At 42.7% G+C, this 42,666-nt stretch carries 38 protein-coding genes and 1 other RNA gene; 18 read left to right on the top strand and 21 right to left on the bottom strand.

The window, feature by feature from the left end; all coding sequences use genetic code 11:
• A partial coding sequence (locus AAGA18_12470) for a hypothetical protein (protein MEM9446152.1) occupies positions 1-814 on the top strand: 814 nt, incomplete at its 5' end.
• A 185-nt stretch (positions 815-999) separates the two neighbouring features.
• On the opposite strand, the gene AAGA18_12465 is transcribed toward AAGA18_12470, so the two are convergent.
• Complete coding sequence (locus tag AAGA18_12465) at positions 1,000-1,665, bottom strand: transposase (GenBank protein ID MEM9446151.1); 666 nt, start codon at positions 1,663-1,665, stop codon at positions 1,000-1,002.
• A 496-nt stretch (positions 1,666-2,161) separates the two neighbouring features.
• Entirely contained in the window at positions 2,162-3,400 is a 1,239-nt protein-coding gene (locus AAGA18_12460) for an LL-diaminopimelate aminotransferase (GenBank protein ID MEM9446150.1), read from the bottom strand.
• A 66-nt stretch (positions 3,401-3,466) separates the two neighbouring features.
• Here AAGA18_12460 and panC point away from each other — a divergent pair, with 66 nt between their 5' ends.
• From panC to murI, 3 genes are all read left to right on the top strand, one after another.
• Positions 3,467-4,270 (top strand): pantoate--beta-alanine ligase, encoded by an 804-nt coding sequence (gene panC / locus AAGA18_12455; protein ID MEM9446149.1) that lies wholly within the window; start codon positions 3,467-3,469, stop codon positions 4,268-4,270.
• A 151-nt stretch (positions 4,271-4,421) separates the two neighbouring features.
• Positions 4,422-5,498, top strand: a complete 1,077-nt coding sequence (locus AAGA18_12450; GenBank protein ID MEM9446148.1) for an N-acetylmuramoyl-L-alanine amidase — start codon at positions 4,422-4,424, stop codon at positions 5,496-5,498.
• The gene (murI, locus tag AAGA18_12445) at positions 5,485-6,294 is read left to right on the top strand and encodes a glutamate racemase (GenBank protein MEM9446147.1); all 810 of its coding nucleotides are present in this window, start codon (positions 5,485-5,487) and stop codon (positions 6,292-6,294) included. Before AAGA18_12450 ends, murI begins: the two co-directional genes overlap by 14 nt.
• A gap of 55 nt (positions 6,295-6,349) precedes the next feature.
• Here the strand turns inward: murI and AAGA18_12440 are convergent, their stop codons facing one another.
• Positions 6,350-7,645: a citrate synthase gene (locus AAGA18_12440; protein MEM9446146.1), complete on the bottom strand. Its 1,296-nt coding sequence runs from the start codon at positions 7,643-7,645 to the stop codon at positions 6,350-6,352.
• Between the two features lie 42 nt (positions 7,646-7,687).
• On the bottom strand, positions 7,688-8,431 hold the full coding sequence (locus tag AAGA18_12435) for a hypothetical protein (GenBank protein MEM9446145.1): 744 nt from the start codon (positions 8,429-8,431) through the stop codon (positions 7,688-7,690).
• 174 nt (positions 8,432-8,605) lie between these two features.
• Here AAGA18_12435 and ssrA point away from each other — a divergent pair.
• Positions 8,606-8,957: a transfer-messenger RNA gene (ssrA, locus tag AAGA18_12430) on the top strand.
• Positions 8,958-9,105: 148 nt separating this feature from the next.
• On the opposite strand, the gene AAGA18_12425 is transcribed toward ssrA, so the two are convergent.
• Together AAGA18_12425 and AAGA18_12420 are read right to left on the bottom strand one after the other, a co-directional pair.
• Positions 9,106-9,993: an integrase core domain-containing protein gene (locus AAGA18_12425; GenBank protein ID MEM9446144.1), complete on the bottom strand. Its 888-nt coding sequence runs from the start codon at positions 9,991-9,993 to the stop codon at positions 9,106-9,108.
• A 517-nt stretch (positions 9,994-10,510) separates the two neighbouring features.
• A complete protein-coding gene (locus tag AAGA18_12420) occupies positions 10,511-11,017 on the bottom strand; it encodes a hypothetical protein (protein MEM9446143.1) in 507 nt (168 codons plus the stop codon).
• A 124-nt stretch (positions 11,018-11,141) separates the two neighbouring features.
• Between AAGA18_12420 and AAGA18_12415 the strand changes: the two genes are divergently transcribed.
• Together AAGA18_12415 and AAGA18_12410 are read left to right on the top strand one after the other, a co-directional pair.
• Positions 11,142-12,836 (top strand): ABC transporter ATP-binding protein, encoded by a 1,695-nt coding sequence (locus tag AAGA18_12415; protein MEM9446142.1) that lies wholly within the window; start codon positions 11,142-11,144, stop codon positions 12,834-12,836.
• 101 nt (positions 12,837-12,937) lie between these two features.
• The gene (locus AAGA18_12410) at positions 12,938-13,438 is read left to right on the top strand and encodes a ferritin (GenBank protein MEM9446141.1); all 501 of its coding nucleotides are present in this window, start codon (positions 12,938-12,940) and stop codon (positions 13,436-13,438) included.
• 64 nt (positions 13,439-13,502) lie between these two features.
• Here the strand turns inward: AAGA18_12410 and AAGA18_12405 are convergent, their stop codons facing one another.
• The 5 genes from AAGA18_12405 to AAGA18_12385 all read right to left on the bottom strand — a co-directional run bounded on the left by AAGA18_12405 (position 13,503) and on the right by AAGA18_12385 (position 17,518).
• Positions 13,503-13,919, bottom strand: coding sequence for a hypothetical protein (locus AAGA18_12405; GenBank protein MEM9446140.1), 417 nt, complete (start codon positions 13,917-13,919; stop codon positions 13,503-13,505).
• 103 nt (positions 13,920-14,022) lie between these two features.
• On the bottom strand, positions 14,023-14,823 hold the full coding sequence (locus AAGA18_12400) for a PEP-CTERM sorting domain-containing protein (protein ID MEM9446139.1): 801 nt from the start codon (positions 14,821-14,823) through the stop codon (positions 14,023-14,025).
• Positions 14,824-14,834: 11 nt separating this feature from the next.
• The gene (locus tag AAGA18_12395) at positions 14,835-15,512 is read right to left on the bottom strand and encodes a PEP-CTERM sorting domain-containing protein (protein MEM9446138.1); all 678 of its coding nucleotides are present in this window, start codon (positions 15,510-15,512) and stop codon (positions 14,835-14,837) included.
• 30 nt (positions 15,513-15,542) lie between these two features.
• Positions 15,543-16,241, bottom strand: a complete 699-nt coding sequence (locus tag AAGA18_12390; GenBank protein MEM9446137.1) for a PEP-CTERM sorting domain-containing protein — start codon at positions 16,239-16,241, stop codon at positions 15,543-15,545.
• 335 nt (positions 16,242-16,576) lie between these two features.
• Positions 16,577-17,518 carry a ChaN family lipoprotein gene (locus tag AAGA18_12385; GenBank protein MEM9446136.1) on the bottom strand — a complete coding sequence of 314 codons (942 nt, stop codon included), beginning with the start codon at positions 17,516-17,518 and terminating at the stop codon, positions 16,577-16,579.
• Between the two features lie 437 nt (positions 17,519-17,955).
• On the opposite strand from AAGA18_12385, the gene AAGA18_12380 reads away from it, so the two are divergent.
• The 4 genes from AAGA18_12380 (at position 17,956) to AAGA18_12365 (ending at position 21,394) form a co-directional block, all read left to right on the top strand.
• Positions 17,956-19,293, top strand: coding sequence for a radical SAM protein (locus AAGA18_12380; GenBank protein MEM9446135.1), 1,338 nt, complete (start codon positions 17,956-17,958; stop codon positions 19,291-19,293).
• A 58-nt stretch (positions 19,294-19,351) separates the two neighbouring features.
• A complete protein-coding gene (locus tag AAGA18_12375; GenBank protein ID MEM9446134.1) occupies positions 19,352-20,284 on the top strand; it encodes a ChuX/HutX family heme-like substrate-binding protein in 933 nt (310 codons plus the stop codon).
• Positions 20,285-20,466: 182 nt separating this feature from the next.
• Positions 20,467-20,841, top strand: a complete 375-nt coding sequence (locus tag AAGA18_12370; GenBank protein MEM9446133.1) for an IS630 transposase-related protein — start codon at positions 20,467-20,469, stop codon at positions 20,839-20,841.
• Between the two features lie 223 nt (positions 20,842-21,064).
• Entirely contained in the window at positions 21,065-21,394 is a 330-nt protein-coding gene (locus tag AAGA18_12365) for a transposase (GenBank protein ID MEM9446132.1), read from the top strand.
• 114 nt (positions 21,395-21,508) lie between these two features.
• On the opposite strand, the gene AAGA18_12360 is transcribed toward AAGA18_12365, so the two are convergent.
• The 5 genes from AAGA18_12360 to AAGA18_12340 form a co-directional block, all read right to left on the bottom strand.
• On the bottom strand, positions 21,509-22,438 hold the full coding sequence (locus AAGA18_12360) for a hypothetical protein (GenBank protein ID MEM9446131.1): 930 nt from the start codon (positions 22,436-22,438) through the stop codon (positions 21,509-21,511).
• A 20-nt stretch (positions 22,439-22,458) separates the two neighbouring features.
• Complete coding sequence (locus tag AAGA18_12355; GenBank protein ID MEM9446130.1) at positions 22,459-22,905, bottom strand: flavodoxin domain-containing protein; 447 nt, start codon at positions 22,903-22,905, stop codon at positions 22,459-22,461.
• A gap of 267 nt (positions 22,906-23,172) precedes the next feature.
• Positions 23,173-23,676 (bottom strand): transcriptional repressor, encoded by a 504-nt coding sequence (locus AAGA18_12350; GenBank protein MEM9446129.1) that lies wholly within the window; start codon positions 23,674-23,676, stop codon positions 23,173-23,175.
• Positions 23,677-23,687: 11 nt separating this feature from the next.
• On the bottom strand, positions 23,688-24,086 hold the full coding sequence (locus AAGA18_12345; GenBank protein MEM9446128.1) for a hypothetical protein: 399 nt from the start codon (positions 24,084-24,086) through the stop codon (positions 23,688-23,690).
• Between the two features lie 267 nt (positions 24,087-24,353).
• Positions 24,354-24,539: a hypothetical protein gene (locus AAGA18_12340; protein MEM9446127.1), complete on the bottom strand. Its 186-nt coding sequence runs from the start codon at positions 24,537-24,539 to the stop codon at positions 24,354-24,356.
• 242 nt (positions 24,540-24,781) lie between these two features.
• On the opposite strand from AAGA18_12340, the gene AAGA18_12335 reads away from it, so the two are divergent.
• Positions 24,782-25,378: a hypothetical protein gene (locus AAGA18_12335; protein ID MEM9446126.1), complete on the top strand. Its 597-nt coding sequence runs from the start codon at positions 24,782-24,784 to the stop codon at positions 25,376-25,378.
• A gap of 659 nt (positions 25,379-26,037) precedes the next feature.
• Here the strand turns inward: AAGA18_12335 and AAGA18_12330 are convergent.
• The 4 genes from AAGA18_12330 to AAGA18_12315 all read right to left on the bottom strand — a co-directional run bounded on the left by AAGA18_12330 (position 26,038) and on the right by AAGA18_12315 (position 31,842).
• Complete coding sequence (locus AAGA18_12330; protein ID MEM9446125.1) at positions 26,038-26,367, bottom strand: FmdB family zinc ribbon protein; 330 nt, start codon at positions 26,365-26,367, stop codon at positions 26,038-26,040.
• A 63-nt stretch (positions 26,368-26,430) separates the two neighbouring features.
• The gene (gene fmdA, locus AAGA18_12325; GenBank protein MEM9446124.1) at positions 26,431-27,657 is read right to left on the bottom strand and encodes a formamidase; all 1,227 of its coding nucleotides are present in this window, start codon (positions 27,655-27,657) and stop codon (positions 26,431-26,433) included.
• Between the two features lie 720 nt (positions 27,658-28,377).
• The gene (locus AAGA18_12320) at positions 28,378-29,802 is read right to left on the bottom strand and encodes a sulfatase-like hydrolase/transferase (GenBank protein MEM9446123.1); all 1,425 of its coding nucleotides are present in this window, start codon (positions 29,800-29,802) and stop codon (positions 28,378-28,380) included.
• Between the two features lie 600 nt (positions 29,803-30,402).
• Positions 30,403-31,842, bottom strand: a complete 1,440-nt coding sequence (locus AAGA18_12315) for a Gfo/Idh/MocA family oxidoreductase (protein MEM9446122.1) — start codon at positions 31,840-31,842, stop codon at positions 30,403-30,405.
• Between the two features lie 274 nt (positions 31,843-32,116).
• Here AAGA18_12315 and AAGA18_12310 point away from each other — a divergent pair, with 274 nt between their 5' ends.
• The 5 genes from AAGA18_12310 (at position 32,117) to AAGA18_12290 (ending at position 37,956) form a co-directional block, all read left to right on the top strand.
• The gene (locus AAGA18_12310; protein ID MEM9446121.1) at positions 32,117-33,784 is read left to right on the top strand and encodes a sodium:solute symporter; all 1,668 of its coding nucleotides are present in this window, start codon (positions 32,117-32,119) and stop codon (positions 33,782-33,784) included.
• Between the two features lie 127 nt (positions 33,785-33,911).
• On the top strand, positions 33,912-34,718 hold the full coding sequence (locus tag AAGA18_12305; protein MEM9446120.1) for a M48 family metallopeptidase: 807 nt from the start codon (positions 33,912-33,914) through the stop codon (positions 34,716-34,718).
• A 15-nt stretch (positions 34,719-34,733) separates the two neighbouring features.
• Complete coding sequence (locus tag AAGA18_12300; GenBank protein MEM9446119.1) at positions 34,734-36,170, top strand: Gfo/Idh/MocA family oxidoreductase; 1,437 nt, start codon at positions 34,734-34,736, stop codon at positions 36,168-36,170.
• 96 nt (positions 36,171-36,266) lie between these two features.
• Positions 36,267-37,187, top strand: coding sequence for an ABC transporter ATP-binding protein (locus tag AAGA18_12295; protein ID MEM9446118.1), 921 nt, complete (start codon positions 36,267-36,269; stop codon positions 37,185-37,187).
• Positions 37,180-37,956, top strand: a complete 777-nt coding sequence (locus tag AAGA18_12290; GenBank protein ID MEM9446117.1) for an ABC transporter permease — start codon at positions 37,180-37,182, stop codon at positions 37,954-37,956. The genes AAGA18_12295 and AAGA18_12290 overlap by 8 nt, the downstream gene beginning before the upstream one ends.
• Positions 37,957-37,979: 23 nt before the next feature.
• Here AAGA18_12290 and AAGA18_12285 read toward each other — a convergent pair whose 3' ends face one another.
• Positions 37,980-38,765 carry a dienelactone hydrolase family protein gene (locus tag AAGA18_12285; protein ID MEM9446116.1) on the bottom strand — a complete coding sequence of 262 codons (786 nt, stop codon included), beginning with the start codon at positions 38,763-38,765 and terminating at the stop codon, positions 37,980-37,982.
• A gap of 317 nt (positions 38,766-39,082) precedes the next feature.
• Here AAGA18_12285 and AAGA18_12280 point away from each other — a divergent pair, with 317 nt between their 5' ends.
• Positions 39,083-42,112 (top strand): glycoside hydrolase family 38 C-terminal domain-containing protein, encoded by a 3,030-nt coding sequence (locus AAGA18_12280; protein ID MEM9446115.1) that lies wholly within the window; start codon positions 39,083-39,085, stop codon positions 42,110-42,112.
• Positions 42,113-42,666 lie beyond the last annotated feature (554 nt).

Genomic DNA, 42,666 nt, shown 5'->3' with positions numbered 1-42,666 from the left:
TGGAGGGGGTAATCAGGCACCTCTTGTGGTCTTTGCCCCGTCCTCAACGCTTATGCTTGATAAGGGATATGATAAGTCTGAGATGGTCATTGAGGCTGACACCTCTGACCCCGACGGGAATGTGGTCCAGGTGGAACTCTACCTGGGAAAGAAATCCGTAGGACGTCAGGGAGGTTCTCCCTACCTCTGGAAAGGAGGCAATAAGCTGCTACAAGGCTTATCAGCAGGAAGCCATCAGCTAAAACTGGTGGCCACCGATAATCAGGGGGCTACAGCGGAGATCACAGAGAACTTGATTGTTAAATCGGGAGGGGCCAAAGCTACCCAAGCGACATCGACTCAAGGGGACGCTCCAGCGGCAGCATCTCTCATCCTCTTTGAGGACTTTGAGGATGGCTTGGGCAAGCATTGGATCCGTGGAGGAGTTGACTGCTTCCTGGACAACTCAGGGAACTATATCGATGGTAGTGTGGTGAACCTGCAGGATAACTCAAGCTCCTCGGTTCTGACTACCAAGAATTTAGATCTAAGTGATTACACGGAACTGATCGTGGAATTTGATTACCAAGTGGAAAGCTTTGAGGAAGGCGAAGACTTCTGGCTGCAACTCTCCACCGATGGAGGGGAAACCTATGAGAGAGTGGTTACTTTTGTCAAGGATGTGGATTTCCTGGATGATGGCACAGTCTACCTCGAATCCCTGGTGATTAAGGGATATAAGTTGACCAAGAAAACGCGCATTCGATTCCGCTGTGATGCCAGCAATGATGAAGACGATCTCTTCCTGGATAACCTAGGCCTATGGGCTAAATAGATTAACTTCTTTACCCTCCGACTCCCCCCTTTCGTCACCCTCCGACTTGATCGGAGGGTCCAGGGGCAATAACTGATGTAGGCAGTGTGCATCTTTTCGTCCAAGATAACGTCCGAAAAGTTTCGCACAAATGAGAGAGCGAAGAATAGAAGTAAGCAAAGAGTACATAGTTAATTGACAATAGATCAAGAGTTGAGTTGGAGTAGAGTTAATTTATCCATATTGAGGTAACGTTTTTGACCCCACTTAGAAGAGGTGATATGCCTGGGGCGAGCGCAAGCGAGCATAAGAGCACTATGACCATCGGGGAAAGAGCCAACGACTCTGGTTCTTCGGCGAATTTCTTTCATGATGCGTTCCAGAGGATTGTTTGTCCGTAGATAGATTGGGTGTTCTCTGGGAAAGGCGTAGAAGGAGAAAGTATCCTCGATACCCTTCTCGAGAACTTTGGCGGCTTGGGCAAGTTTCATCGCCTTTAATTTTTGGATAATGAGTTGAGTCTTATGTTGTGCGTGAATAGCCTTGAGTAAGGCAGAGACTTCGCCGATTTTGCTTTGAGGAATGACTTTCCACACATTGCGGTAGAAGTGAACCATACAACGTTGCCAAAGGGTCTTAGCAAAGACTTCAGTCAAAGCATCGACTAATCCGAGGTAATTATCAGATAGAACAAAGCAGGGGTCTTTGAGACCTCGCTTTTTAAGGTATCTAAGAAAGTCTAACCAACTTGCCTTGTCTTCTTTCATGCCTTCTGCAACTCCAACGATTTCACGGTAACCTTCTTGGTTAACAGCTAAAGCCACTAACACACTGACATTCTTGGTTGTTAGTGTGCAAAAAATTCCGCACACTACTGAGCCGAGAGGTTTGACTCATGGGAAATATTCACTAATATAATGACTTAACGGACTACTTTTTAGTTGATTTGCAAAATTTACCCTGAGGTGTTCGAGCAAAGGCAGAAATCCTTCTTCCGATGCTTATAAAAATAATGAGGCCTAAGTAAGCTCTCAAACGTCAGGCCTTCACTGGAAGGCGGGCGTGAGTTTACCGTCTCCCTGTAAACATACAGGGGTCGAAGGTTTTTCTCCTGACGGCACTGCGGGGTATTTTTGTGGTTTAGTATCTATTATACTCTTGTAGACTTTCAGTGATTTGTTTCTCTACCTGTTGGTCATATTCTGTGTCTGTCATTTCATCGCGTTGCATCGACGCGCAGCTCGCTAATAACAAACCGAAGCATAGAACCAAGAAATGCCTTAACTTCATGTTGTGGAAACTAGAGCTTTGAAATGTAAGTTTCAAGCAGAGATACATAAGTGGTTCATGGCGAGTCTTAAATCCTTACTAGAAACATAGTTCTTTGATTCTCCTTGCTACATCCTCAACATTCTCTCTGCTGTTAAAAGCGGATATGCGGAAGTAACCTTCCCCAGCGCTACCAAATCCGGCCCCAGGCGTAATGACAGTTTGCGCATCATGGAGCATTTTATCAAACATGCCCCAGCTATCGATTCCAGTGGGGCATTGCACCCAAATATAGGGAGCATGTTCACCCCCATAGACCCCTAGGCCCTTCCCTTGAACAGCTTCACGCAAGATTTTTGCATTTCCCATATAATGTGAGATGAGATCTGTCACTTGTCTAGCGCCAGCTTCAGAGTATAGCGCTTCAGCCGCCCTTTGTACGGGATAACTTACACCGTTGAACTTGGTGCTCGAGCGTCTAGACCACAAAGGGTGGATTTCTATTTCTGCGTTGCCAACGGTGCTCCCTTTCAGCTGTTTGGGAAGGACAACGAAGGCGCAGCGAACACCCGTAAATCCACCGTTCTTAGAAAAACTGCGAAACTCAATGGCGCATTCTTTAGCGCCTTCTATTTCGAAAATACTGCGAGGAATGGTCGAATCACTGATAAAGGCTTGATAGGCGGCATCGTACAAAATAATGGCGTTATTTTTCTTGGCGTAGGCAACCCATTTTTCCAATTGATTCTTAGATGCCACAGTTCCAGTGGGATTATTCGGATAGCAGAGATAAATAAGATCCACCGGTTCAGTAGGAGGGCTAGGCTCAAAATGATTCTCTGCGGTGCAGGGTAAATAAGTAAGTCCGGCATAGGCACCTTGCTCATTAGCTTCGCCAGTGTGACCTGCCATGACATTGGTGTCTACGTAAACGGGGTAGACTGGGTCGGTAATGGCAATCTTATTATCGTGACCAAAAATGTCTAAGATGTTGGCACTATCACACTTAGAACCATCTGAAACAAATATTTCGTCATCGGAAATATCTATGCCATGGGCGCGATAGTCGTTCTCGGCAATAGCATGGCGCAGAAAATCATAACCTTGCTCGGGACCATAACCTTTGAAGCTAGATCGGTCGCCTAACTCGTCGACAGCCTTATGGAATGCTTCACGAGCAGCTAAAGGAAGAGCCTCAGTCACATCTCCTATACCACAGCGTATAAGTTTAGCTGCAGCTTCAGGGTTTGCCTCACTAAAGGCTTTAACTCGTCTCCCGATCTCTGGAAAAAGGTATCCAGCTTTTAATTTTAGGTAGTGTTCGTTAATTCGTGGCATAATTATTTTTCCGTTTCGTCTTATTTGGTATTGCGCAATTTCAATTTAGTGGGTTTTGTAAAAGCCGTGAAACTTATCGTAAAGCCTCATGAAATGCAACGAGAAGCGTTAGCTTGGAGACAATCAAGTAAAAGAATAGCCTTAGTTCCAACAATGGGGGCCTTGCATGAAGGTCACCTAAGCTTGGTCGAGAGGGCTAAGAAGGACGTTGATGTCATTGTTCTTAGCATCTATGTGAATCCCACACAGTTTGCCCCAAAGGAAGATTTTGATAAATATCCTAGGGCTCAGAAAGAAGACTTGAGATTAGCGCAATCTGCTGGTGTGGATGTCGTTTTTATGCCTAGTAGTCTATATCGAGACGATTCTTCCACTTGGGTAGTCGAGAAAGAATTATCCAAAGGGCGGTGTGGCGATTCCAGGCCTGGTCACTTTGAAGGTGTTGCCACAGTAATCGCTAAACTCTTTATGCTTGTGCAACCTCATATTGCCATATTTGGTCAGAAAGATGCCCAGCAGTGTGATGTGATTGAGCGTATGGCTCGTGATTTGTATTTCCCCATTAAAATTATGCGAGTGCAGATTGTCCGCGACAAACAAGGGCTAGCTCTAAGTTCTCGTAATCAATATCTCTCAGAGGATCAGTACAACGTAGCACTTAAGATTCCTGAGATACTGCAAGCGGCTCGTAAGCGCTTTACAGATTCAGAGACCAAGCAATGTGAAAAATGGGTAGAAAGTCAGTTCAAAAAAGTAAAAGGCCTGCGGCTGGAGTATGTGTCAATTGCCAGTGGTTTTCTATGTGTTGCTGTCCTGGTTGGGGAAACGCGTTTGCTTGACAACGTAAAGCTAAGCCGGAAGCTTTCTTAGGATAAGACTCATAAATAGGTATGAAAATCGCCCTATTAGCGTGCCCCACTGATGGCTAGGAGATTACAAGCAATCGTATTGAATAAAAAATTTGAGGAGTAGGCGAAAAAGTCAGAGGGACTATTCTGAAAGAGCGCATATAGGGTTATTTGTGAGGAAGTTTGTAGCTAGTTGTTTAATCGTCATCTTATTGGTCACGCTAGAAACGCCCCTTAGGGCCGAATTTGAGTGGGAACAATCACGCTTTAAGAAAATACCTTATGTTTCTTTTGATTCATTCTTGGAATTTTATGAATTCAAGCGAATAGGGACTAAGAAGCGTCTTTCTATTTTGGAAGAGATTAAAGACTTTACCCATATTAAAGGCCCTCTGGGAGACTGCTTATATCGAAAGCATAGCCGAGAATTCTACTGGAATGAGCGGTTGCTTTGGTTAAGCTTCCCCATTTATCAAGATAATGAAGAAAATTTGCATTTGGCTCGCGTCGACGTAGTCAAATTATTCGAGCCTATTTTTCGTCCCTATGCCATAAAGGATAAAACTCCACTAAAAGGAGTGATCATAGACCCTGGGCATGGAGGTTCAGATCATGGCGGCAGAGGTAAGCGAGGTTTGATAGAAAAGAAAATGAATCTCGACGTTGCTCTACGGCTGCGAGACCTGCTTAAGGAAAATGGAATTGGAACCGTTATGACTCGCTATAGAGATACTTTTATTACTTTAGAGGAGCGAGCCAAATTTGCTTCTAAACACAAGGATTTTGTTTTTATTAGTATCCACTTTAATTATAACCGGAGTTCGAAACCCAACGGTATTGAAACATATACGCTTACTCCCAGATTTAGCTCTTCCTCTGGTAGAAGTGGTAGCCTCAAACAGTCCGACCGAGAAAAGCATGATGGAAATAATTCTGATGAGCTCAATGTACTACTTGCTAGCTGCGTTCATAATGAGTTATTAACCTTGCCTCAAAAACCGCATGATAGAGGGATGAAGCGTGCTCGATTCGTGATCCTTAGACGTTCGACTATCCCCTCTATTCTCATTGAGGGTGGATTTCTCTCAAGTTACAAAGAAAGTAAATGGATTGCGACAAGTGAGTATCGGCAAAACATGGCTCAAAAAATCGCTAACGGCATCACTCGTTATTATGAATTTATGCAAGAGGGCGAACCAGGCTTTCGAGCACCTGAAGAAGTAGGCTTAAGAAATAATGCAGCCAAATAGAATCAAAGCTTTAGGAGTATTTGACTCCGGCGTTGGCGGATTGACGGTTGTGAAAGCTATTCGTGATCTCGTTCCAGTTGATGAAATTATTTACTTAGGGGATACCGCGAGAGTGCCTTACGGTAATAAATCTCCAGCATCTGTCATCCGTTACGCGAGAGAAATTTCGGCATTTTTGTTAAGTCATCAAATTGAGGGCATGGTTACAGCTTGTAACACTGCAACTGCCTATGCATTAAGTGTTTTGCAGGAGGAGTTGGAGATACCTGTGTTTGGTGTCATAGAACCAGGGGTTGAAGCTGCATTAGCCGCAACGAAAAATGGGCGTATTGGAATCATTGGCACTGTTGGGACTATCGGCAGTCAGGCATATCAAAATGCTTTGTTAAAGCGAAATTCTCATTTGGAACTTGTTCCGGTAGCGACACCTCTTCTCGTTCCTTTAATTGAAGAGCATTGGCTAGACAAACGGGCGACTACTTTAATTATTGAAGAGTACTTAGAACCGATACGTAAGTCTGATGTGGACACACTGGTATTAGCATGCACCCATTATCCTCTTCTCAAGCCAGTGCTTTCCAAGATGCTGGGAGATCAAGTGGTTCTTGTGGACTCAGCTATTACTTGTGGGCTGAAAGTTGGTCAAGAGCTTCTTGGGAGGCTGGTCACTTCAGAAACCGAGAAGACTCAAGATATTCAAGTATATCTCACGGATATGGCTCCCCACTTTGGCAAAATGGCCCAAGAGTTCTTGGGCCTAAAAAAATGCCATATACAAGTGGTGAGCGTTTCGTGAGACCTTTGAGCTTTGCGAAGATGTTTGATGTTCAGTCAAAAAAGAGGCAGACAGATTAACGCTTTTCTATGGGAATATATTTTTGCTGAGTAGGACCCATATAGATTTGGCGCGGTCTATGGATAGGTGACTTCTCACCAGCAGCTATCTCCCTCCAGTTTGCAATCCAACCAGGCATGCGCCCCATGGAAAACATGACTGTAAACAAATCCAAAGGGATTCCTATCGCACGCATAATGATACCACTGTAAAAATCAACATTGGGATAGAGCTTACGTTCGATAAAATACTGTTCACGCAAGGTAATCTCTTCTAGTTTGAGGGCAATCTCTAGAAGGGGATCCTTAATGCCTAGCTTATCGAAGACTTTCTGACTAACTTCTTTCAAGATTTTCGCTCTGGGATCATAGTTCTTATAGACCCTGTGTCCGAACCCCATCAAACGCTTGGACTTGTCACCACTCATAGCGGCTTCAATAAATTTCGTACCGTCATCACCCTCACTATGAATAGATTCTAACATTTGAATGACTGCCATATTCGCTCCTCCATGAGCAGGACCCCACAATGCACATACCCCAGCAGAAACTGATGCAAACAGGTTAGCACCACCCGAAGCTACCATTCGGACTGTCGAGGTAGAGCAGTTTTGCTCATGATCTGCATGAAGCAGCAAAATAAGATTCAATGCATGGCTAACATCCTTATCGGCAACATACTCAGCATAGGGCTCAGAAAACATCATATGCAAAAAGTTGCTGCAATAAGATAGTTCGTGCTTAGGGTAGATAAACGGCAAACCACTTTTCATGCGATATGACATCGCTGCTAGCGTACGAACCTTTGAAATAAGAATCGTTGCAGCTTCATCAAAATGCTCAAGGTCTTGCTGCCGATTATTGCTAGCCATTTTAGGATAATAACAGCCTAATGAATTAAGCATGGCGGATAAAATAGCCATGGGGTGCGCGGTATCAGGGAATCCCTTGAAATGATTAAACATGCCTTGATGTATGGAAGCTTTGCCAAGAATGAGGCTTCTAAAATTTTCCAGCTCCTCTTTTTTAGGAAGCTCTCCATAGATGATCAGGTAAGAAGCCTCAAGGAAGTTAGACTTCTCCGCTAGTTCTTCAATGGGATAACCTCTATAGCGAAGAATGCCCTTTTCACCGTTAATAAAAGTAATAGAACTTTTACACGATCCTGTGTTCCCATAGCCATCATCATAAGTGATGTAACCTGTATCTTTACGGAAGGAAGAAGCATCGATAGCTTTTTCCCCTTCACTGCCTACTATGACCGGATAGGTCACTTCCTTGCCTTCTAATTTTATCGTTGCTTGTTCTGCCATAATCTGGAGGGCTTTCTATTTTTTAGGTTTTTATCTTATTCTTTATAAATCGGAAAAAAAATCATTTGAGTTAAATGAGTAAGGAACAGGAAATAAGACCTCCTCAATAGGCTGGTCTGGGCCTGTTTGATAAGCCAAAGGCAAGGGCTTATTTTCAGTCTTTGTTTTATCCTCTTGCTCATAGAACAACTCTAAAAAAGACCTAAGATTTGGCTCAATGTCAATCCCATTGATACGTTTGAGGATGGAATCCACGGGAAGACCTGCTTTATGGGCTTTAGAACTCTGTTCTATTGCTAAAACCTTAACTCCATGATCATCTAGAGCTATAAACATGCCATAAGGTAGTGTTAATCTTTCTATAATGGCTGCTTCAGAACCTACGGGCTTGTAGACTAAGCGTAACTTATTCAAAGGTATTTTGTGCAGAAATCCGCGAAATTTAATGGGATCGACCCATCTACTCGAGTAAGCGCGACTCAATACAGCCTTTTGCTCCGGAGACAGTTGTTTGAGTGGCTTTTGCCTCTCTAAGAGCTTTGCGTTCGTCGAGCGCGAAAAACTAGCTTCGATACTGCTGGTACTCTTTCGGCGAGCTTCTTTGACATCCCGATCATCGTCTTGAGGCATTTGAAAAATGATTTGAGCGACAGATCCCTTTTCGGCTATTGCCTCATGATTGAGTATCACACTTTTGTTAAAAACAACTCCCTTATCGCTAGCTTCTAACGGATACACAACACCAAGGGAAGGATTAATTTTGCATGTGCCGTGAATGCTTGTCATGAAGTAGAAGATAAAGACAGACCAAATTCTCAAGTCAAAAAGCAACCCATGCATGGTGGGATATTAACAGAAACTTTTTCACGCGCCAGAATCTTTCTGTTTAAATCTGATGAGAGCTGTGATAGCCTAATACAAGTTTGACTCGGGTTAAAATTGTTAATCCTGGTTTAGACTGGGGGCGCACTGGCTTCGACTTATTTGATGCGACGCCTGTGGCAAGCCGAGGTTGATCGGTTGGCCTCGTAAAAAGCCGATCAAAACATAACTGCTAATAATGAATTAGCTCTTGCAGCCTAATTAAACTGCAACGTTCTTACTCCGACCTCAGCTAAGAGATAAGAACGCCTTTAGCTGGGCGGTCATTAAGGTGAGTCACCGACCTTAGTGGACGAATCCAACGTGGAGGCTAAGGGCCTAGGGCGTGTGATCGCGCAACCTAGGCCACGAAAATAAACGATTACTAAGCTTGTAGAAGCAGCCGTTTACTCTCTTAAGGACGAGGGTTCGATCCCCTCCGCCTCCACTTCATTAGTAACCTGTTTGTTATTAATGGGTTAGGTAATTCAAGAGGGGCTAAAATGGCCCAAGTCATCCTGTCTCAAAACCATGTCTCAAGCTAAGTTGTTCTCTGATAAAGAGTTATTTTCAAGTATCTCAAAAGAAAATGTCTTAGCTTAGGTTGCTTCTCCCAAATCTGGGGGTTTTTCTTGATAATAATGTTTTAAAGCGCCGCCGAGAAAGCTCTTACAACTCACTTGCAAGGTATCGTTTTCAAAAGGAATGATCTTATTCGATTCTGGATCTAAAGGACGATTGTCTAAAGATTGATCTGGTCGTAAAGAATTGTAGTATTTCACATATTCACATACTAAGTATTCAAGGTGATTGAAACCAAAGACAAGAAATCGATCCAAGCATTCAACCTTGATAGACTGAATCCAACGTTCAGCATAGGCATTGAGATTTGGAGAACGAATGGGAAGTTTTTGCATGCTAATGCCTTCGCTTTCTAGAATGGCATCAAACTGTTTGGTAAACTTGGAGTCTCTATCATGAAGGATTATTTTGGGCTTTGGGTCAACTTGATCAAAATACATGCAGAGATTTCTAGCTTGTTGAGCCATCCATTGCTTGTCAGGTGCTTCAGACATTCCTGCTAAATGAACTCTGCGAGAGTTGATATGAATGAAGAAGAGGATATAGACCGTAACTTTGCCTTTCCAAGTGAAGATATCTTTGGTGAAGAAGTCGCAGGCCCAGAGTGTTTCTATATGGGAGCGAATGAACTCTTTCCAACGAGTAGGGCGACTGGGAGAAGGCTCAATGCCATTTTCTTTCAAGACTCTAGTAATAGTTGCCCTAGAAACCTTGCGAATACCGAGCTTGCGTAGTTCACCTAAAATGCGGGTATATCCCCAACCTGTTTGTGTAGCAATGCGAAGGATAATACTGCGAACGATATGAGACAACGGAGGTCTGCCAGATTGACGGCTTTGAATTGGCTTTTGTTGAGTCCATCGACAAAAAGTTCGATATATGACAATAGAGACAATGGATTTCAAATGAGATCAGAAAATCTTGTTCTCAGTTTGGAGGTAAAGAATATAACGATCCTTCAATGAATCAGTGGCTTGAGCAATGAGAAAGAAAAGGGGATTGAAAAATCGATACATGGGAGCAAAAACATAAATGCTTGATGCTCAAAGGGAAGACATCATTTTGAGACACTGCTAGACAGATTTTCTCAACCAATCCTTAACAATTTCTTCTAGTTTTTCCCTTTTTCAACACTCAGGAAACAGACTGGATTACCGCTAAGGGCATCGATCATGAAGGCAAAGAGATTGGGGTGATTCTATGCCTGACTCCGCTACTTGTTGCCGACCAAAATCTCGATGGACAAATTCGCTTTAATGACGAAGAGTAAAGAGAAGAAAGTCGGAGGGTGTGGAACTTACTTTCCGCGTACGAGACATCGAAGCTATATACGACAAGGTAAAAAAACAGATCTAAATTAACCAGCCCTACGGTAAATGCTTCACGGAAGAGAATTTCAGGTATCTGATCCTGATGGATACATTACAGGGTTCCGTGACATTGAATCATAGGCTCTTCGTGATCTTTGGGTTCGATGTGAGTTCTTACTTGAGTACTCTTCTGAAGGTCTTTAAGTCGGCATTCCAGCAGACTTGCCCAGGTTCTCATGTAAATAGCCGCATCAGCTCGCAACCCCTTTCTTAAGTAACGGAACCCGCCTGGCAAAGCCTGGAGGATTGATTTATCTGAGAGATATTCAAGATGTTTGATGTCACTGATGTCTACTCCAACTTTTAGCAAAGCATCAATAATACTATTCATAGGCACCCCACTATTCGGGCAATAGTCATTGGCATACTCCGTCCATTCTTCAAGGTCATGCGCGCGAGCCTTTTGATAAATTTCCGTCGCACTGAGGGAGGTGATACATTGAGCTAGATGACCGCAATTACATTCAGCTACGAAGCCCCAGCTATAATCTGCTCCTGATTCTATCTTCTTTGCAGCTTTGCGAAGTCCATCGACAAGTTCTCGAGTAGGTTTTGCCATAACAACCAAATACTTTTATAAGATAACTTAAATCTATGATTTATCAATTTTTAATCTAAGGCTTAAATTTTCATATGGTGCTAATTTCTAAGCTGGGTAATGTGATCCGTTGAACAGGTCTAATATGGTTAGGACATCTTCAAAAAAACAAAAACTGCGTAGGCTATTGGGAGAGCTTAGACCATTTCGATTTGATCTATTTAAAGGTTCCGTTTTTCTATTTATCTCATCCCCAGGCCGATTAATTCATCCCCTGATTTGGATGTTTGTCATTGACAGGGTGGTGGAAAATAAGGAGGTAGACCTTCTAGTGCCAGCCTTGCTTGCTATGGTAGTCATACAAGGGCTTAGCTTGTTATTCGGTGTGGGACAAGATCGTTCATTTGAAATGGCGGGGCAGAAATTTATCCGAGATTTACGTAATCGCCTCTTTACCAAGCTCAACCGACAATCGATAGGTTATTTTCATTCGCAAAGAACTGGAGACTTACAATCTCGAGTGATTTCAGATATTCAAACCATACAAAGTTCACTGATAGCAGGTTTAAATACGATGTTAGACGAGTTGGTTACTTTTGTTGGAGTGATTTGCATTATTCTAAATATCAATTGGATGATTGGTTTGTTTGTCATTATCCCGCTTGCTTTGACTTTTATCATAGTCAACCATTTTAACAAGCGTCTGAAGCAACTTTACCAAGACGCCAGTAAGATCCTTGGTGAGGTGGGCGCTAGGCTACAAGATAGTCTAGCCGGCCATACCGTGGTAAGCGCTTTTGGTAGAGGCAAAGAAGAAGAAGGGGCTTTTAGAAAAGCGACTGACAAGCACTTCAGCAAAACCATGGAAACCGTTCGCATGCGAACGGTGCTATTTCCTACAGCTTTCTTTGTGGGCTTTATGACGAATGTGATCATGCTTGGGCTGGGAGTTCATTTTGTTTTAGAAGGACAGCTTACACTTGGTGGGTTAGTAGCCATACGCATTTATTGGTGGCAACTCAATAGCCCCATGCGAACACTCGCTACTGTGAATGATTTAATTCAACGAGCCTTAGCATCCTCTGAAAGAGTTTATGAAGTATTAGATACACCTGAAGAGCTTGCAGAACCAGCAAAACCCCAGACTATAGAACACTCCAGTCTACCCATCATCTTTGATTCGATCACCTTTTATTATGACAAAGAGAAGCCTGTGCTTGACGATCTCAATTTTACCATAGAACCGAGAACTCGGGTTGCCATAGCAGGTGAAAGCGGCGGCGGTAAGACAACTATTCTTAATTTACTGATGCGTTTTTATGATCCTATTCAAGGTCACATTCTTTGTGGAAGTACTGATTTGAAAGACCTGACAAGAGCACATTGGAGGTCCTTTGTAGCTCCCGTATTCCAAGAAACATTTCTTTTTCATGCTAGCATTCGTGACAACTTGTTTTACGGAAAACTCAACGCCTCTCATGAAGAATTGCAAGAGGCACTTAGCAAAGCGAATGCCTGGCGCTTTGTAGAGGAATTACCACAAGGTCTCGATACCGTTGTTGGAGAAAGAGGAGTCAAGCTATCCGGAGGCCAAAGGCAACGCTTGGGAATTGCCCGGGCTTTTTTATCTAACCCTCAGATTTTACTATTAGACGAGCCCACCAGTTCTGTTGAACAAGAAAGTGAACAGATCATTATTCAGTCAATCAAAGAATTGATGAAAGGACGGACAGTCATTATGACATCGCACCGTTCTAGTTTACTGGAGCAAGCGGACCAGCTCTTGACGCTAGATCGTGGTAGGATTTATCCAGAAGCATCCACTACGATTCTGAAATGATTGATTTTCGAAAAGTAATACATGATTCTAAGTCATTCTCCTTGTAGAATCTGGTTTTGCACTTACGTTGTCATTTGCGATATGAACAAGGATCTAAAATTATGATAAGCAACGAGGTTACTGATTTAATCAATAAACAAATCGGCCATGAGTTTGCAGCTTTTCTCCAATACATTGCCGTTTCAACATGGTACGATTCTGAAGCGTTGCCAGAACTTTCTAAGTATTTTGCAAAACAAGCGGATGAAGAACGCGCTCATGCATTAAAAATGATTCAATTTCTCAACGATACAAATCAAGCGGTTGTTATTCCCGAGATTCCCAAACCTGTGTCAACATTCGAGTCCGTTGAAAAGGCGGTTCAAGCAGCCTATGACCAGGAGGTGCGAGTAACTGAACAAATCCAAAATATCTACAACGTTGCCGCCAAACAAAGTGACCGGATCACACAGAATTTTTTGCAATGGTTTCTACAAGAGCAAGTCGAAGAGGTTGCCAGCATGGATACCTTACTCAAGATTACTCAAAGAGCGGGAAATGATCTTTTTCGAGTCGAAGACTTTATTGCTCGCCAGGGTCATCCTGACGATACTGACAAATGACTTACCCTAAAATAGATTAAATAGACTAGCCTTGCCCATGATCATTAAAAGGGATTTATAGAACCTAAGCCTCCATCCATAAAGCATTATGCCTATAGTCTTTGTTTGCTTTTTTCTTACTATAACTGGGCGAGGGGTATTCTACTGGACTTCCAATGTAGGGAGTTAAGCTTTCACTGAGGCTTTCTATGAGAGTCGGATCTAAGTGCGCATAATGGTTTGGAATGTGAAGGCAATTGATTGTCCTCGTTTCAAATGCTTTGGGCCATCGGCTTATTAAGTAATGCATCTGATGCGGTTCCATGACAAAAACCCTTTCAGACCATTTGAGAGAAAGGTAAGCTGTCATGTTTAAGTTAAAGGGTAAAACAAGTCCTAGTGAGCGAACTTTGAGATCACTATTTCTCTGATACAGCTTCTGGGCCGTAGAACTTCTGTAGCGATTCCCATTACAAACGAACAGGATTTTTTGTCTCTTCATCTTATGCTTTCAACTATTTTACTGGGCTGTATCGATCAGTTGTAGGGGCGCTATTGCTCGGTGCTTTAGATGCCCCTACAACCTTTTTTGATCAATCGTTTCTTTATTTACTGTTTTTTGAACGGCGGTAGCTCATGCCAGCTAGGCAAAGCCCACCTACCGTCAAAAGGATTACGGTACTTGGTTCGGGAATAGTAATGGCTAACTCAGTGGAGCCTGGAGCTTCAGTATTATTGGAAAAGCCATGCAAGAAATCATTTCCAGAAGTGTCATTCTTGCCGGTTAGCGCAATAAAATATTGAGTATTGCTGCCAGAAATCCAATCATTCACTAGTGAGGTGACATCAAATTCAATGGTTCCGAAGGAATCAACTGAGGTGAGAGCAGTAGGATCCGCATCAAGTATATTCGTATTGAAATAGGTCAGCCAGTCGACTATTCCACCAGGATTAGTATTGTCTATGATGCTTGCCAGAGGGTCAAGATCTACTCCATGAGCTGATACTAGGAAGGGGTTACCCGCGGAAGCATCAGCAAAGAATCCCCCTGGTACTGACTCCAAGGTAAGTGTTGCATTCTGAATAGGGCTAGAGAAGGTCGCAGGGTCGAATATATTATCAAAGGAGATGTAAATGGTCTCAGCCCCAGACACTCCAAATGGGGTATCCGTGCTGACGCGATGGACTGCTCGATTATCTCCCTGAAACCCTCTAACTCGATCATTGCCTTGAAAAAAGCCAGAGGTCATAACGTCTTCATCAGGTGATAGGGTAATGACCGCTTGAACCGCGTTGGGCATGAAACCCAATACGAGCAAGCTAAAAGATAGTGTGAATGTTTTTAAGAATAGCGATACTTGTCTGCTACTCGACTTTGGGAGTTTTTTTTGGGTATTTTTTTGCATATGTTGGTCCTTTACTGTTGGGTGTTAGAATGATTCTTGAAATGAATTACTTTTTCTGGGAAGCATCTAGTCGTTTTATTTTTTAATTTTCTAAAAACCATGAGCATCCATAGACCCATTCCCAGTAAGATATAAGTAGAGGGCTCGGGCACTGCATCGTAAGAAATCGTATAATCTACAACGGTGGAGGTAGTTTCTTGTATCCAAAAAGTGTGGGACCCAGACTCTAATGAAGATAACCCGAGATCAGCGAGTAGATTGATAGTGGATGAGTTAAATAATGCCCAGGAATCAATATCTCCAAATCCCTGCCCAGCAAAGCCTGTGCCTGATTTATAGCCTAAAAAGCTACCGCTACCTGATGGATTAGGAGAGGTGGAGTAGTTGTCGATGGTAATGGAATCAATGCTGAGACCAAATGGTATCGTCAAAGTAAAATAATCTGCATCCGAAGCATCCGAAGCTCCCGTATTTCCGTTTTCACCAACACTGCCAACTATGGTATTTGTTCCAGAGCCTACAACGAGCAGCTCTGGATTAGAGGGTATTCCTGATAAGTCGCCAGAAGTAGATTCATTGAAAATAACTGCTGCCTTTGACTGCGGTATAATGAAGCATATCGAAAGTGCGATCGTCTTCAGTGTAAATAATGATGGAGTAGGTATTCTCATAATAACGGTGTCTTTCACGAACTAGTTAGGTCTTTAAAATCATCAAAATTACTTCTTAGAGAATCTACGTAGCAAGCCTAGGGAACCTAGACCTACTAAGACTAGTGCCCAGGTGCCAGGCTCCGGAATAACTTGTTGGACAAATTCTCCATCACTGGAATCCAGGTTAATTTTGTATATAGCATCATGGGGCTGGCCCTCGAAAATAATTTCATAATCGGTGATGGAAGCAGCAATACTTGATAGGTCCCATTGAGCAACCATGTTGAATGTTGAAGAAGGGGTTCCACCAAAGCCTTGGATAAACTCTCCTGATGTAAGATCTAAGAAGTTTGCCGAGATTGCTTGTGATCCTCCATTGTAAGAGAGTGTTGGTGTTAAGTAAGTTCCCGAGGCGGTATCCAGCTGTAATACAACATTTGTGACATCAAATAGAGATGTTGTCGAGGATACTGAGAAGGTGCCTGCTACTGCAAATGGATAAATAGATTCACTTGCTGGATATCCTCCACCGGAGATTTTGTCAAATTCTCCATTGCCAGTGGATCCCGCGTCGCTAGCAATCGGAGACGGCCAAGCATCCAAAAAATTTAAGAATCCAGGATATCCAGGATTGTTTGTCGAGCTCATATCTGTCCAAACTTCCGTTTCTACGTTTCCATTTAAATTAACCGTAATGGCTGCTTCTGCGCGGAAGAGTGATATCAATGCCATCACCATGACAAGCGTTACATATTTTATATTCATGTTTCTCCTTTTCAGCCTCTCGAGCATCAATCAATGAACGTTATCTCTCTACGAGAGAACCATATCATAGACGATTAGAGCTTTAATATTATAATTTCAAGACTAAAATGAGACTCAGTATCATTTAGTTGTTGACTTATTGGATATGAGTCTCATTATCTAATGTGTAGATTATATATTAGCGTGAGACAGCGCTCCTATTTGTGCCCATTAACTAGATTGGTCAGTAATGACCAGTCAAGGCACGCCGGGGAAAACCTCTGGCGTGCCTTTTTTATGATAGAGCTCACCTCAAATAAGTCATCCAAGAGGTCGAAAATAATGTGTAGGGGAAGCTATTTTCCAATTTCAGTGGCGAGCAGGTAATTAGCGATGGGGCTTTTGATAAAGTCCAAGTCATCGTGCGTCATAGAGATCTCCCGTGACATCGCTTTTTCTTCGTCCGTTAGGATGAGCTCCTGACTTTCACTAAAAAGAAGAATTCTTTTTTTATGAGAACCGAGTCGGCGATTGACACGTTGCACCATACCCAACCCGTAATTAACATGGCCAGAACCTGTTATGACTAAGGCTATTGTTCCCTCGGCTTGAAGCTTGAGAAACTTAACCAGTTGTTCTGACATCATTTCATCCCTAGATACCTGGGCTTGAAAGAAAGGCATGAGTTTTTCTTCTGTGACTGGCATATGTACCATCAGTATTTTATTTAACCACTGTCGATAGATTGGATCCTTTTCCCAATTAATGATTTTGGGCAGGAGATCTCTTTCTAGAGGATCCAAGTTCTGTAAACCTTCTCGTCCAATTTTGCGAATGATCTTTGCATCAGCATTCAACGCCACTATCGGTATTTCCTGAGTTTGTGCATAGGTCACAAGATCTTCATAATCTTCATAGTTCTTCCAGGTTTTCTCCCAATTTATCTTCTTGGCAAAGGCTTCATACGAAAGCTCGCCCACATTGTATGCTTCAACTTCATTTTGATATTTGCTCTCAATCTGTTCTAACCCAAGGATAAGATCGTTACCTCTTTCTCTTAATGATTCTAGGATCCTCACCTGCCACTGGTGGTGTCGTTTGATACGATGCGTTTCTCCTAGATAAACAACTCTAGCTTGATTTAGGTCATCAATAAGCCCTTCATATGTTGTTACTTCACCATGATATAGATCAATCCAAAGACTGCATTTGATCATGGAGCTATCTGTTCTCTCAGCAGCTAAATGTTGCCATGTCAGTGTTTGCGTAAGAATGATTAGTGTTAATATCGTTTTCATTGTATCTATTTCCGGAGACTCGGAGCTTATTTAGGCATATTTGATAAGCCTATGACATCAATTTTTAACCCGAATGATGCCATAGAGACCTAAAAATCTGTCCAAGACCTTAGCCCCAAGAAACATAGAACTACCTAGAACTATCACCTTTTTGAGGTCGATGCTTCATCTCTATCCAGGCTAGGCCTCCGAGCGCTTGATCACTTCTCCCTCACTTGCTTACAAGAGCTAAACTCAGACAATGCTATGAATGAAGCCTCTTTGACCTCTCTTTTTCCTGAGGCTCAAGCTTTTACACACCTCCTTGAAGTTCTAGGACATGAACTGAATTCAAGGGGCAACTAAGCGGGTTTGTAATAGAGACTCATTCTCAATAAGGAATTGACTTCTGCTTATTTGTGCTTAAAAGAGTGATATTCCACTTAACACAACTGCTTATGAAAGAAATACTTTTGGAGAAAAAAAGAGAGGCGAATAGAGTAAATATTCAACGAAGAGTTGCGGCCGGTAGTCACAAGAAAGACACCTACTTTGAGGATGCGACTCTGAGGTCTAACAAATCTTGGCAAGATGCCTTACAGAAATCTGACCCAGAACTACCCAGGGTCCTGTATTTGCATATTCCTTTTAGTAAACGCCGTTGTACTTTCTGTCCCTTTTTTATTAATAGGAATTCTAAGAATCTTCTAGAGCAATATGTTCAAGCATTAATCCAAGAAATCAAAATCACAAGCCGTCTTGAGGCTGCTACGGCAAAACCAATAGAGGCTATTTATATAGGTGGAGGGACACCCAGTGATTTACCTTCCCCTGACGTAGAGAAGATCATGGATACAGTCCGAGCTAACTTCGCATTGGCACCGGCCTGCGAAATAACCATGGAGGCGAGAACTCACGGTGTTGACAGAGAAATAGCACAAAATTGGGTCAATAGCGGCGTCAACAGAATCTTGATGAGTGTCCAAACCTTCGATTCAAAAGCAAGGCGCTCCTTGGGTCGTATAGCTTCTCAGAAGAAAGTGATTTCTACCCTAGTCGATCTCACGGAAATACCAAGGTGTTCTGTCAATGTTGAATTAATGTATGGCCTACCTAAACAGAATGAAGAAGACGTTATTAATGACCTTAAAACTCTAGAAGTGATAACTGATCTTCATGGCTTAGACTTATATCATACTAAGACCTTTCCGAACTGCCCCTTTCCTATTGCCACAGAAAAAGGTGCTTTTGCTCGAACTGCGGATATTAAAACCAAGGAAGAAATGTATAGGGTCGCCGCACAATGGTTGGGTAGAACTGACTACCGACAACTTTCGACATGCCATTGGATAAGAGACCAGCGCGAGCGGAGTTTGTATAAGCGCTTGGCGGAAGGCCCAGCAGAAATCATCCCATTTGGTTCCGGTGCCGGAGGTAAATTGCAAACGCTTGATGTGTTTCAAGTTCCTCGACTTGAAGACTATTTTCGTTTGATTAGTGCTGGTCTTAAGCCATTGGCGGTTGCTTCAACCCGAAATGGTGATGCCAATTTAAAAGACCAATTATCTTATGACTTGGGAGAGGGATATCTGTCATCAGAGACAGAAGAAAAGCTTTTAGAAGTAAACCCCTCTATTGAGAATGTTATGCAGAGATGGACTGAAAAAGGGTATTTTCAGTTGGCCCTGAGGTCCGAGCGAAAAAGAAAGCTCAGTTTACGTGGGCGTTTTCGAAGCTCAGAAATGATCGACTTTATTAGCAAGAAGTTAGCGAAGACATCTGAGATGGTGAATTGAGAAACCTTTTTATTCATGGATCTCATAACCTCAAATGACTTGAATTAAGATTAGAAAAGTGATTAATAAAATAAAATATAAAATTGGCTTTGACCATGGCGCTTATCCCGGCCTAAGAACTTTCTTTCCCCAAACTACGGTTATAGATAAAGGTGTTTATGCTATTACATTGCTACCGCCCTGGTCCAAGAGCTTCGAATTAATGCATGGTCTAGGAGGAGTTTACAATATGACTTTTCATGGGCCCGCTGTAGTAGGAAAGTTATTTCAAGAGTTATTTTTCATTGATTTAGAGTCAAATGTTTCGCGTGAACTAGACGGTACACTTGAGATCAATAGGGGAAGCATTGGTCATATCATGGCAGTGGAAGAAATTCAGAAAATGGGTGTTTGCTTAAGCTTACAAATCTTTAATAAAAATAGAACAGGCTTACATAAGGTCTGCCTAACGGATCAATCAGAGATTGAGCATTTTCATAAAATAATCAATGAATTGTCTGCCCTGCCTTACTCTTCTTATGAAGATGAGAGTAACACACGTTTTGATGAACGTTCTTGGCAGAATGATCAATCTTTGCATGATCTAACCGTAGAGGAAAGATACTGTGAATCAGACCCGATTCATTTTAGAACGCTTAACAAATTACTCAAAGAGGCCTCAAAAAACGATATTGCTATTGAAGTGGAGCTATTTAACCAGACCATAGAGCATAAGGAAGTATTCTGTAACTTCAGCATTGCCCAAGAAGATAAAGCATTATGCCTTATTCAAAAGGGAGTAGAATATAAGGAATACATGCTTCAATATGACTTAGTTGGTAAGGTGGTCTTAGCGAAGTCCATAACAAATAGGAACGCTCCCACTAGTATACGAGTGTATGGTAAGTGCGGTTGTCATTGTTCAACTATTGCCGCTCATACCAACAATTGTAAAAAGAGTCTTGGTATTTGGCATAGGGCTATCTTTAATCATGCTAAAACAGCATCGTAATTTAACCCACGTGATGTCATAGAAGTTGAAGCAGATGGATAAAAGCTTCAGCCAGAGGCAAACGAGGGTGGGACTATGAAACACACGGAATGCCAGTCCGGATAGAGTTGGGATCTAGGGTATTTTACAAATAAGTGGGAACGGGCTGTAGATTCTGATGAGTAATAGATATACGCTAGTGGATGAAAGCTTATAGTCGAGATATACGAGAAAAAGTCATCAAAGCTCTTGAGTCAGGCAAGAGTAATAGGGAAGTAGCAGAAAACTTTGGTATCAGCCGCAAGACAGTGTGGGAATACTCTAAGCGGTATAAGCAGAGGGGTGAGGTCTACTACAAGCAACATGGAGGTCATCGAAAAAGTAAGTTTGATCCACATAAAAAACAAGTAGTTCATTGGCTAAAACAAAAGCCTGAAATGACTTTAAAACAACTTAGCCTGAAATTGCAAAAACAATGCCAAGTAAAATTAACTCTTAGAACACTACACTATCATCTCAAGAAGATGAACTTCAGCTATAAAAAAAACGCTACCGGCAAGCGAGCGTGGGCGCATTGATATTCAAAGGAAGCGAGAGGACTAGAGATGGTTGCAACTCTTATGGAATCCTAAAAAACTCGTTTTTCTTGATCAGACCGGCGTGAATACAAAAATGACGCGTCTTTATGGAAGAACGCTCCGCGGGAAGCGCTCTCATGGACAAGTTCCATACGAGCATTGACACAGCTCTACTTTTTAGCAGCCCTGAGATACGAGAAACTCACTGCTTATTGATGGAGCAATGGATGGCTCCATGTTCCTTGGACATATCCAAAAGCACCTGCTACTAACTCTAAAGAAAGCAGATATTGTTATCTGTGATAACCTGCCGGCCCATAAAGTCAAAGGTGTCAAAGAAACCATTAAAAGTGTAGGGGCTGAGCTTTTCTATCTGCCTGCTTATAGTCCAGATCTTAATCCTATCGAAATGGCTTTCGCTAAATTTAAAGCTCTCTTGCGGGATGCTGCTAAGAGGACTTGGGTCGACCTGTTACAAGCTGTAGCTCATTGCTTTGATTCTTTTACAGTTAACGACTGTAGAAATTTCTTCCACCATTGCCAATATGTGTAAACTTATTTGTAAAGCGCTCTGGTTCTCAAAAGCCGACACTTCAAGTAGACTCCATGTTACTTGGGACAAGAACATACCAGGTTTTTAAGTCTCTACTGCATGATCTGCACTGAATTACTGATTAATAAAGAGCTTCTCAACTTCACTAGCCCAGCACGTTACCCTCTCGTCGCTTGGGTGTAATGCAGGTAAAATAACTGTATGAAAGCATTTGCACGGTTCATAAAGATTTAATGCGTATGGGGTACTAGGTCCATCAACCGGGCGATGTAGTGCAGCTCTGCGAAGGTTGCTTGTTTGCACAGAAATGGCTAAGCCCTCTGTTTCTAAAGTGAACCCTTCTTTACTGCTATTTAGATCAAACCGCTCCAGTACTTCGAAATGACGCATGGCGGGTGTGAGCATAATAAACTGAAGGGGAATTTGTTGAGATTTTGCCAATTCAATAAGCAGAGGGCAGCAAATAGGTGAGACATCCATCGAATGAGGAGAATCTGCTCTTTTTGAATGGGCAGCTAAGTCCTGCTGATAAGAAGACTTTTGCTTTAACTTACGAACCGGCATTTTGGATTTTTTTAACGGACTCTTGTTGGCAAAGGATTCTTCTATCCATTCATGGAAACGCTTTAAATCAGATTGAAGAGTCAAACATAGCTTTAGAAATCCTCGTCTCTTGGGGTCATAAAATTGGATACTTAAGAGAATTTGCTTATCGAAATGTTCTTGAGCTACTAAGACTGAGGATATTTTATCTGGTCTCAACTCATGACAACCATCAATTTCATACACGGATGCATCTAGCTGATTGAAATAAACTTCTTCGTATATTTTAGTTGAGACGACAGAGCTGCTCGTTGAAACTGTCAATAACGGGCCAAAGCCATTCAAGTTTCTTAGCAGATTTCCCCAGTTATCTTGCAGTTCCAGGACACACGTATGATGTTGGCGTAATTTGGTATGCTCGAAATAGTGAGATAGACCTGGATAGTTACCATTTGGAATGCCAATTTCAATTGACTTCATTCCAAGCTTAACTGATTGCACTATTCTCTACCTTAAATATATCAGCTAGCACTGTTATTTCTTAAAACACTAACCAACTTATTAACCCATTCAGGCAGCTGCTCTTCTTCATCAAGATCACATTCCACACAATCTATAAGCCGTTTCCCACCATGCCTCTCAAGATGGTGGTCCAGATCTTTACCGTGTTGACAAAAATTTTCGTATGAGCTGTCTCCCAGAGCAAGAACGGCAAAACGAAGATTACTTAGCCCTAGCGGATCCCTTGAAGTGATATCTTCGTAAAAATCGATGCATTCATCTGGTGGCTCACCTTCTCCCCAGGTACTCGCAATAACTAATACATCTTGCTCATTTTTTAAATCCTCTAAAGCATATTCAGCGAGATCTGTTTCTGCTGACTTAAAACCAGCTTCATCGAGTTGCTCGACTGCTTTTTCTGCAATAGTTTTAGCATTTCCTGTTTGTGTTGCAAAAAGTACCAACATTTTCCTATCCATCCTGGTTTTCCTTTCCAATCCAAAGTTTAAGCACTCACTAAAGGAGTCGTGTTTTACTTATCGAAATATTCTTTGGAGGGGTAGGGAACGTCAAGATTTATTTGAAATTCAATCTCAATTAGTTTGAGAGTTTTTGCTTCGATGGGCACTCTATGCCATGGATGATAGGCACGTCATTCTAACCCAAATGTTACGTGAGAGACTTATCGATCTGCGCAGGTTCTTGTGCCAAGAAATAGAGAGCAGCTGTTAAGCTTAAGAGCTTTTATTGCTTACTTTCCGATCACATTGGCCAGTTTTGGTCAACTCTTGACAAGTGGCTTCCACCTTAAAGGTCATGCTCTTGGGATTAAAACCCAGCTCGTTAATTAGAGCGCTTTCACGAATATCTAAGCAAGGGTCTTCGTATTCGATGATTTTATTACAGTCCTTACAGATGATGTGATTGAGTTTTGACTGACTTGGAATATTCAGATCGTAATACTGTTGCTCCCTACCTAAATCAAGCGCACGCAAGTAGCCTCCATCGATAAGAAGCTTGATTGTCCTGTAGACAGTGGCACGCGACACAGAGTCATCGAGTGATTTCGCTTTCACCCAAAGTTCTTCCGCATGAAAGCAATCCTTATTGGAAAAAATAGCTTCCAGGATGGTGATACGCTGCTTCGTAAGGCGACAACCTTCCTCCTGCAGAAAATCTTTGATCCGTTGCTGTATGACCGCGTTGTTTGTGGAAGGATCTTCTTTACTTGAACTCATTTAATTATGATTTAGCTACAGTAGCGGAATTGTAATTTTATATGGTTGGTTTCATATGCTCGATCATGGTGAATGTCTTGCATAACTCTTATACAATAATCCTCTATCCCGCGATCATTGGAAGTTTTAAATGGAAAAGACTCTAATTTTTTTTGCTCAATGAGGTCTATTGCTTCTACTTCTACCGAAGTTTCTAACCACTGCCTTATGCAACATACTTCAGGTTTTTCAGGATCCGAACTCGCGAAATCAAAGTAGGCCCTTACGCATTTTCCAGGTTGGCTTTTTTGGTGCACATGATAGCGAAATTCCAAAATATCATCCGAGAGGTAAGGACAATTTGCACAGATGCTTGAGAGTGCCCGATCGACTTCCTTTAACTTCTCAATTTCCCCTAATAAGTCCTTCACTTGCCACATATTATGTGTTACTGAAACTCAATATCAAGTAGAAAATCCCTGCAATCTACCTAAGATATTTTATTGTTTAGATCTCAACCTTCAATCTATCAAGAACAAGCAAGACCTTAAATAAACTCACAGATTAAGAGCCTGAAGACGACAAAGTCCTATACAAATAGTGACGTGATGAGTTGTCGGTAAACTGTATGACTCCAAAATCTTAACGTATTCTGTCTCTTGGAGTGCGTGTGCGTTCAACTAATCATGAGAATCCATTTAGCATGTTTCATGATCACCGCACCAATCATCTTTTTGGGTAGTAGGGAAGCGAGATTCAATCCTCGTTTCACTATCTAGCTCAAATACGATAGTTTGGGGGGCGTGACGCCTGCATTCTCCTTCGGAGCCCTTACTATTCCAGTGCTTACAAGATTCACATGTTGTCATTGTTGTTGTTGGCATGATGATTTCCTCAAGTTGAATTTATAACCTAATGATCGATACAATAAATATCTGCCACTTGACCAAATAAACAAGTGACAATGATAGAAACTTGCTTTTATTGCTTCTGATAATCATTCGCAAAATCACAGTGAAGTAATAACGCCATCCCCGACAGAAGATAAGTCTTGACGGTAGTAGACTAAAATTTAAATATTATCAGTTGAGATCGCGTCTCAATTAGTAATTCGAAGCTATAAAGTATGAAAATGGACTCGATTGTTGATAGAGTCATCTATGACAAATGGATGAATAGCCTTTGCCCAGCGAACGGAGAGAAATGCTCTGTCTGCCCTTTTTTACCGTTGCCTGATACCGTCAATTATCTTGGTCAAGGACAAAAAAGCTCAATCAGAGTAAACCCAAAAGGCTCATTTAGTTCTGTTCTAAAAGATGCGCAATCACAGGTCCTAGAAGATTGCCCGCTACAAGCGATATGGAGCCTTGATGCTGCTCTTCAGAGGGCGTCCGAAATGGGAAATGAATTGAAAAATTGGAGGATGCTCTATCCAGCAGTTGCTTGGGTGCTTTCCTTGTTAACTAAGGCTGATCAAACAGCTCATTTTCCACCGTCATGGAGTATCAACAAAAAAAGGAGAGCCCATGATGATGCTTACATGTGGCGAGCTCGTGCCTGCGGGATCATAAGAGGTAAAGTATTTCCAGATATTGTAAACCAGATCGTTGGCAGCAGTGAAATCTACTCGCGTTCAGAGATCAGCCTCGGGTTGTGCACACACGGATACCCAGGGGAAGCCTATGAATGGGCTGTGATTTGTTCGAAGCTAGAAACCTATTAAAGCCTAGAGAGGTTTCTCCTGGAGCGTAGTGTTAAGCAAATATTCCCGGAATGAAACTCGCATGATGCCATACAGATTTAAAGATCTCCGCAGGATCTTGGTCTCAAGGAAAAATGATCTAGAAGATCTAGGTGGAGTGGATAATTGGCAATACGCCAAGCGAAATCAGGCAGAGGTAAAATTGCTACAAATCTCATTGAAACACAAAAATAAAACTTCGCACAATAAATGTTATGTAAAATTGAATAAATTCCTCTTTCTTAGTATCACATAAATTCTCTATTTTTTATTTGCAAAAGCATCCTTGAATTCATTTTAAACATCCACTTTGTTATACCCCCCGGTACAACCCGAGTATCAAGAGGATTGAAGTGTTCACAGATTTTTCAGCGGGATTGATCTCCTGATATCAGCCGTGATCCAAGCATCAACATCAAGGGACAACTGAGCTCTCTGAAAACCGTTACCGGTGAAACCAGGCAATAGCAGATCAGATGAAGGAGCTTTTAACCTAAACGCACTAGCGCGGTGAACTGAAATAAGGCTCTTATCTATAAGTTTTTTGAAATATAATAATGACGCCTTGAGCAGTTACTTCTGCCCAAGGCGTCTGCCTTTACCTAATTAAAAAGACTATAAATATCTCTTAGATTTACGAACTACTTACTTTCTATGACCCAAGGACGTGGACTAGAAGACACTTTTCTAGGTTTTTTTGGCCTGTGGCTTGGAGGTTTGACCCCATGTTTATTTTCCCCAGATGAGCTATACACATTGGGCTCATATCGTGACTTGATATTACGCTCAATGGCATTCCTAACACCTGGCTTTAGCTTTGCGACAAAAGGCATTTTGAATATGCGCTGGCACAGCTCACCGCAATCCGGGCAGGCTGCAGGTGTGTCGTGTAGCCTAACCGGACGGTTGAGTTCAAAAGCGCCCTGAACCGCACAACCTTCTACTTCACAAATATAATCGTATGTAGGCATTATTCTTATCTTATATTCTGTATCCCCTAATCATAAGAGAAATCAGTGATTCTTATGGCGTTTCTAAGATAGAGCTTTAGCGACATCTACTCCTTGAGGCACTACTTGCTTCGGTCCGCCCTTAGAAGGTTTGATGTCGAAATCAAAGATCTGAGTAGGCACAAAGAGGGTTGCACAAGCATTAGGAATATCCACAATACCACTGATATGTCCCTGCACGGGTGCAGAGCTAAGGAGCGCGTAGATTTGCTCACCTGTGTATCCGAACTTCTTCAAATATTCAATACAGTTCAAGCATGCTTGACGATAGGCAATGGTTGCATCCATATAATGTTGCTCTCCAGATTCGTCTACGGATATCCCTTCAAAAATGATGTAATCTGCGTAATTAGGATTACTTGGGCTTGGCTCAAAAACTGGATTTTTGATGCCATACAATTCCACCCCGTTCTTGATAAGGTCTACCCTACAATCTACATAAGCGGCCGTTTCTATTCCTCCGCAGAAAGTGATTTCTCCGTCACCTTGAGAGAAATGACAATCTCCCATAGACAAACCGCCGTCCTTAACATAAACAGGGAAATAGACTTTAGAGCCTCGTGAAAGATCCTTGATATCACAGTTACCCCCGTGTTCGCGAGGTGGAACGGTCCGGGCGGCTTCCTTAGCCGCTTCCTTAGCAGCTCCGGGTTCCATTCGTCCCATATGGGCTGTGTCTGCGTAAGGAAGTGTCGCTAGGGCTGGCACCCTGTCAGGATTGGTATCGTAGAGCTTCTTTTCGCGTTTGTTCCATTCGGCTAGTAATTCTTTGGAGGGCAATGTACCTATGAGACCGGGGTGGCGAATTCCATCAAACTCGACACCAGGTATATGGCGAGAGGTCGTCTTAATGCCATGGTAATCCCAACAAGCCTTGCGAGCTTCTGGGAACTGATCTACCAAGAAACTTCCACCATTTTCTTTAGCAAATATACCGGTAAAACCCCAGTAAGAATCTTCCAGCATCCCGACATCCAAAATGTCAACTGCGAGCAAGTCACCAGGTTCCGCACCTTTAACACCAATAGGTCCGCTGAGGTAATGAACCTTAGTTAGATCTACATATTTTATATCAGCAGCATCATCGGTATTCTTAACTTGTCCACCCGTCCAGTCGACGCATTGAACACGGAACTCCTCACCAGGTTCAACCATGGCCACCATTGGGATATCTGGGTGCCAACGATTGTGTAACACATCCTGCTTTTCAGGCGCTTCATTAAGATCGATTTTAATCAATGTATCTGGCATTTTAATTCTTTCTTTTGAAATTAGATTTTAACATTTCAGGCTGCCCGTAGTTGCTTGCTGTAAAAGAAAACAAGATAACCAATCGTTTAAGCCTCCACGGACCATGCTAATGCACTAGTCATGCCATCATGATTAATTTTCATGACAAAGATGAAGAACAATCCTTTGCATGTATTAGCATGCTTTTGTGTTTACAATGATTTATTTAAAAATAATAAATAATAAAGCATGCCTTACCTTTGGGCTTTTTTGTGCGCAATGATGATATTAATAACTCATTATCAATAAATACGATAATGAGTTATCGTTATCACAAACGTTTTTTTCTGAATGAAAGCATTTTCTAGAAGCTTGAGTTTCAAAAAATTATAGATAATACAAAAATTTTGGATGATTGATAGATAGCCGATAATCATATTAAGAAACAATAATACATATATTGATCAGCCTCAATCGCCAACATCTCCTGTATAAAAACTTACTTTTTGTCTAATTTTCTTAAGCTTGATGTAATTGATTATACATTTGGCAGACTCGAAAGCTTGACTGATCTGTTGAGGCACTCATCTTTTGGGGAGGTTAGGTTACTCTTGGCTATCCTCCTGCCGGCGACGAAATAGTGCTAGGAAGAAATCGTCTCATGATCATCACCTTGCACAGTCTTAGTCCTAAGCGCCAGGGTGTTTAAATAAAGGATGACAACCGCGCCATAAAACCTTACTACTGCTTCTCGCTGTTTTTTGCCCTATCCTTTTTTGTTTCTTTGATACTGAAGTTGGGATCTAGCTTCTTGAAGGCGTCAAAATGGGCTTGGTACCTTTCAAGTTCATGCCAAAAATCCTTCCGCGGCTTTTGAATGATTTTTCCTTCTGGGTAATCCTTTCCTAACGCGCTATTTTTTATGGACTCAAGCGTAGCAAGAGCTTCATCTTTCATACTTGTGAAACGCTCTGGCCATTCACTTGCTAAATTTTTCTCTTCTGCGGGATCTTTTTTGAGATCATACAGCTGCCACTGACCACTGCTCACATCCGTGGTCAATAGTTTATAATCTCCTTCGATAAAAGCTGCACTCTTTTGAAAATAAAAGGGAATCGCATGATCCCGCTCAGGATTCTTTCCGAAGAGTAGGTCTTTTATACTCTCCCCGTCGTGAACAGCTAGCATAGAATCTTCTGATAAATCAAGAAGGTCAACAAAAGTTGGCATCATATCCATGGTAGAGGCGGGAAAATCGCTTATTGCTGGTTGAATGGTTCCAGGCCATTCGATAATTGCTGGAACACGTATACCTCCCTCATAAATTTTTCCTTTGACTCCCTTTAATCCTCCAGCAGAGTTTGGGTCTAATTTGAGTCCACCATTATCGCTGCAATACCAAATAATGGTCCTTTTTTCTATACCCATCTCTCTTAAACCTTTCCTTAAAGCCCCGACGCTCCGATCTATAGCCACAATCTCCCCCAGGTGCTGAGCCAATTTGCCCTTTGCTTTAGTCACTTGGTCTTGGTCCAGCGCGAGCATGGGACTGTGGGGAGAACCATACCAAATACAGGCAAAAAATGGATCAGCCAGATGTGCCTTAATAAATTTCAATGCTTCATCCACAATGATATCAGAAGAGTCTCCTTTAAACGCCTCGAACTCACCTTGGCGACTCATCAAGGGGTCGAGATCAAAGTAGTTTGTGACTGTTAACCAAAAATCAAATCCGTAATGTCCGGGGTGATTAGGATCGTCCTTAGGGATGGGAACACCGGGACCTCTCACCCCATTGAGATGCCATTTGCCAAAATGCGCGGTTTGATAGCCTGCTAGCTTAAGTGCTTGTGGAAGTGTCTTTTCCTGTAGACACAAGTTGTTGCCATGTGAGGGAACTCCAGTTCGAACATGAGTTCTGCCTGTTAAGATCGAAGCGCGCGTGGGTGAACATACTGGCCCAGCCGCATAGAAGCGATTCAGTCTTAACCCCCCTTCTGCCATTGCATCTAGATGCGGTGTTTTTAATAAAGGGTGATTGTTGTACCCAACTTGCCCCCAACCCTGGTCATCCGACATAACCAGAATGATATTCGGCTTTTTGGTCTCTGCGAATGAGTGAACAGACAAGCCAATTATGGCTAAATAGAGAATCAAATGTTTCATATCTTCTCATTTTTAGACGTTATGAGATTTTTAGACACCAAAAAATCTTTCCTACCCCTTCCATTTCATGATTCGTTTCCTCATATAAACGGTGACCAACTACCGATCTGAGTTGGGTCTAAGAAAAGCTACAGCGTAAAAGAGTCTCGGAAGAAGTTGAAAGTGTTAGAAAAACAAAGAAGGTTCTGTAGCTCACTACCTCGCCTTGATTATGGACGACACATAGCTCGTGCTTTTTGTCTCCCATGTCTAGGCCGGTTGTATGATTCCCTTTCATACCTGCACTGCTTCTCTTTTTGCACCTTATCGAGTGCCTCGAGAATTTACTATGATTATCAGGGCCCAGAAGGAGGCAGGTTTTTCATCTTATCTCTAGCGCGCCAAAACGAATAAGAACAAAAAGCCATAAACGAGAAAAAAAGCACCGAAACAGACGTGTCCAACTCGGGCTTACTGAGATATTATTTTTTCTGTAAAATAGCCCGACTCATTCTTCTTCCATTTATAAACCAGCGGAAGCTGAATCTAGTTACAGACGAATGAAGCCATAAGATCTGCGACAAAGCCAATGGTTCTCACTATCTCATTCTTTTCACATACTTAGAGATCCTCTCCATATTCCCATCCTTTGCGGGCGGGTTCTTTGAGATAGGCATTGAGCTCGGGTCGATTGGTGATCTTCATATTCTTAGCATCCCACTCGATTTTTCCTCCAAAGCGTGCTGCTAACTGACCAATCAAGCTCACTTCTGTTAACTGAGCAGCGTAATCAAAGTTTGCTCCAGGCTCCGTTCCATTTTTAATAGCCTTGACCCATTCACCAAACGGTCCACCTTTTATGCGAGGATATTTTTCATCGGGAAATCCAGCTGCTTTAAATTCCTTCATTTTTTCTTTATCTGCCAAACGAGGTTTGTTAGAGCGCTCATCCGTATGCCCATTAGCTTTCTCTCCCAAATAATAAGTTCCTTTGTTTGGAATATCTGGCCAAGTCCAATCCTTTGGTGGTTTCGGGTGAAAACTGTGCCCGGCTATTGCCTCCGGCATTTGCTCTTGACCCTTTTTTTGTTTTTTATTTTTTGCGCCGCCTGGTCCATTATGCCAATAGAAAGTGCAAGGTTTCTTGCTTCCACGTTGTTTAAATTCATAGCGAACTGAATTTCCATCCGGTACAATCCATTCATTACCACCGACAACTTTTATCGCCTCTACTGAAACAGGTTCATAGAGATCAAGCACCCAAACCGGAGCGTCGGCAATGTGACAAAACCAGTCGCCAAAAGTGCCTCCACCATATTTATTGAACCCTCGCCACTGCTCAGGGTGGTACGTGCTATGGAAAGTTGTGTCTGCCACGGGTCCCTGCCATAGATCCCAATTCAGTGATTCCGGTACCGGGTCCTCAGGCGGAGGAAAGCTTTCCGGCTTTGCAAAATACCGACCACCCCATCCAGGTCCTGCAGTCCAACTATGCACTTCTGTAATTTGCCCGAATACATCCGCTTCAACCCACTCTCTCATCTGACGTATCCCATCAAAGGTATGCCCTTGGTTCGCCATATTGGTAATCACATTGTATTTAGCTTTTGCCTTTCTCAAAGCGCGAACTTGCCAGATATTATGAGCCAGAGGCTTTTGAGTGCACACGTGAAGACCACGCTGCATCGCTTCCATCGTAGCCGCAAAATGCGTGTGATCTGGTGTACTCACACACACTCCGTCTATGTTGTTTCCAAGTTTATCCAACATCTTTCTGAAATCGGCAAACTTCTCTGCCGACTCAATTTTGGGGAATTTTTCGGAGTACTCATTAAATTTACTCGAATCAACATCAGCTATCGCATAGATATTCTCCTTCCTAGTCTCATGGAAGGCCATTCTCGCGATGTTGCTTGCTCCAATATGGGCAATATTCAGTTTACTATTTGCTGAAGGGCCGGGTTGACCAATGCTAAATCGCGGCAGCACAAATGCTGAGGCCGTAGTCGCGGCAGTTGTTTTGATAAAGTTACGTCTGTTACATTTTGCTGGGTGATTCATCGATTTTGATCCGTTTTTCGCTTCGTTAATATCTGCTAATAAAATCAATATGAGAACATACTAAAGCGCAATTCTCAAATGGAAAATTAAAAACTTAAGCATTACCTAAATTGGCTACAGACTACTCATGAAATATTGATTTAATAAGCATTCACCCTTGCAAGAATCCAAGGAGCATGTGCATCAGCTTTTTCTGTCTTTGGCGAGTGCATGGAACTTTTTGTGCAGACAGGTAATCCCAATTTTGTCATGCTACGGCCATTCTGAATCTATGATGGAACGGACAGATTGGTGCATTATTGCAGGATACTTTGCCTTACTAGTTGGCATTGTTTATTGGTCTTCGCGCAAACAAAAAAGTAGCACCGATTATTTTCTGGCGGGACGCTCTATTGGTTGGTTTGCTGTAGGGGCCTCGCTTTTTGCCTCCAATATAGGTTCAGAACATGTAGTTGGCTTGGCAGGAAATGGTGCAACCACCGGTATGGCGATGGCGCATTGGGAGCTACATGCCTGGGTCATGCTCCTCTTGGGTTGGGTCTTCGTTCCTTTCTATTATCATGCCAAGGTGTTCACTATGCCGGAATTTCTGGAAAAACGCTTTAATTCGAAAACACGCTGGATTCTATCGATTGTCTCTCTCGTTGCTTATGTTTTCACTAAAGTCTCGGTGACGGTTTACGCCGGCGCGCTGGTTTTTCGGACACTACTGCCTGATACCTTTGGTAGCCCGGATAATGCCTTTTGGATAGGAGCTATCACCACAGTTTTACTTTCTGGGCTATATACTATTTTAGGTGGATTAAGGGCGGTTGTTTACACAGAAGTGGCGCAAACCGGCCTCCTCTTGCTGGGCTCATGTTTTATTACCTTTATCGGGTTGAGTGAACTGGGAGGCTGGGGAGAGCTGCAGGAAGTATGTCGAGCCAATAAAGAGCAGTTTGCGCTTTGGCGCCCTTTGTCTGACCCCGACTTTCCTTGGCTGGGCGTGATCATTGCCTCACCTGTGATCGGTATCTGGTATTGGTGCACAGACCAGTATATTGTCCAACGCACTCTAGCGGCAAAAAATTTGGCGCATGCACGACGTGGAACTATCTGGGGAGCTTTTTTGAAAGTCATGCCCATCTTTATCTTTCTGATTCCTGGATTAATTGGCTATGCCCTGCATCAAAAAGGCATGCTCACAATTCCTCTTAGAGATGGAGGGTCTATGGAAGGTGACATGGTATTTCCAACTTTGGTGACTACCTTATTGCCAGTGGGGCTTAGAGGAATTGTCGTAGCAGGTTTGCTCTCTGCCTTGATGAGTTCACTGTCTTCTCTCTTTAACTCATGTGCAACCCTTTTCACCGTCGACATTTACAAAAAGTTAGACCCACATGCAACCGAGGAATCTCTGGTAAAAATAGGACGTTGGGCAACAAGCGTTGTAGTTATTCTCGGTCTATGTTGGATTCCGATTATGCCAGCAGTCTCAAAAGGTGGGCTTTACCAATACCTGCAAAGCGTTCAGGGTTACTTAGCTCCTCCCGTCACCGCCGTTTTTTTGCTGGGCCTTTTTTTTAAGAGGATCAACGCCAATGGAGCATGCCTCGGATTAGTGATTGGGTTTATTCTGGGCATGCTTAAACTCACCATCCAAGCTCTTGTAGGATTTGAGCTAATTAAAAATCCTCATTGGTTAGTTGCTTTTGGAAATTTCAGCTTCTTGTATTACTCTGGAGTGCTACTTTTGATTAGTATCATCGCAATAGTCGTAGGTTCACTAACATCAGCTCCTCCTAAAGAAGATAAACTTAGAGGACTTACTTTTAGTACCTTGACTCTAGAACAAAGGCAAGAAACACGGGCGAGCTGGAATCACTGGGATTTAGCAGGAACCGGCCTTGTTTTAGCCCTAGTGCTTGGTGTCTACCTCTACTTTAGTTTCTGGATTTAGATCACTCTCTACTTTGTCTCAGGGGTTGGGGTTTCTTAGAAATGGTAAGCCATACAGATGCTTCTTGGTTCAAATATTTTTTGATAATCCGTAGGGTTTGTGAGAAGCTTCTCTGCAAAAGATAAAAATGAAGAGATCCCCTATTCCTTTAGTCAACCGTCTCGTCGCCTATTCGAGTTTCTTTTTCGCTTTATTTGCCTTGGTTTCATGCGTTCAACTCTCTGAAACTGGGCAAAATGCCTTTATCATCACTACTCCTCAACAAGAAATGGCTCTAGGCACTCAAGCTTTTAATGACCTTAAATCCAAGATGAAGGTCTCAGATAATTCGGCAAAAAGAGCCCAGGTAAAAAGGGTTGCCGATCGTCTGAAAAAGGTTGTAAGCCTTCCAGGTGGAGAATGGGAAGTCGTTCTCTTTGATGAACCAACCCCCAATGCATTTGCACTACCTGGTGGAAAAATTGGGGTGCACACTGGCATTCTTCCTTTAACAAAAACAGACGCAGGTCTAGCCGTAGTCATCGGACACGAGCTAGCGCATGTGACTCTACGGCATGGAGGACAAAGAATGTCTCAACAAGCCGCTGTTAGTGGAGCAGCTACGCTTGCCGACCTCTTTACTAAAGACAGTAATCCTAGGACTAGACAAATCACCATGGCAGCCTATGGATTGGGAGCTCAGTATGGACTTATTTTACCTTACAGTAGAACTCATGAGTACGAAGCAGACCGTTATGGAATGATCTACATGGCTAAGGCTGGCTATAACCCCGAGGAAGCTATTGCGTTTTGGAAAAGAATGATAGACTACTCAAAAAAAAGAGGTGGTAAACCGCTAGAATTTCTCAGCACTCACCCAGCAGACCATAACCGAATTGCGAAACTCAAAGAACACCTTCCCAGTGCACTCAACTTATACAAGCTACATCAATAATAAGGAATCAAACCTATGAAGCGACGCACTTTCTTAAAAGGCTCTCTAGCTCTCGGAACTGGAAGCATTATGCTACAGGGCTGTGACAGCTTAAAAACAAATAAAGACTCCGCCAGTCAAGATGACACCCAAACAAAAAGTGTTACCAAACCCAAAGTAAAACTGCCCAAGTCTGCTAACACCAAACTTAATGTCGCACTTATTGGAGCTGGTGGAACAATCATTCGTGCAGCCTACAGCACTTGCCTGAAAGAAAACATGATCTGCATGGCCGATGTAGACGATGAGCGTGGCGCAATGGGTTTTGAAAAATTCCCCAAAGCGAAGAAATACCGCGATTTCAGAGAGATGCTTGACAAGCATTATAAAGAGTTGGATGCAGTCATTATTTCTACCCCAGATCATACCCACTTTCCAGCAACCTATGCCACTATGGAGCGAGGCATCGCCGTGCAAACGCAAAAGCCACTGACTCATAATATCTGGCAAGCCCGCACGCTTCAAAAAGCAGCCCACAAATTTAAGGTTCAAACCGTCATGGGTAATCAGGGGCATACTTATGAAGGTATTAGACTCATTCGCGAATGGTATGAATCTGGGCTTGTGGGAGAAGTTAGAGAAGTCCATGCCTGGACCAACCGCACGACCATAAATAACAGTAATGCCAAGAGAACCCCCGAATTTAAAGCGATACCCGGCACATTGGATTGGGATCTTTGGATTGGTCCAACAACGGTTAGGAACTTTAGTCCTGAAATATGTCCAAGCAAATGGCGCTGGTGGTGGGACTTCGGCTTAGGTGGTTTGGGCGATATTGGTTGCCACACACTAGACATACCTAAATACGCCATGAGCCTTGATTACCCAAGTGTCGTTTATACTAAAAACGACCTTCATTTTGACAATAACTTGACAGATAATCATGGGGCAAAAGTTGTTCCCAAAGCGGATGCAGCTACTTACGTCTTTGAATTTCCTGCTCGAGGAACCAAGCCACCTGTTACCGTCTTTTGGTATGAAGGCGGAAACCTTCCTAGACTTCCGGAATCTGTGAAGAAGTTGCCTAAAATTCAGGCCGGAGGCTGCCTTTTAGTTGGAGATAAAAACACCATTGTCTCCCCAGGTATGCGCCCAAGCAGCCCTCGCCTACTAAACGATTGGATGGAGCTCCGTAAGCAACTTCCACCTAAAACCATTCCTCGTTCTCTGGGAGATCCCATCAAAGAACTCTTTGCTGCAGTGCGCGGAGACATTGATCGATGTGGCTCAAACTTCGACTACGCGGTTCCTCTCACTGAGGTCGTCATTCTGGGAACAATCGCTAACCGCACTGGTAAGCGAGTCGAGTACAACCCTCAATCCATGACTTTTAAAGACTCTTCAATGAACGAATTTATAAAGGAGCCTGTGCGTCGTGGATGGGAATACGGAGAAGATCTTCTTTCTATTTAGGAGCATAGGCTTCTTCTCTATTCTCAATGCTTACGCAGTCATTTGTGACTCGCTACATAGTTGCTAGATAACTTATTTCCTATAGCATGTGTGCTCATGGCTTACAGAGATATTATTACCGCTAGCCAATTAAATAAGAGCTATGGCAATTTCCAGGCTTTGAGAGACTTCAAGCTTGAGGTTCGTGCCGGCGAGTGTGTAGGGCTGCTCGGTCCCAATGGAGCTGGTAAATCCACTTTCATAGGCTGTCTTTATGGAGTAGTGCTACGCAATGATGGTGATTTGAAGGTGTTCGGGCATGATCCTGCAGAAAATGCGAGGGCAATCAAAAAACGTATTGGTGTAGTTCCGCAAGAGAATGCTTTAGATGAAGGGCTCACTGTTATCGAAAACATGAGGATCTATGCTCGATTTGGAGGAATGACTGGAAAAGCTGCCGACCTGCGTATCGTAGAATTACTCAAACACATGTCCCTGGAAAATAAAAAAGATAATATGATTAAAACTTTATCAGGCGGAATGAAGCGGCGTCTTACTTTCGTCCGTGCCTTGCTCTCCGATCCAGAATTACTGGTTTTAGATGAACCTACTACAGGGCTTGACCCTTCTGTTAGACATCTACTCTGGGAAAAAGTGATTAATTTGCGTAATGATGGCAAAACAGTCCTTGTCACCACTCATTACATGCATGAGGCAGAGATCCTTTGTGACCGAATCGTTATCTTAAACAAAGGAGAAATCGTTGGACAAGGACAACCACGTGAATTGATCCATCAAGTTGCTCCAGGATTTGTGGGCCTTTTTGAAAAAAACTCAGAACCTACTCTTCGCAAATTTATAGAACCTCAATGGGAACTCTACTATCAGAGTGATCAATGTTGCGTGCGTACCCCTGAATTCGATGACCTCGTTGATTTACAGCAAAAAACCAAACTAACCGCACTACAACTACGCCCCTCAAACCTTGAAGATGTCTACTTAAAACTGACTGGAAGGGAACTAGAGGATAATGAATAATCTGATCATCACCTTTGGTTTAGCTTGGCACGTAGTTGTTCGTAATTGGATAGTCTATAGAAAGGATTTCTTGGCCAATATCTCCCCTACTCTTGCCGACCCTGCTCTTATCATGATTTCCTTAGGCATGGGACTCTCTCCTTTCATTCAAGAAATCGGAGGCTATAGCTATGCCCAATATTTGGCGCCCGGTATGATTGCTACGACCGCTCTTTTTACCTCCTTTTTTGAATGCAGCTATGGCTTTTATGTTCGTATGACCTATGAATCCGTATTCAAAGCCATGCTAACGACTCCTATTGGAGTAAATGAAGTCATTCTGGGTGAGTTTTTGTGGGTCTTTGTTCGTGCTTCTATTATGGCACTGGGAGTGACCCTCGTTCTATTGGTTATGGGCTTGGTGCCCAACCCGTGGGCCATTCTGGTGTGTCCGCTTATTGGAGGCTTTCTCTCTCTACCCTGTGCGGCCATCGGCTTGCTTGCGGCTGCGTTTGTTCGCAACATCAATCAATTCCAAACCGTCTATTCATTCCTCATTGCTCCCATCTATTTTCTTTCCGCTGTCTTCTTTCCCCTAGATGGCCGTCCCATACTTAGCACGATTGTCCAGATCTCACCGTTTTACCATGGTGTGCGTTTGCTTCAATCTACGGTATGGAATGAGTTTCGTTTTCTAGAGTCTCTGATGCACTTTGCAGCGCTGATTGGGTTTACCCTAATTTTTGGCTTCTTTGCTTTTCGCCTGCTTACTCGAAAACTTACTGTATAAACGGCAAGATCATTAATCAATTTTTATTTAAAAATGTTATCAAAGAACTTCTGCATCTCAGCCCAGGATTTCTCATCCGCCTTTTTATTGTAAGCTAGGGGTAAACCAAACTTCTTGCCTATTTCAGTCGCTCCGGGATTGGTAAAGGAGTGAACGGCGCCCTTATAATTCTCAAATTGTAAATCCGCTCCTGCAACCTCCATCTCTTGCTTCAGTGCAGCAATCGACTCTTTTGATATCATTTCATCATCGGCTCCATTACACACTAAGATTTTTGCTTTCACTACATCTTTCGTTGCCAACGTCTTAGGACTGAGACTGCCATGAAAGCTTACCACTCCTTTGAGATCCATACCTACTCGCGCTGCATGGAGTACCACACTCCCACCGAAGCAGTAGCCGATGGCACCTATCTTGTTTGCATGACATAGGGGCTGATCACTAAGAAGTTTCATTGCTGCTTTAAATCTAGCTTCTGCTAAATCCATATTGGCTAATGCCTGACTAGCAAAAGCACCCGCGTCTTTAGGGTGCTCCGTTGTCTTACCATCACCATACATATCGACTGCCAAAGCGATATAACCCAGGTCAGCCAGCATCTTGGCGCGCTTACGTGCATATTCATTCTGCCCCCACCACTCATGTACTACTAGAATTCCAGGACGCTCCACAACTGATGAGTTATCCCAGGCTAGAAAACCTTTCATCTCAACACCACCACCCGTATAGGATATCTCCTTTGTTTTTATTTCTGCGCATGCTAGGAAGGGCGCTATTGCTAATAGATATAATAAACTGATTTTTTTCATAATGACCAAATACCTTTCCTCAAGGAAAATAATAATCGACGTCTTTCTACCATTAACATCACTAAATATAACCATACTTTTGAGCAAGCACAATCGACAGCTAACTATCGAACATCCTGCGGAAGCAGTAAATTTTTACCTGCCTACAAGTTGATCGCGCGTTCTAAATCCTCCCAGAGTATTTCCCAAGGCTTTTTGATGGACGACTTTATGTAAGAAGCCTATCACATGCTCTTTTTCACTCTTTTCAAAAAAGGAGTTACAAATCTGAAGCCAACTGATAGTAAGAGAATGACTAGAGGATTTTTATCTAACCTATGCATTTTCCAAAAACACATCACTTACAAATTTATCTCCCAAGATTAAAAGAAGCTTCTGCGCGCATAGAAAAGGCTATTTGGTGTTTCTTGCCTGAACGGATACCCCTAGACGCTTTGCCTAGCACTTCAAAGCATGTGCCTTATCGAGATGTCGATTTCTCAAAAGCCAAGAAAATCGAATCTTATCCTCATGACTGGGGACGCATGTATGAACAACGCTGGTTCACACTCAAGCCCAAAAGTGCATACCTAAAGGAGTATTCGCATCTTTTCTGGAAAGATGAAGCTGAGGCAACTCTTTATATAGATGGAGCACCCTATGCAGGTTTTGATCCCGGTCATTTATCTGTCCCCCTACCGCAGCAGTTTAATCAATTAGTGATCGAATCTTCATGCATACAAACTGGGATTTGGGTCCCTGGAGCCTCCGATATATCCGAATCAGGCAGTCATTTGCAAGGCGCTTATCTAGCAAAACGTCATGAGGCTATATGGCAACTGTCTATCGATTTTGAGCTTCTCTTAGAGCTTGCGCTCTACTTAGCTACTTTAGATGGATATGATAAAGAGGAATTAATCAAATCCCCACGCTATCGTAGGCCACTAGATAGATTAAACCCTCAAGCTCGCCTCATTTTTTCTACACTTGACCGGGTTGTAAATTATTTCGACCTAAGTGATCTAAATACTGCGAACACTCTCATAGCTGAACTATATGACAAGATTCGTCATAACAATTCTCTCTGTCAGGTTGTTCTCACTGGTCATGCGCATCTAGATCTTGTTTGGCTGTGGCCGGAGCGCGTAGGCGAATTCAAAGCGATCCATAGCTTATCTAATGCCTGTGAACTCATGAGGCGTTACCCAGAGTTTACTTTCGGATATTCCCAAACGGCTAGTTATGATGCGGTTGCCAAGCGCTCTACTGAGTTACACCAACAAATTCAAGAATATATCCATGATAAGCGCTGGGAGGCTTTAGGCGCTATGGAAGTGGAAAGTGACACTCACATGCCTTGCGGGGAAGCTCTGACCAGATGCTTGTTCATCGGACAAAAGAAGTTTGCTAAACTGACAGGAAAACATTCAGAGGTTGTTTGGTTACCAGATACATTTGGTTTCAGCGGATGTTTTCCAGCGATTGCCAAGGAGTGTGGTGCTAAGTATTTTTACACGACGAAACAAGGTTGGAGCAACGCCACACAGTTTCCCTATAGCAGCTTCATTTGGAGAGGAAATGATGGCACAGAGATCATAGCTCATGTCTTACACAGTCTTCTTATCAATTGTTATAATACAACCGTGGGTGTGCATGAAGTTGCCGAAGCCACTTCTTACCATAAACAATCTGATATTCATCCTGAAGTGCTACTACCTGTAGGCTATGGTGACGGTGGCGGTGGACCCAATGAAAAAATGTGTGAGCGCGCCCGTCGACTGAAGCATATTCATGGGGTTCCATCCGCGCATTGGGGGAGTATTGCAGATTTTTTTAAAAGAATGGATAAGATCACTGATCGATTACCTCTATGGCATGGCGAGATCTATCTGGAATATCATCGAGGCATTTTCACAACACATGCTGCGTTGAAACAAGCCTACAGACATCTAGAACGTTGCTTACAAATACTTGAGTTAATTCATGCACTAAAAAACATGGGCCCGGTAAATGCTACTTATTGGGAGCGCTTAGTTTTTGCCCAATTTCATGACTATCTACCCGGTTCGAGTATTCATGAGGTCTATGAGGAAGCCATTCCCGAACTAAACGAGATATCAAATAAAGTGGAAAAAGAGTCACATGCTATTTTTAAGGAGCGAGATTCTTTGCTCAATCCTTTTGCTTATGAATTAACTGTTTGCCGAGTTATCGAAGATATCTCATATAAAAGCATCCTACCTCCATTAGCCTCACAAAAAATATCTGACTTCATGGAGCTAGAAAAAAAGGAAAAACCTACCCGAATCAATGAATTGTCTATTAAAAATGACAGAGTTCGCGCTTCTTTTAATCATTGTGGTGAGATTGTAGCCTTACATTTTGATGATCAGGCCATTTCTATAAAAAACTCCTTGAACCAATTATGCATTTATCCTGATCATCCATCAGCCTTCAAGGCATGGGATATTGACCGCAATACTATTGCCAATGAAATGCCTCTCGCCTCAGAGGGTAAATTAATAGGTTGCCAACAAGAAAATGACTCTATCTCATTAAGCTTTGATCAACCATTGACCGAGCAAAGTTCTGTAAAAATCACCTATAAGATCACGGCTCTAGAATCTGTTCTAAGAATTATCTATGTCGTGGATTGGCGTGATGAGAATCTTCTTCTTAAAACACTATTTCCCACTAACTACACTGGTAAGAACGCTCGCTATGGAGCCCCATTTGGTAGTACCTTAAGAGCCCAGCTTCAGACAGATATTGCGAGCGATGCTCAATTTGAAGTGCCCGCTAGCCGCTGGGCTATTGTGACCGACGATTGTGAGTCTGAGGGACTTGCAGTCATTGCAAAAGACCGTTACGGTTTTGGTTGCCAAGATGGGACTCTACACACGAGTCTGCTGCGTAGCGCTAAAATCACTTCAACTGATAAACACCTAACATTAAGAAAACGCTCTTACCAGCATCATCATTCTGATATTGGAATTCATACATTTGAACTTGCTCTAGCTTGGGGAGGTCAAAATGTTATCCGCTCTGAACAACCGGCAGCTTTAGCTGATCATCTTTTTACAAAACCTATCCTCTCTGATGCAATGGCAAGTATCGTCAACAACATAGAAGGTGGTAATTCATTGATCCCTTCATGGATAAAGCCTCTAGATCATGGTAAAGGGTTCATCCTCCGCCTTCATGAAACACGAGGCAAGAGAGGCATTTGTTCCTTTGCTCTAGCACGCGGCTGGAAAATGCAACAGGTATCCTTAGACGAAAACAGTCTATATAACAAACTTGAGGACCATCACTTATCCTTTACTCCTTACAGCGTCATCTCTTTAAAACTGACTCTTTCAGATTAATATCATTTCATGATTCATTCACTCGCTTCATCTCGGATGATGTATGGAAGTTGCACGAGGTGCCTAAGATCTTCAAGTCTCTAGGGCATCATTGGGGTTTAATAATCGCTAGCAGGCCATTGCCGAGGACATGGGTTATGAGTATCCAGGGGTTAACTCAAAACCTTTGATAACTTCTCCCCTTAGGTTATATCCTTCCTCTTATTTACTATCCGGCGATTCCCTCCTCCGTCATCCTACAGTTCCTCTCTCCGTCATCCCACGGCTTGACCGGGAAAGCCGAAACGATTTGTGCGGAGCACCATACTGCTTAGATCGGGGTGGGTGTCTGGGGATCAAAGCGAAAAACGATTTGTGCGGAGCACCATACTGCTTAGATCGGGGCCGGTGTCTGGGGATCAAAGCCGGAATCTTAAGGCCTATTCGGCCCATATGCCTATGTTATCAATAAACAGATCATCATTATTACCACTAGCATCACAGCGGAACCGAAGCCGCGTTTGCTCTGTTAACAAATATCCCGTGATCACCAGTGATTCCATATAAACTGTGCC

It is taken from the genome of Verrucomicrobiota bacterium (genome assembly GCA_039192515.1).
Taxonomy (GTDB): domain Bacteria; phylum Verrucomicrobiota; class Verrucomicrobiia; order Methylacidiphilales; family JBCCWR01; genus JBCCWR01.
Note: the sequence above shows the minus strand (reverse complement) of the source record. Positions and strands in the feature narration are given on the sequence as shown.

Excerpts from the sequence above, each read along its gene's own strand:
- AAGA18_12460 (MEM9446150.1), bottom strand. The coding sequence starts at position 3,400 with ATGCCACGAATTAACGAACACTACCTAAAATTAAAAGCTGGATACCTT.
- murI (MEM9446147.1), top strand. The coding sequence starts at position 5,485 with ATGCAGCCAAATAGAATCAAAGCTTTAGGAGTATTTGACTCCGGCGTT.
- AAGA18_12440 (MEM9446146.1), bottom strand. The coding sequence starts at position 7,645 with ATGGCAGAACAAGCAACGATAAAATTAGAAGGCAAGGAAGTGACCTAT.
- AAGA18_12435 (MEM9446145.1), bottom strand. The coding sequence starts at position 8,431 with ATGACAAGCATTCACGGCACATGCAAAATTAATCCTTCCCTTGGTGTT.
- AAGA18_12420 (MEM9446143.1), bottom strand. The coding sequence starts at position 11,017 with ATGGCAAAACCTACTCGAGAACTTGTCGATGGACTTCGCAAAGCTGCA.
- AAGA18_12415 (MEM9446142.1), top strand. The coding sequence starts at position 11,142 with ATGGTTAGGACATCTTCAAAAAAACAAAAACTGCGTAGGCTATTGGGA.
- AAGA18_12410 (MEM9446141.1), top strand. The coding sequence starts at position 12,938 with ATGATAAGCAACGAGGTTACTGATTTAATCAATAAACAAATCGGCCAT.
- AAGA18_12405 (MEM9446140.1), bottom strand. The coding sequence starts at position 13,919 with ATGAAGAGACAAAAAATCCTGTTCGTTTGTAATGGGAATCGCTACAGA.
- AAGA18_12400 (MEM9446139.1), bottom strand. The coding sequence starts at position 14,823 with ATGCAAAAAAATACCCAAAAAAAACTCCCAAAGTCGAGTAGCAGACAA.
- AAGA18_12390 (MEM9446137.1), bottom strand. The coding sequence starts at position 16,241 with ATGAATATAAAATATGTAACGCTTGTCATGGTGATGGCATTGATATCA.
- AAGA18_12385 (MEM9446136.1), bottom strand. The coding sequence starts at position 17,518 with ATGAAAACGATATTAACACTAATCATTCTTACGCAAACACTGACATGG.
- AAGA18_12380 (MEM9446135.1), top strand. The coding sequence starts at position 17,956 with ATGAAAGAAATACTTTTGGAGAAAAAAAGAGAGGCGAATAGAGTAAAT.
- AAGA18_12370 (MEM9446133.1), top strand. The coding sequence starts at position 20,467 with ATGAAAGCTTATAGTCGAGATATACGAGAAAAAGTCATCAAAGCTCTT.
- AAGA18_12365 (MEM9446132.1), top strand. The coding sequence starts at position 21,065 with ATGGATGGCTCCATGTTCCTTGGACATATCCAAAAGCACCTGCTACTA.
- AAGA18_12355 (MEM9446130.1), bottom strand. The coding sequence starts at position 22,905 with ATGTTGGTACTTTTTGCAACACAAACAGGAAATGCTAAAACTATTGCA.
- AAGA18_12350 (MEM9446129.1), bottom strand. The coding sequence starts at position 23,676 with ATGAGTTCAAGTAAAGAAGATCCTTCCACAAACAACGCGGTCATACAG.
- AAGA18_12340 (MEM9446127.1), bottom strand. The coding sequence starts at position 24,539 with ATGCCAACAACAACAATGACAACATGTGAATCTTGTAAGCACTGGAAT.
- AAGA18_12335 (MEM9446126.1), top strand. The coding sequence starts at position 24,782 with ATGAAAATGGACTCGATTGTTGATAGAGTCATCTATGACAAATGGATG.
- AAGA18_12330 (MEM9446125.1), bottom strand. The coding sequence starts at position 26,367 with ATGCCTACATACGATTATATTTGTGAAGTAGAAGGTTGTGCGGTTCAG.
- fmdA (MEM9446124.1), bottom strand. The coding sequence starts at position 27,657 with ATGCCAGATACATTGATTAAAATCGATCTTAATGAAGCGCCTGAAAAG.
- AAGA18_12320 (MEM9446123.1), bottom strand. The coding sequence starts at position 29,802 with ATGAAACATTTGATTCTCTATTTAGCCATAATTGGCTTGTCTGTTCAC.
- AAGA18_12315 (MEM9446122.1), bottom strand. The coding sequence starts at position 31,842 with ATGAATCACCCAGCAAAATGTAACAGACGTAACTTTATCAAAACAACT.
- AAGA18_12310 (MEM9446121.1), top strand. The coding sequence starts at position 32,117 with ATGGAACGGACAGATTGGTGCATTATTGCAGGATACTTTGCCTTACTA.
- AAGA18_12305 (MEM9446120.1), top strand. The coding sequence starts at position 33,912 with ATGAAGAGATCCCCTATTCCTTTAGTCAACCGTCTCGTCGCCTATTCG.
- AAGA18_12300 (MEM9446119.1), top strand. The coding sequence starts at position 34,734 with ATGAAGCGACGCACTTTCTTAAAAGGCTCTCTAGCTCTCGGAACTGGA.
- AAGA18_12295 (MEM9446118.1), top strand. The coding sequence starts at position 36,267 with ATGGCTTACAGAGATATTATTACCGCTAGCCAATTAAATAAGAGCTAT.
- AAGA18_12290 (MEM9446117.1), top strand. The coding sequence starts at position 37,180 with ATGAATAATCTGATCATCACCTTTGGTTTAGCTTGGCACGTAGTTGTT.
- AAGA18_12285 (MEM9446116.1), bottom strand. The coding sequence starts at position 38,765 with ATGAAAAAAATCAGTTTATTATATCTATTAGCAATAGCGCCCTTCCTA.
- AAGA18_12280 (MEM9446115.1), top strand. The coding sequence starts at position 39,083 with ATGCATTTTCCAAAAACACATCACTTACAAATTTATCTCCCAAGATTA.